The sequence below is a fragment of the Aurantimonas sp. genome (assembly GCF_964217435.1).
Taxonomy (GTDB): domain Bacteria; phylum Pseudomonadota; class Alphaproteobacteria; order Rhizobiales; family Rhizobiaceae; genus Aurantimonas; species Aurantimonas coralicida.
On record NZ_CAXPJM010000006.1, the window covers coordinates 1 to 54091 of the forward strand.

Below are 54091 nucleotides of genomic sequence, written 5' to 3' on the forward strand. Positions count from 1 at the left end.
ATTTCATTCTGGAATTCCTGGCCGCCGGATCGATCCACGCGATCCATCTCAGCCGACTGGCGGAGGAGATCGTGATGTGGATGTCGGACCGCTTCGCCTTCATCAGCCTCAGCGACGCCTTCACCACCGGCTCTTCCATCATGCCGCAGAAGAAGAACCCGGACGCCGCCGAACTGGTGCGCGCCAAGCCGGGCCGCATCAACGGCGCGCTGATCTCGCTGCTGACCGTGATGAAGGGCCTGCCGCTCAGCTACTCCAAGGACATGCAGGAAGACAAGGAACAGGTCTTCGACGCCATCGATTCGCTGGCCCTGGCGCTGGCGGCGGCCACCGGCATGGTGCGCGACATGACCATCCAGACCGAGGCGATGCGCAAGGCGGCCGGCCACGGCTTCTCCACCGCGACGGACCTGGCCGACTGGCTGGTGCGCGAACTCGGCATGCCGTTCCGCGAGGCCCATCACGTCACCGGCCGGGCCGTTGCCCTCGCTGAGGCGCGCGGCGTCGGGCTGGAGGAACTGCCGCTGGACAGCCTGCAGGAGCTGGATGCGCGGATCGGCGAGGCGGTGTTCTCGGTGCTCGGCGTCGACGCCTCGGTCAACAGCCGCACCAGCTTCGGCGGCACCGCGCCGGCCAATGTGCGGGCGCAGGTCGCCTATTGGCGCGAGCGGATGGCAAGCGACGCGCGATGACGATCGCGGCGGTGGTGATTTTCCGCCGGGAAATCGCTATGACCGCTGACGGGGAAGCTGACGCCGGGACGCGGCGAGGGGTGACGACATGACCATTCGATCGAGCCGGACCTATCTGCCGCTGCTGCTCGTCGCCGCAACGGCGATGCTGGCGGGCTGCGGCATCAAGAACAATCCGGTGGCGCCGTCCTCCGGGCAGACCGGGGCATCGGCCGGCGCCGACGCGGTGGCTGCCAACAACGCCAGCAGCGGCTTCGGCACGGCGGGCTCGGCGGCGGGCGCCGTGCGCGTCTCGCGCATCCAGGACGACACCGCCATCGGACCGGCCGAGGTGAGCCGCAACAAGGGCGCCACGAGCAGCGGCTTCATCCTCGATCCGCTGCTGAACTGAGCCGTTTCCGCCCCTCTTCCGAGTGCCGTCTGACCTGCCATGAACCATTTCGAAATCCGCGACGGCGTCCTGCATGCCGAGGACGTCTCCGTCGAAACGATCGCCCATGACGTGGGCACGCCCTTCTACTGCTATTCGACCGCGACGCTGACGCGCCACTACACGGTGTTCGCCGAGGCCTTCGCCGATATCGACGCGCTGGTCTGCTACGCCATGAAGGCGAATTCCAACCAGGCGGTGCTGAAGACGCTGGCCGCGCTCGGCGCCGGCGCCGACGTCGTGTCGGGCGGCGAATTGCTGCGGGCGCTGCGGGCCGGCATCCCGGCCGAGAAGATCATGTTCTCGGGCGTCGGCAAGAGCGTGCCGGAGATCGACCTGGCGCTGGCCTCGGGCATCTTCTGCTTCAACATCGAATCGGAGCCGGAGCTCGAGATGATCTCGGCCCGGGCCGTGGCGGCCGGGCGCACGGCGCATGTCTCGTTTCGCATCAATCCCGACGTCGACGCGCGCACCCACGCCAAGATCTCCACCGGCAAGAAGTCCGACAAGTTCGGCATCGCCTATGAGCGAGCGGAGGCGGTCTACGATCGGGCCCGCGCCCTGCCGGGCATCGCGGTGTCGGGCATCGACATGCATATCGGCAGCCAGATCGTCGAGCTGGAGCCCTTCGACCAGGCCTTCGAGCGGCTGGCGGGCCTGGTGCGGCGGCTGCGCGACGCCGGCCACGACATCGCCCATGTCGATCTCGGCGGCGGCCTCGGCGTGCCCTACAGCCGCACCAACACCCCGCCGCCGGCCCCGCCCGCCTATGCCGAGATCGTCAAGCGCCATGTCCGCGACCTCGACTGCAAGGTGGTGTTCGAGCCGGGCCGGCTGATCGCCGCCAATGCCGGCATCCTGGTCACCCGGGTGGTCTATGTGAAGGAAGCCGAGGGCAAGACCTTCGTCATCGTCGATGCCGGCATGAACGACCTGATCCGCCCGACCCTGTACGACGCCTGGCACGACATCCATCCGGTGCTCGACGACCCGGACGCGCCGCGCCTCGTCGCCGACGTGGTCGGCCCGGTCTGCGAGAGCGGCGACTATTTCGCCCGCGCCCGCGACATTCCGGCGGTGAAGGCCGGCGACCTCGTCTACCTGTCGTCGGCCGGCGCCTATGGGGCGGTCCAGTCGGGCACCTACAATTCCCGGCCGCTGATCGCCGAGGTGCTGGTCAAGGGCGATGCCTTCCACGCCATCCGGCCGCGCCAGACCATCGACGAGATGATCGCGCTGGACCGTCTGCCCCCCTGGCTGGGCGGCGACGACTGAGGCCATTGGCCGCTTCACAGCTGCGTCACCCGCCTCGTCTTCGCCGTAAAAACTGTTACGCTCGCTGAAACTTGCGACGAACGAGGCTGGCCCCATGGCGCGACACGAGCGGCAGAGCGACTGGACCGCGTCCGGGCGTGTCGCGGCGACGCGGCGCATGGCCTGGGCGGCGCTTCTGATCGAGCGCGCCTGGCCGCTGGTGCTGGCGCTCGCCTGCCTCGTCGCGGTCTTCCTGATCCTCGCCTGGTTCGGCCTGTTCGCCGCGCTGCCCTTCCTCGCCCGCGTTGCGGTGATCGCGATTCTCGCAGGGCTCGGCCTTGCGGCACTGTGGCGCAATCGCGGCCTGCGGCTGCCGACAGCCACCGCGGTGGATGCGCGCATCGAGGGGGCGAGCCGGCTGGACCACCAGCCACTGCAGGCGCAGGACCAGCGCGCCGTCGGCGCCGACCCCTTTGCCGCCGCGCTGTGGCGCGCCCATCAGCGCCGCATGGCCGAGCGGCTGCGCGATCTCAGCGGCGGTGCGCCCGCCACCCGCACCGAGCGGATCGATCCCTATGGCCTGCGCGCGCTGGTGGCGCTGCTGCTGGTCACCGCCTTCGCCTTTTCCTTCGGACCGGGCGGCGGCCGCGTCGTCGATGCGCTGGCGCCGGATGCCGCCGACAGCGTCGCCTCGGCGCGGGTCGACGCCTGGGTGACGCCGCCGGCCTATACCGGCCGCGCGCCGATCTTCCTGACCGATGTCGGCGCCTCGGACGCGCCCATGACCGTGCCCGAGGGCAGCGAGCTGGAGGTGCGGATTTCCGACGGCTCGAACGCCGAACTGAGCTTCACCCCGGCCGGCGCCGAGCCGATCGCCATCGCACCGGTCACCGATGACGAGGGCGAGGTCGCGGACGCTGCCGCGACCGGCGATGCCGAGGCCGAGGCCGACGTCCCGGCCGGCCCGCGCGAATATGCCTATGCCCTCGACATGCCGGGCGAGGCGGCGCTGACCACCACCTTCTCCACCCTCGGCCGCTGGCGCTTCGACGTGACGCCGGACCTCGACCCCGAGATCGCCTTCGAGGGCGAGCCGGGCGTGGCGCGCAACGGCGCGCTGCAGCTCACCTACAAGGTCACCGACGATTACGGCGTGCGGCAGGCCAATGCCGCGATCGCCGTCACGGACGACATCGTGCCGGAGGATGCGCGGCCGCTGATCGCACCACCGGAGATCCGGCTGGCGCTGCCGCGCCGCACCAAGGGCACGGCCGAGGGCCGCACCAGTGCCGATCTGACCGAAAGCCCCTATGCCGGGGCCGAGGTGGCGATGACCCTCGTCGCGGTGGACGATGCCGGGCAGGAGGGCCGCTCGGAGGCGCTGAGCCTGACGCTGCCCGAGCGGCGCTTCTCCAACCCGCTGGCCCGCGCCGTGGTCGAGCAGCGGCGCATCCTGGCGCTGGACGCCGACAGCACGGCCCGCGTCGTCCAGATGCTCGACGCGGTGACCCTGCGCGGCGACGAATTCATCGAGAGCCCGGCGACCTATCTGGCGCTGAAGGCCGTGCGCACCCGCATCGCCACCGCCTATGACGACGCCGCGCTGGTCTCGGCGGTGGACTTCATGTGGGAGATCGCGCTGGGCATCGAGGACGGCAATCTGTCGCTCGCCGAACGGCGGCTGCGCGATGCCCGCGAGCAGCTCTCCGAAGCGCTGGAGAACGGCGCGTCGGATGCCGAGATCGACCAGCTGATGCAGGAACTGCGCGAGGCGATGCAGGAATACATGCAGGCGCTGGCCGAGGCGATGCGGAATCAGCCGCCGATGAACCAGGACCAGATGCAGGCCGGCGACATGCAGGAGCTGCGGCCGCAGGATCTGCAGCGGATGATGGACCGCATCGAGGATCTGGCGAAGTCCGGCTCCAAGGAGGCGGCCCAGCAGCTTCTCTCCGAACTGCAGCAGATGATGGACAATCTGCAGGCCATGCGCCCCGGCCAGCAGCCGCAGAATGGCGAACAGAACGCCATGCAGCAGCAGATGAACAAGATGGGCGAATTGCTGCAGCGCCAGCAGCAGCTGATGGACGAGACCTTCGATCTCGGCCGCCGCCAGATCGAGCGCGAGCAGCAGCAGGGTCAGCAGGGCCAACAGGGGCAGGAAGGCCAGCAGGGCGAACAGGGCGAGCCGATGACGGCCGAACAGCTGCGCGAGATGATGAAGCAGCTGCAGGAGCAGCAGGGCCAGCTTCAGGAAGAATTGCAGGCGCTGCAGGAGCAGATGCAGGGCATGGGCATGGAGCCGTCGGAAGGCTTCGGCGAGGCCGGCGAGGCGATGGGCAAGGCCGAGGGCGCGCTGGGCGAGGGCGAGGACGGCGAGGCGGTGGGCCAGCAGGGCCGCGCCATGGAGGCCATGCGCCGCGGCGCCCAGGACATGATGCAGCAGATGCAGGAGGCCATGCAGCAGGGGCAGGGCCAGCCGGGCATGCAGGGACAGGGCGGCCAGATGGGGCAGGGCTTCAACGGCGCCCAGCAGCGCTCCGGCCGCGACCCGCTGGGCCGCCAGCGCCAGACCCAAGGTCCCGATTTCGGGCAGGATGTCGGCGTGCCGGACGAGATCGACACCGAGCGGGCCCGCGAGATCCTCGACGCGATCCGCAACCGGCTCGGCGACGCGCTGTCGCCGCAGATGGAGCGGGACTATCTGGAGCGGCTGCTCGAGACGCCCTGAGGCGGACCGGCCGTCAGGCGACATCGCCGCTGCGACGCCTCGGCGCCGCGGCGGTGCTTTTCATCGAATGTCAGGGATAGAGCCCGGCTGTATTCGCGGTAGCGTCAGGCGCAGCGGCGGATATGCGGTGCGGTGGGGGCGTCGGCCGTGTCGCCCTTTTGTGCAGCGCGTTCGGCCAGGATGCGAGCGACCTCGCGGCGCAGTTCGGCGATCGAGAACGGCTTTTCCACCACGCCCTCGATGATCGCGGTCAGATCCTCGGCCGCTTCCATCTGCTCGGCATAGCCGGTCATCAGGAGCACCGGCAGATGCGGCCAGGAGGCGGCGATCTCGTGGGCGAGCTCGATGCCGGTGAGGCAGGGCATGCGGATGTCGGACAGGACGAAGTCGAAGGCGCCGTCCCGTTCGACCAGGACGTCCAGCGCCATTTCGCCGTCTTCGGCGACGGTCACCTCGTGACCTTCCAGCCCGAGCGCCCGCGAAACCAGGAGGCGAACGCCGGCGTCGTCTTCCGCGATCAGAATCCTCGCCAAGAGGGGCCTCCCATCGTCTGCCTACGCAACACCAAATTGCGCTTCTAAGGCACAATCCTTGCGCAAAGCTTGCGTGTCGAGGCTTTCGATCGTCGCAGCCGGATGGCGGCGGCCGCTCGGGCGGTCGTTCGGCAGGCGAGAACGGGCGTCGTCAGTCGACGACGCGGCCGACGAAAGGCAGTTCGCGAAAGGCGTGGCCGACATCCATGCCGTAGCCGACGACGAATTGGTCGGGGCAGGAAAAGCCGACATAATCGGCCTCGATATCCGCCTTGCGGCGCATCGGCTTGTCGAGCAGGACCGCGATCGGCACCTCGGCGGCACCGCGCGACAGCATCAGGTCGCGGGCGAATTTCACCGTGCGGCCCGATTCCAGAATGTCGTCGATGAGCAGCACCGTGCGGCCGGCGACCTCGCTCTCCACGTCGCGCAGGACGCGGATCTCGCCGGGTTCGGTGCCGGCGCCGTAGCTCGACAGGGAGATGAACTCGACCTCGGGCGCAAGCCCGGCATGGTGCAGGGCGCGGATCAGGTCGGCGGCGAAGACGAAGGAGCCCTTCAGCACCGAGATGACCAGAAGATCCTTGGCCGGCACGGCGGCGATCTCGCCGGCGACCCGGTCGACGGTCTTCGCGATTTCCTCGACGCTGTAGAGCGGCTCGATCTGTTTGCCGCGGACGGTAATCACCGGTCAGCCGCTCCTGTGTCTTCGAATTCGACCCTGATGTCGCCCGCTGTATCATCCGCGACCGCCAGTGCCGAGAGGAATCGCACCGATTGTCCGGCCGGCAGGGCGGAAATCTGCGCGTTCAGCGGCTTGCTGCGGGTGATGCCGCCGGCATCGGTCAGCGCGATGCGGAGCGTGGGGACGGTCAGCGGGCCGGCGGTGTCGTTGGCGATGACGCCGGCGACCGACAGGACGGCGCCGCTGCCGCGCGGCACGACACTGGCATCGACATTGCGCAGGACGAGGCCCGAGGCGCTGGTGACCGCAAAGGGCGCGGCGACCGGCGACGCGGGCATCGACAGGAGGAGGACCGGCGCGGCGAGAAGACCGATCAGGAAGCCGCCGACGACAAGGACGGCGCGGCCGGGACTGAGCCGCCGGGCGCGCGCGGCAAGGGAGGAGCGGGCCGGAGCGTCCTGTGCGGGCCGGGAGGCGTGGCGCGACAAGAGGAACGCCTGACGCAGCAGGTCGCGCTCTTCGGCGGCGGCGTCGGGAAAGCTGCCATGGCCATGGCAGCTCGCCCGGCGTCCGAAGGGCCGCGCGCCGGGTGCGGGCATCGCTTCGCTTGCCGTCGGCTCGTGGGCGATCTGGCGCAGCGTCGAGGCATGGCGCGGCAGCGCCTGGCGGCCGACGATCTCGGCCTCGCCGTCGATGGTGATGACGCGGCGGGGAGCCCGGCGCGTGTCAGCGTTGGTGCGAAAGTCGGTCATCGCATCCTCTGTGCTTCGGCGTTCAGCAATCGGTAAGGATTTATGCTTAACAAACCGTGAATCCGGCTGCGGGGTGGCCGTCACGGCGCGCGCCGGTTAGGACGGCCAACATTCACCACAAGTCCGGTGCATCTGGATGATCGAGGGCGACAAGACAGGGGCTTTGCGCAGTGATTCGGTTCGAGAATGTCGGGCTTCGATACGACATGGGGCCGGAGGTGCTGCGCGATCTGTCCTTCGAGGTGAAGCGCCAGTCCTTCCAGTTCCTGACCGGCCCGTCGGGCGCCGGCAAGACCAGCTTGCTGCGCATGCTGTTCCTGGCGCTGAAGCCGACCCGCGGCCTGATCACGGTTCTCGGCCGCGACGCCTCGACCCTGTCGCGCACCGACCTGCCGTCGATCCGCCGGCGCATCGGCGTCGTCTTCCAGGATTTCCGCCTGCTGGAGCATCTGTCGACCTACGAGAACGTCGCGCTGCCGCTGCGGGTGCGCGGCCGCGAGGAGGCTTCCTACCGGCAGGACGTGATCGACCTGATCAAATGGGTCGGGCTCGGCGAACGGCTGCATGCCTCGCCGGTGGTGCTGTCGGGCGGCGAGAAGCAGCGCGCGGCCATTGCCCGGGCGCTGATCGACCAGCCGGATATCCTCCTGGCCGACGAGCCGACCGGCAATGTCGATCCGCCGCTGGCCCGCCGTCTGCTGCGCCTGTTCATGGAGCTCAACCGCACCGGCACCGCGGTGGTCATCGCCACCCACGATCTCGACCTGATGGAGCAGGTGGCCGCGCGCCGCCTGGTCCTCTCGGACGGACGCCTCGACATCTATGATTGATCTCGCCGACCACTGGATCGACCTGCGCGAATATGTGCTGCGGCTCGTCGGCCGGACCGGCGAGGACAGGCCGGCGCCGATCGTGCCGCGCGCCAATGTCGCAGGCCGGGCGCTGATGACGGTCATCGCCATCATGACCTTCCTGGCGAGCCTGACCGTCGGCGCGGTGACGCTGGTCTCCGACACGGCCTCCCAGTGGCAGAACGACATCTCCCGCGAGATCACCGTGCAGGTGCTGCCCGACGACGGCGTCGACATGGCCGCGGCGCTGGCCGACGTGCGGCGCATCGCGCTGACGACGCCCGGGGTCACCGGCGCGACCATTCTCGACGACGCCGCCACCGGCCGGCTGCTGGAGCCCTGGCTGGGCGACGGGCTCAATCTCGACGATCTGCCGGTCCCGCGGCTGGTGATCATCTCCATCGACCAGGATTCGCCGCCCGATTTCGTCGCCCTCGTGGCGCGCCTGCAGAGCGAGGTGCCGGCCTCCGAGCTCGACGATCACCGCGCCTGGGTGTCGCGGCTGGTGACCATGGCGCGGGCGACGGTGCTGGTCGGCGTCGGCGTCCTGACGCTGGTGCTGGTGGCCACGACCCTGACCGTGGTCTTCGCCACCCGCGGGGCGATGTCCGGCAACCGCCACATCATCGAGGTGCTGCATTTCGTCGGCGCCCGCTCCTCCTTCATCGCGCGGGAGTTCGAGCGGCATTTCCTGCGGCTCGGCCTCGTCGGCGCGGTGATCGGCGGGGCCACGGCGCTCGTCCTCTTCGCGATGATGGGGTTCTGGACGGCCAGCAACACCGCGACCCCCGAGGCCGACCAGATCAGCGCCCTGTTCGGGTCCTTCTCCATCGGCTGGATCGGCTATGTCGGCGTCGTCGCCCTGGTTGCAACCGTGGGAGGGCTGACGGCGTTTACATCTCGCCTTACTGTGGTCCGTCATCTCGCCGAGATCGACATGATCTCGCCGGTCGAGCGGTAAGGTCCGGTTAACCCTGGACTGGAAAGACTGCGTCTCAGGACGAGGACACGGACAAAGCGATGTCGCATTCCGAGAGGAACATGATCCGATGATCCTAGCGTCATCGGCCCACCCCCATTCTTCCGGCCCCGGCCGCGACGCGCCCGGCGACAAACCGGTGCGCCGGTCGCATCGCTGGATGCCGAGGGGCGTACGGCGGCTGTGCCTTGCGGCGGTCCTCGTCGGCGTGCTTCTGGGCGGCTATCTGGCCGGCGGCTTCGTGCGCTTTGCCGAGGAGGTGAGCCTCCTGGCCAAGCCGGCGCCGATCGGCGCGGCGGACGGCATCGTCGTTTTGACCGGCGGAGCGCTGCGCATCGACCAGGCGATCGACCTGTTGAAGGAGGGGCGCGGCCGGCGGCTCCTGATCAGCGGCGTCAATCCGGGCACCAGCGCCGCGACGCTGGCCCGCATGACCGACACCGACCGCGATCTCTTCGCCTGCTGCGTCGATCTCGACTACGCCGCGCTGAACACGGTGGGCAATGCCGAGATCGCCCGCAACTGGGCGCGCGAGCAGGGCTTTCGCGACCTCATCCTGGTGACCAGCGACTATCACATGCCGCGCTCGCTGCGCGAGTTCGACCGCATCGGCGAGCTGCGCTCCGTGACCCCCTATGCCGTGCGCCGCGACGACCTGTGGTCGGCCGAGCTGATGCCCAACACCGCCGGGCTGCGCGTGCTTTTGACCGAATATGCCAAGCTGATCGCCGCCCGGGTGCGGCTGGTCTTCGGCGTCGCCCAGACCGACAGCGTCGCCACCGAACTCGCCGGTCTCGATCCCTGAGGCCGGCCGCCGACCAGCCCCTCGATTCTCGCCGCCCGACGTCGTATGGCGTCGGCACGTCGCCGGCCTGCCATCCTGTCCGTCCCTGCCGCGCCGACCCATGCCGGAGGCGCTTCCAGCCATGATCTTCGTCCGCTCGCTCGCCTTCAACGTGCTGTTCTACTTCAATCTGATCGTCCAGATGATCGTGCTCGGCCCGCTGATGTTCTTCGGCTCGGAGGCGACGGGCTGGTGGGTCGTCAAGAACTGGGCGCGCTCCAGCGTCTGGCTGCTCGAGCATGTCGGTGGCGTGCGCTCGAAGATCACCGGTATCGAGCATGTGCCGGCGGGCCCGTCGATCATCGCCGCCAAGCACCAGTCCTTCTGGGACGTCTTCGCCATCATCCCCGATCTCGACCGGCCGACCTTCATCCTGAAGAAGGAGCTGATGCGCATTCCGCTGTTCGGCTGGCTGGCCGGCCATATGGGCATGATCCCGGTCGACCGGGCCAAGCGCGGCGGCGCCGTCGCCTCGATGATCGAGGGCGCCCGCAAGGCCGTCGCCGAGGGCCGGCAGATCGTCATCTTCCCGGAAGGCACGCGCACCGCGCCCGGCGCGATCGCCGATTATCGCCAGGGCGTCTTCCGGCTGTACGAGGATGTCGGCGTGCCGGTCGTGCCGGTGGCGCTGAATTCCGGCCTCTACTGGCCGCGCCACGCCTTCCTGCGCCGTCCCGGCACGATCCGGGCCGACTATCTGCCGGTCATCGAACCGGGCCTGAACCGCTCCGATTTCCTGTCGCATCTGCGCGATTCCATCGAGACGCGCTCCGCTGACCTGATGGCCGAGGCCTATGCCAGCGACGGCCATCTGCCGGCGTCGCAGGGCCCGCGCGACGTCTGAGGCGCGCGTGGCGGGACTAGCGATGGAGGTGTGCGACCACCTGTTCGAGCCAGGAATCCCGCAGCCCCATCTCGTGGATGTGGTCGAGGGCGCTGGTGACATAGTCGACATTGGCGCCGGACTGGCCGTGCGAGCGCTGCACCACCGTGGCGGCATGCTCCACCGTGACCCGGCCGGCATACTGGCTGTGGCCGCGATCGACCACATAGGTCAGGGCCCGCACGCTGCGGCCGTCGGCGAGGCGGACCGGCAGGGTCATCTCGCGATAGACATGGGTGACGAGCTCGCGCTCGCGCAGATAGGCGATGGTGGGGTCCCGCTCGGCGGCCGGCACGCGGAACGCCATGCCGACGCAGGAGCCGCCCCGGTCGAGGCCGAAGACCAGCCCCGGCTTTTCCGGCGTGCCGCGATGGACGTGGGAGCGCACGCACAGGGCCCGGTGATAGCCGCCGAGCCGCGCCTGCAGGCGTTCGGTGAAGTCGAAGCCCGGCCGCCAGATCAGCGAGCCGTAGCCAAATACCCACAAATCGTCCATTGCCCTCGAAATGCCCCGCCCGTCCGCGATATCGGTCGGGCCCTCAAAGGATAACGCCATGGCGACGTCAAGCGGCGGCCCCGGGAAAGCCGGTCGCGCCTATCTCTGGATCATCGCGATCGTCGTGCTTCTGGCGGCGGGCCTGTCGGGCGCCTGGTACTATCTGGCGAACCAGCTCGACACGCGTGTCGCCCGGGTGATCGAGGATGCGCGGTCGCGCGGCACCGCGATCGACTGCGCCAACCAGGCGGTCTTCGGCTATCCGTTCCGGCTCGGCCTGCGCTGCGACGCGGTGACGCTGGACGCGCCGCGCGACGGCGTGCGCGCCACGTCCGGCGCGCTGCGCACCGCCGCCCAGATCTACCAGCCCAACCGCGTCGTCGCCGAACTCGACGCGCCGCTGATCGTCGACACGGCGGACGCGCCGCCGCTGGAGCTGCGCTGGCAATTGGCGCAGGCGAGCGCGTCCTTCTGGACCGAGGGGCTCGACCGGGCGGCGCTGACGATCGAGGCGCCGGTGGTGGCGCTGACCCAGCCGGCCGCCGACCGCCTGCCGCTGGCCGAGGCCGCGCAGGTCGAGGCGCATCTGCGGCGCCGCGCCGGCGATCTCGACGTCGCCCTGTCGAGCCGCGACACCCGCAGCCTGGCGCCGCAACTCTCAGAGGTGCCGCCGGCGACGGCCGGTCTCGACCTGACCATCCGCGGCGCGGCGGACTGGCTCGGCGGGCGGGCCGCCGGGGCGACGCTGGGCGAGCTGATGGCCGGCCGCGAGGGCGCGCTGCGGATGCTGTCGATCGATTTCGGCGACGCGGAAATGGCGCTGTCGGGCGAGTTCTCGGTGGGCGTCGACGGCCTCCTGAGCGGCGATTTCGAGCTCGCCGTGCAGGACCCCGCGCGCATCGCGGCGCTGGTCGCGGCGGCCGCGCCGGACCTTGCGTCGCCGGCCCAGACCATCGCCACGGCGCTGTCCTTTGCCGGTCGCACCGAGAACGGCCGCAGCGTCATCGGCCTCAATGTGCGCAACGGCAATGTCGCCGCCGGCGTCGTTCCGCTCGGCCGGATCCCGCCGCTGCGGTGATCAGTCCTTCGGCGTCGGGGTGGGCGCTGCCGCCGGGGCCGGGGAATGGTCGCGGCCGAAATCGGGCTTGGCGGTGTCCTGCCCGGCCTCGATGACGCCGCGGCGGATCGCCCGGGTGCGGGTGAACAGGTCGAACAGCGTCTCGCCGTCGCCCCAGCGGATCGCCCGCTGCAGGGAGGCGAGATCCTCGGAAAACCGTGCCAGCATCTCCAGCACCGCGTCGCGATTGGTCAGGAAGACGTCGCGCCACATGGTCGGGTCGGAGGCGGCGATACGGGTGAAGTCGCGAAAGCCCGAGGCCGAGAACTTCACCACTTCCGACTGGGTCACCGTCTCCAGATCGGCAGCGGTGCCGACGATGTTGTAGGCGATGAGATGCGGCACGTGGCTGACGATCGCCAGCACGAGGTCGTGGTGCTCCGGCGTCATGATCTCGACGTCCGAGCCGCAGGCCTCCCAGAAGGCGCGCAGCCTGGCGACGGCGTCCGCGTCGGTGCCCTCGACCGGGGTGAGGATGCACCAGCGATTGTCGAACAGTTCGAGGAAGCCGGCATCCGGTCCCGACTGCTCGGTGCCGGCGATGGGATGGGCCGGGACGAAATGCACATGGCCTGGCAGATGCGGCTGCATCTGCTGGACGATGGCGCCCTTCACCGAGCCGACATCGCTGACGATGGCGCCGGGCTTCAGCGCGCCGGCGATCTCCTTGGTGACCGCGCCGCAGGAGCCGACGGGCACGCACAGGATGACGAGATCGGCATCGCGGACCGCGTCCGAGGCGTCGAGATGGTAGCTGTCGCCCAGCCCCAGTTCCTCGGCCCGCGTGAGCGTCGCGGCGCGGCGGGTGGTGATGGCGACATGGCCGGCCAGCTTGCGGGCGCGGATATTGTGCGCCAGCGACGAGCCGATCAGGCCGATCCCGATCAGCGCGACGCGCTGAAACAGCGGCTCGCTCATGGCTGCCCCCGGCCGAGAAAATCGGCGAGGGCGGCGACGGCGCCGCGATTGGCCTCTTCGGTGCCGATGGTCATGCGCAGCGCATTGGGAAAGCCGTAGCCGGCGACCCGGCGCAGGATGAAGCCCTTCGACGTCAGGAAGGCGTCGGCGTCAGCGGCGGTGCGGCCCGGCTCGTCGGGGAAATGGACGAGGACGAAATTGCCGACGCTCGGCGTCACGGTGAGGCCGAGACCTTCCAGCGCGCCGGTCGTCCATTCCAGCCAGCGGGCATTGTGGTCGACGGCGCTCTCGACGAAGGCGCGCTCGCGGATCGCGGCGGCGCCCGCGGCGATGGCGGCGGCGTTGAGGTTGAACGGGCCACGCACCCGGTCCAGCGCATCGACGATCGCCTCCGGCCCGTACATCCAGCCGATCCTGAGGCCGGCAAGGCCGTAGATCTTGGAGAAGGTGCGGGTCATCACGACGTTTTCGGAGGACGAGACCAGCTCGATGCCGGCGCCGTAATCATTGCGCCGGACATATTCGGCATAGGCGGCGTCGAGGACGAGGATGACGTTGCCGGGCAGGCCGGCATGCAGCCGCCGCACCTCGTCGAAGGGCAGATAGGTGCCGGTCGGATTGTTCGGATTGGCGAGGAAGACCAGCTTCGTCTTCTCGGTGACGGCGGCGAGGATCGCGTCGACATCGGCGGTGGCGTTGGTCTCCTTGACCGCGACCGGCGTCGCGCCGCGCGCCAGGATCTGGATGCGGTAGACCAGGAAGCCGTGCTCGGTGTGGATCGCCTCGTCGCCGGGCGCCAGATAGCACTGGCACAGAAGCCCCAGCAGCTCGTCCGAACCGTTGCCGCACAGGATATGACGGCCGTCGAGACCGTGCACCTCGGCGATGGCGTCCTTGAGGGCGGAGGACTGGCCGTCGGGATAGACCTCGAGCTGCGTCAGCGCGGCCACGGCCGCCTCGCGCGCCGCCGGCGGCGGTCCGAGCGGCGTCTCGTTCGACGACAGCTTGTGCAGCGTCACGCCGGCCGGCGCCTTGCTCTTGCCGGGGACATAGGCCTCGATGTCGAGGACGCCCTTGGTCGGAACGGGTCTCATCGTCCGCACTCTTTCGCTGCGGCGTCGGCCCCTGGCGCCGGATCAGCTCCGGCGGGCCCGACGCGTCAATTCAACGACCCGGAGGACGCCCCGTCAGGAGGCGCCGCGATCCGGGGATCGGTCCGGCCGTCCCGGGCGGCCCGGGCGCGTGGGCGCGATGGTCGTCAGGATGGCAGCCGGAAAGGAGCCGCATAGCCCCCGACCGGCCGGATGTCGAGACCGTCGCCCATTGCCGCCTTCACCGCGTCCTCGCCGCCGGTCGTGGCGACCAGCGCGCTGAAGCGGTCGGCGCCGTAGGGCGCCTCGGCGATCACCGTGACCCCGTCGCCGGGCGTCGCCATGCCGGTCAGGCCGTCGACGCAGTAACAGGCGATTTCCGGCTGCACCGGATCGGCCAGCGGCGGCGCGACGACGAGGCAGGGCGTGCCGGCGGGACGGCCCGGCGCGTCGAAGAAGGGCAGCCGTGCGACGATCTGCGCCGAGCGGAAGCCCTGCCACCAGGGCCGGCCGGCCGCACCGATCGGCACGATGCCGAGGCGGTCGCCGCCGTCCTCGATCGCCGCGATCACGTCCTGGCTGGAGCCGTCGATGGTCATCGGCACGGAGAAGCCGAAATAGAAGCGCGCCGTCTCGACCGCCGCGACGAGATCGCCCTCGTCGGCGACATGCACGGCGAACGGCGCCTGCAGGGCGGTAAAGGTGGAGATGATCTCGCGCCACAGATGCTCGATGGCGGTCAGCGGCAAATGGCCCTGGTGGCGGCCGGCCAGCCGGCGCATCATCTCGGCCTCGCGGCCGGGGCGGAAGGCGGCGCCGTTGCGGGCCGTGCCCTTCACCTCGATCAGCTCGTCGATGACGGTGGCACGCTGCATCAGAAGCCGGTGCACGGACTCGTCGATGGCGTCGATCTTGGCTCTCAGTTCGGCAAGCCGCGACGGGTCGGCCTTGGCGGGTCCGTTCATCTATCTGGCACTCCCCTCCGGCGCCCCTCGCGCGCCATTCTCTACAGTCTGTCGGGCTTGTATCGGGCCGCCGCGCACTTGGCAAAGTCATCCCGCGACGGGCCGGCGACGGGCCAACGGGCATGGCCGCCGCGTCGCCGCGATTGCCGCGACGCCTCCCAGTGCGTATCTGTGGCAGCGAACGACGCGCCGGCACCACGAGACGTGCCGGACAGCCCGCCCTTTCGCGCCAGCGATCAAGCAGCCGGTAAGACCCATGAGCGCCGAACCTTCCCGCGAACAGCTCGACTATTCCCTCGGCAGCCGCGAGGCCAACGAACCCTCGAGCCCGGTCGCCCGTTTCGGCCCCGACGAGCCGCTGCATCTGGACGCCGGCCGCGATCTGTCGCCCTTCCAGATCGCCTACAACACCTACGGCACGCTGAACGCCGACAAGTCGAACGCCATCCTCGTCTGCCACGCCCTGACCGGCGACCATTATCCGGCCAGCCGCTCGCCGGTGACCGGCAAGCCCGGCTGGTGGTCCTCGATCATCGGCGAGGGCAAGCCGATCGACACGTCGAAATACTTCGTCATCTGCTCCAACGTGATCGGCGGCTGCATGGGCTCGACCGGCCCGGCCTCGATCGACCCGGCGACGGGCAAGCCCTACGGCCTCGGCCTGCCGGTGATCACCATCCGCGACATGGTGCGGGCGCAGGCGATGCTGGTGACGCGGCTGGGCATCGACACGCTGTTCGCCGTGATCGGCGGCTCGATGGGCGGGATGCAGGTGCTGCAATGGACGGTGAGCTATCCCGAGCGGGTCTTCGCCGCGCTGCCGATCGCCACCGGCGCGCGCCATTCCTCGCAGAACATCGCCTTCCACGAGGTCGGCCGGCAGGCGGTGATGGCCGATCCGGACTGGCAGGGCGGGCGCTATTTCGAGTTCGGCAAGCGGCCCCACAAGGGGCTCGCCGTGGCGCGCATGACCGCCCATGTCACCTATCTGTCGGAGATGGCCCTGCAGCGGAAATTCGGCCGCAACCTGCAGGACCGCGACCAGCTCGGCTTCGGCTTCGACGCCGACTTCCAGATCGAGAGCTATCTGCGCCACCAGGGCATGACCTTCGTCGACCGCTTCGACGCCAATTCCTATCTCTACATGACCCGCGCCATGGATTATTTCGACATCGCCGGGGACTATGAGGGCCGGCTGGCCAACGCCTTCCGCGGGTCGAAGACAAGGTTCTGCATGGTCTCCTTCTCGTCCGACTGGCTGTTTCCGACCGAGGAGAACCGCGCCGTGGTGCATGCCCTGAACGCCGCCGCCGCCTCGGTCTCCTTCGTCGAGATCGACACCGATCGAGGCCACGACGCGTTCCTTCTGGACGAGCCGGAATTCTTCGCGGCCATCGACGGCTTCGTGTCGTCGGCCGCAACGGCGCGGGGGCTTTGACCATGGCGCTTGCCGACGCACCCCTGCCGACCAGCGAGAGCGTGTCGAAGGACGCGGCGACGCGCGTCGATCTGGAGATCATCGCCGACCTCGTCACGCCGGGCAGCCGCGTGCTCGACATCGGCTGCGGCGACGGCGCGCTGCTGGCGCTTCTGGAGCAGCGCCGGCAGGTCGACGGCCGCGGCATGGAGCTGAGCCAGCCCGGCGTCAACGAATGCGTCGCGCGCGGCCTGTCGGTGATCCAGGGCGACGCCGACCGCGATCTCGTCCACTATCCGGACGACGCCTTCGACTATGTCATCCTGTCCCAGACCATCCAGGCGACGCGCAATCCCAAGCTCGTCCTGTCGGAGCTCCTGCGCATCGGCAACCGGGCGATCGTCTCCTTCCCGAATTTCGGTCACTGGTCGATCCGCTACTGGGTGGCTTTGCGCGGCCGCATGCCGGTGACCCGCAATCTGCACCAGGCCTGGTACGACACCTCCAACATCCATTTCTGCACCATCCGCGACTTCGTTGCCCTGGCCGAGGAGGTCGGCGCGACGGTAGAGACGGCCATGGCGCTGAACTCCACCGGCCAGCGCATCGGCATGAAGCTGCCCTGGGCGTTCTGGAACCTGTTCGGCCAGCAGGCGGTGTTCGTCCTGAAGCGCTAGGGTGAGGATGGGGGCCGGTCGATGGTGAGGCGGGGACAGGCAGGCGCATGACCCGTTACGATTCGCGCCGCTGGTTCCTGGCCGCCTGCCTTGCGGCGCTCGCCGGCTATGTCGACGCGATCGGCTTTCTGAAGCTCGGCGGCCTGTTCGTCTCCTTCATGAGCGGCAATTCGACCCGGCTGGCGGTGGGGCTCGCCGAGCTCTCCGGCATTGCCGGGCTGGCGCTGGCGATCGTCGCGGCCTTTGTCGGCGGCGTGGTCGCAGGTTCGCTGACGGCGCATATGGCGGGCACGGCCCGCAAGGCCGCCGTGTTGATCCAGGTGGCGGTGCTCCTGGCGGTGGCGGCCGGCCTCGACGCAACCGTCGGGCGGCCTTACGCCTCGCTGACGCTGGCGGCGGCGATGGGCACGGTGAACTGCGTCTTCCAGCGCAATGGCGAGGTCAGCATCGGCGTCAGCTACATGACCGGCACGCTGGTCAAGCTGGGCCAGCACATCGCCAATGCCTGCCTTGGCGGCAAACGCTTCGGCTGGGTGCCGTATCTCCTGCTGTGGACCGGCCTCCTGGCCGGCGCCACGCTGGGCGCCCTGGCGCATGGCGCCTTCGAGGCGGTCAGCCTCGTTCCGGCCGTCGCCGTCGCTGCCTTCCTCGCCTGGCTTGCCCATCGCATGGGTCCGGCGGAGCCGCTGCGCGACATGATCCGGCCGGCCGGCTGAGCGGCATCGCCGCGACGGCCGGAACCGGGGCGTCGCCCCCGTTCCGGTGTCTTCGTGAAGCTGGGCTCAGTTCGTTGTGGCCGGTTGTGCCTCGGCGTCGAGGCTGAGGAAGGCCGCGATGAGGGCGGCAATCTCGGCATGGGCGCGGGCCCGGTCGGTGCCGGCGGGTTCGTCGCAGATCGGGTCCTCGCCCTCGGCGATCAGCAGGGCCGGCGCCTCCGGCTTGCATTCGGCGAGGAAGGTGAAGTGGTTGCCCGGCGCGACCGCCGCATGGCTGGCGTCAGGCAGGCGGGCGACGAGGTCGCTGCCCGCGGCGCTGACGTCGATGGCCGGCCAGCGGGTCTCGTCGCCGAGATTGACCAGCAGCACCGGCAGGGTCATCGCGGCGATGCTGTCGGGCGTGATCGCGTAGCTCATGCCCGGATCGATGGCGACCGCCGCGGCGATCCGCGCGTCGCGCATGTCGCGCTCCCAGTCCTCGGGCAGGGCGGCGAGATCCACCCCGCCCTTGGCGAAGAACAAGCAATCGGCCGCGCGGTCGCCGAGCCGGGCGCAATAGTCGCGATAGGCCCGGCGATCGAGCCGCGCGCCGGCCAGGTTCAGCGCCGTCGCGCCGCCGAGGGAAAAGCCCAGCGAAGCGATCCGCGCCGCGTCGACATGCGGTGCGAAGGCCGGATCGGCGAGGATGGCGTCGAGCGCGGCCGTCAGATCGGCGGCGCGTTCGCTCAGAAGGATCGACCGGCGCGGCGAGGAATCCCCGGTGGTGCTGCCGGGATGGTTGACCGCCAGCACCATGGCGCCGCGGGCGGCAAGCTGCGCCGACAGCCAGGACAGATTGTCCATGTTGCCGCCCGACCCGTGCGACAGGAGGACGAGGGGGAAACGACCGTCTGCAATGGCAGCGCCGACATAGGCTTCGGTGCCCTCGAATACCGCGTTCTCGCCGACGATGCCGCGATAGGTCGGGGTGCCGAGCGGGTACCAGAGCGAGGCGGCGAGCGGCGCCGGGCGATGCGGCGCCGCAACGGTCAGCCGGTCGTAGCCGGCCAGCGGTTCGGCGGTAGCGGAAGCGGTAAGGCCAGCAAGGAGGGCGGCGGCGACAAGCGAACGGGGCATGGGGTGATCCTTTCGGGTTGGACTGACCCGTTCTGGATGGACGGCGCGCCCCCCGATCGGCGTCCGAAAACCGGTTTCAGGTCGAGCCGAACCGGTTTTTGGTCTAGGTCGCGGTGAACCGAGGTCGTTTCGCCATGCTCGTTCTGCCGATCCCGCTGGTCGTCTCCCTGATCCTGGGCTTCCTGCTGCTGCACGCCGCCCTGAAGAAGGACCGGCCGTGGCTGTTCCTGCTGCTTTTGGCCGCCTGCGCACTGCAGGGCGTGGTGATCTCGCTGGCGCAATATTACGGGCTGACGGGTCTGCGTCTCGTCCAGCCGGTGACCGCGACGATCATCCCGCCGCTGGCCTTCGCCACCTTCCAGGCGACGGCGGTGCGGCGCTTCGATCCGGGGCGCGCGCTGCCGCATCTGGCCGGGCCGGTCTTCACCGCCTTCTGCGTCGCCTTTGCGCCCGTCCTGCTCGACCTGGTCGTGCCGGGGCTCTTCCTAGCCTATGGCGCCGCGATCCTCGTGGCGGTGCGGGCCGGCGCCGACAGCCTGCCGCTGACCCGGCTGGAGACGGCCGACCGGCCGGGCCGCGTGTGGAGCGTCATCGCGCTGGCGCTGATCCTGTCCGCCGTCAGCGACGGGCTGATCGGCGTGCTGCAATTCTCGGGCGCCGGATGGACGCAGCCGCTGATCATCAGCCTGTTCTCCTCGCTCTCGCTCGGCCTCGTCGGCGCCCTGTGCCTGTCGCAGAGCCTTGCAGGTGGCGATGCGGCGGCAGCGGCGGAGGAGAAGCCGGTGACGGGGCCGACATCGGAGGATGTCCGGCAGGATGCGGAGATCATGGCGCGGCTCGACGCGCTGGTCGCCGAGGGGGCGCTCTATCTCGACGCCGATCTGACCCTCGAGCGGCTGTCGCGGCGGCTGCTGGTGCCGGCCAAGCGGCTGTCGACGGCGATCAACCGGACCACCGGCGAGAACGTCTCGCGCTACGTCAACGGCTTCCGCATCCGCCATGCCTGCGCGCGCCTGACGGCCGGCGAGAGCGTGACCGCGGCCATGCTGGACAGCGGCTTCAACACCAAGTCGAACTTCAACCGCGAGTTCCTACGGGTGACCGGGATGGCGCCGGGGGCGTGGCAGGCGGCCCACTTTGCGGACGCACCACGGCGCGTGTCGACGCCGGCCTGAGAGCGGGCGGCGTGGCGGCTAGCGGAACAGCCGGGCACCCGCGCCGGCGCCGGCCGGCACCAGCACCGGCTTGATTGCCCGGCGGCGTTCTCTCGCCATCGAGGTCACCGGCACGCCGCGATAGAGCTGCTTGGTCGCCTCGATGATCACCGCGCCGGCGAAGACCGGCCACAGGTCGCGGCCGACCCGCTCCAGCGGCGTGGCGAAGCCCAGCATGGACCTGCGTTGGAAGGGCGGGAAGAGCAGCGCCTGTGACCAGGCGGTGGGCGTGAACATGGTGGCGCGCAGGAGGCGGGTCAGCTGGCCGCGCGACCAAGGCCGGCCCGAGCCGAAGGGCGTATGCTCGAAGCGCGCCCAGATGCCGCGGCGGTGGGGGGCGACGATGACGATGCGCCCGCCCGGCGCCAGCACCCGCCAGGCCTCGGCCAGCATTGCCTCCGGGCTCTCGGCGAATTCCAGCGCATGGACGATGAGGACCCGGTCGACCGAAGCGTCGCCCAGCGGCAGATCCTCGATGCCAATCAGCGCGGTCAGCGAGGCGGCGCCGGCCGGCCAGACCTGCGCCCCCTGGGCCCCCGGCATGAAGGCCAGCGCCCGCTCGGCATCGGCGGCGAAGCGGTCGATATAGGGCACCGCATAACCGAGGCCGACCAGCCGCTCCTGCGAGATCGGCCGCCACAAGGGCGTCAGCGCCAGCGAGACGGCCCGCGCGGCCGCCGCGCCCAGGGGCGAGGCGTAGAAGTCGCGCAGGTCGACGATGTCGGCATTGGTCGTCAGTGTGTGCTCTCCGGTTCGGCGTCCGTCCCGCCAGCGATCCCGCGATCCTTACATAGAACGATTGCAAGCTGGCTCGAAACTCCCGTCGCGCGATCGGCACGCGGGCGACCGCCGGACGGCGGCTGACATCGCGCCATGCTGCCCTAACTCGCAGGGCAGCATCAATCAGAGGGGGACGAGTGCTTATGGCTTCGATCGAGATCCGCCAGTTCGGCTGCCGGAGCGACAATTTCGGCGTGCTGGTGCACGACGGGGACACCGGCACCACGATCGCCATCGACGCGCCGGAGGAACAGCCGATCCTCGATGCGCTGGAGGCGGCCGGCTGGACGCTGACCCATATCCTGACGACCCACCATCACGGCGACCATGTCGAGGCGAATCAGGCGCTGAAGGCGCGCTTCCAGGTCGAGATCATCGGCCCGGCCAAGGAGCGCGACCGCATTCCCGGCATCGACCGCACGGCCTCGGGCGGCGACACGCTCGATGTCGGCGGCATCCGGGTCGAGGCGATCGACACGCCGGGCCACACGCTGGGCGAGGTCTCCTACTACATGCCCGACGCCAAGGCGCTGTTCGCCGCCGATGCGCTGTTCTCGCTCGGCTGCGGCCGCCTGTTCGAGGGCGATGCCGCGATGATGTGGGACTCGCTGCAGCGGCTGCGCGCCCTGCCGGACGACACGATGCTCTATTGCGGCCACGAATACACCGCCACCAACGCCCGCTGCGCCATCGACATCGATCCGCAGAACTTGGCGCTGCAGGAGCGGGTGAAGGAGGTCGAGCATCTGCGGGTCGAGGGCAAGCCGACCCTGCCGGTGTCGCTGGGACGCGAGAAGAAGACCAATCCGTTCCTGCGGGCCGACGATCCGGAGCTGAAGGCGGCCATGGGCATGGAAGACGCACAACCGGCGGAGGTCTTCGCGGCCATCCGCAAGAAGCGGGATGGTTACTGATGAGCCTGAAAGCGCTGCACCTCGTCCGCACGCTCGACCTGAAGCCGCATCCCGAGGGCGGCTGGTATCGCGAGACCTTCCGCGACGAGGCCAAAGGGGAGGGCGGCCGGGCCGCCTCCACGGCGATCTACTATTTGCTGGAAGCCGGCGAGACCTCGGAATGGCACCGGGTGACTGATGCTGCCGAGGTCTGGCACTGGTATGGCGGCGCGCCGCTGGTGATCACCATCTCGCAGAACGGCCACGACGCCTCGGCGCACCGGCTGGGCCCCGATGTCGAGGCCGGCGAGCGGCCGCAATTCGTCGTGCCGGCGGGCTGCTGGCAGACCGCGACGAGCCTCGGCGAATACACCCTCGTCGGCTGCACCGTGGCGCCGGGCTTCGACTTTGCGTCCTTCGAGATGGCGCCGGAGAACTGGCGGCCGACGCCGCGCAAGCCCTCCGGGAACTAGCGCACCACCGCTTCGCCGCGCCGTAGCAGCCGCCGGAACAGCGGCAGCGCGGCGAGGCAGGCCCCCAGCGTGATCAGGATCGCCGAGACGACGATGGTGCCCGACAGCGCCGCCTCGCCCGCCGCGATCAGCACCAGCGTCGACAGGAGCGGCGCGGCATAGCTCGCCGCGCCGATCACCTGGATGTCGCCGTGCTTGACCCCGTAGTCCCAGACATAGAAGGCGCCGCCGACCGGCAGCAGGCCGAGCAGCAGCACCGCGATCCACTCGCCGACCGTTTGCGGCCACACCGTGGTCTCGAAGGCGAGATGGGCGAGGAGCGACAGCACCGCAGTCACCGCGCAGAAGCCGGTGACCACGTCGCTGGGCACGTCGCCGAAGCGCCGCGACAGCAGCGAGTAGCTCGACCATGTGAGGGCGCAGAGGCCGGCAAGGCCGTAGCCCAGTGCATAGTCGGGGGAGAAGGCCAGCGCCCCGCCGCCGGTGACGATCAGCGCGGCGCCGGCAAGGCCGCAGAGGGCGCCGACGATGTGGAACCAGCGCAGGCGTTCGCCGGGCAGGGCGGCCGATCCAAGCACGATCAGCAGCGGCCAGAGATAGGCGATCAGCCCGGCCTGCGCCGCCGGCGCGTTGCGCAGGGCGGCGAAATACAGCGCGTGGTAGCCGAACAGGCCGCCGACCCCGAGGAGCCAGACGGCCGGCCGCTGGCGGAAGACGGCGAGGCTGCCGCCGCGCAGCCTCAGGGCGACGACGCCGATGACGGCGGCGATGGGGAAGGTCATAGCCGCGAGCTGGAATGGCGGGACGGCGCCGCTGCGCGCTGTCAGAAGCGCCAGGACGGCCCACATCAGGACCGCCGCAAAACCCAGTATCGTGCCCATGTCCCGCTCCCGCTTGCCGCGGCGATCTATGCTCGCCCCGTGCGTGGCGGGTCAATGGCGCGGACGCGAATCTGGCCGGCCGAATGGCGCGGCGCGGTCGCGCCCGGCCGCCGCCTCAGTCGACGGAGACCGACAGGGCCGAAAGGGTCAGAGGGCCGACCGTGGTGGGAATATGGGCATAGACCGGAACGTAGACGTCCTCGCGGGCGATCGGCGCGAACCAGAGTTCCAGCGTCTGGCCCTTGAGAAACTTCAGCCCCTTGGAGGATTTGTCGTAGCCGCTGACCGGGTCGATCCGCAGCTTGCAGACCGCGGCATTGCCCGAAAAGCCCGGCATGTCGAAGCGCCGCGTGCCGGCCGGCGACAGCTTCAGGTCGAGGCGCGACCAGCCGTCATAGAGCGGTAGGGTCCGGCGGCACACCGAGGCGGCATCGCCGGTCTTGATCATCAGCCCGCTCAAGGGGTCGACCACCGACCGAAGCTGGGCGCGCTGCACCGGCACGTAATCGGGCTTGGCCTTGGCGCGCTTCGGGCCGACCTTCGCCGAGGTCACGCGGCCGCCGCTGAAGGCGACGTCGCTCGACCAGCGCTTGGCGTCGCTGGTATAGTCGAGGCCGTAGCTTTCGGCCGCAAAGCCGCGGCTGGTGACCTTGCCGGCGACCCGACTGGTGCCGCGCGTGTTGGAGACGAGGCTGCCGAGCCCGGCCGAGGACAGGGTGCCCTTCACCGAGAATCGGCTGCCGTCGATGGTGGTGTCGAAGCTCGCCTTGCCGACCGGCAGGCCGATGATCGAGACGCCGTAGCGCGTCGTGACCGTCTGCTCCGCCCGGACCGGAGCGAGGCCGGCGGCGAGCGTTGCCGCGACGGCGACAAGGGCGAGAATCGGTCTAAAGATCATGGGGCGAAGGCCTCTCGCGGCGAAGGGAAACGGGCAGCTTTCGGGCAGACGGGACAAACGGTACGAATTTGTGGCGATCGGACGGGCAGGTCGCCGCGTCGCGTGGCTTGACGCATCGTCCGGCCCGGACTATAGACCCGTTCGAATTTCCGGTCATACCCGATGTCGATGATCGCGCCTGTTGCGGTGGCGCGTCTCGGTCGGGCGTTACGTTAATCTGAAAGGTGATCCGATGTCACGCGCCTGCGAACTCACTGGCAAGGCTGTCCAGTCCGGCAACAATGTCAGCCACGCGAACAACAGGACGCGTCGCAAGTTTCTGCCGAATCTGTGCCAGGTCACGCTGATCTCCGACGCGATGGGCCAGCGCTACCGTCTGCGCATCTCGGCGCACGCCCTGCGCTCGGTGGAGCACCGCGGCGGTCTCGACGCGTTCCTGGCCAAGGCCGATGCGGCCGAGCTGTCGCAGCGCGCCCGCCTGCTGAAGCGCCAGATCGCCAAGAAGATCGCCGAGACGGCAGCCGCCTGATCAGGCCGTGCTGACGGGGGCGCGCAAGCGCCCCTGAGATCCGACATATCCGGGCCGGTCGCCTATGGGCGTCCGGCACAAACTGGTTCCATCACCCAGGTTAAAAAAATGCAGCTCCTGCGTATCTATCTGCTTCCCGTCATCGCCATGACGGCGATCGTGCTCGCGTCGAACGTCGCGGTGCAGTTCCCGGTCTTCGCCCAGATCGGCTCGCTGCAACTGGCCGACATCCTGACCTACGGCGCCTTCACCTACGCCTTCGCGTTTCTCGTCACCGACCTGACCAATCGTCGCTATGGCCCGGCCATCGCCCGGCGCGTGGTCTATATCGGCTTTGCCGCCGCGGTCGCCTGCTCGATCGTCGTGCCGCCGGTGCTCTACGATCTCGGCTTCCTGGAATATGCGACGGCCGCCGAGCGGCTGCTGCGAATCGCCATCGCCTCGGGCGGGGCGTTCCTCGCCGCGCAGCTCCTCGACATCGCGGTGTTCAACCGCCTGCGCCAGGAAAGCTGGTGGCGGGCGCCGGCGGCGTCGTCGCTGTCGGGCTCGGTGGTCGACACGATCACCTTCTTCACCGTCGCCTTCGCGCCGTTCTTCCTGTTCCTCGGCCCCAATGACGGCTTCGCGCTGGAAAGTGCGCCGCTGCTCGGCCTGATGGCCGTGGAGGCCCCGCGCTGGGTGTCCTGGGCGATCGGCGACTTCACGGTGAAGCTGTTCATCGCGGTCTTCGCGCTGGTGCCCTACCGGATCATCATGCAGCATTTCATGCCGGCCCGGCCGGTGGCGGCCGCCGGCATCTGACACCTCTCAGTGGGTGCGCGCCTCGTCCTCGGCGAGGCGGAATTCCAGCACCATATTGCGCTGGAAATACGAGCCGTTGTCGTCCGACATGAGCGTCAGCCGGGTCGCCCCGGTGTCGTCGGTCCAGGCGTCGATCGCTTCCATGTTGTCGATCTCCTGGCCAAGATCGAAGCTCGCGATCACGGGGCCGTCGACGAGGGCGCCGGGACGGATGCCGTCCGACGCGACCCGCCGGATCCGGATGCCCAGCCCGCCGACCCAGCCATTGTAGCGCCGCTCCAGGAGCAGGAGGTCGCCGCCGGCGAGGAACGTGCCGTCCGAGACCTCCCAGTCGGTATCCTTGCGCACCGTGAAGAGGCCGGATCGCGGACCGTCGAGGACGGCGGCGAAGAGATTGCCGGCGCGGTCGATGGAATGCTCGCTCACCGTCACCAGCGCGCCGGCCAGCGGCCCCGAGGTCGGTGCGGCCGCCAGCATCTCCAGCCCCTTGTTGCTGCGCAATTCGCGCCGCGGGATCGGCAAAGCGAGCGGCGAAGGCCGGCTTGCCGCCATGCTGGGGGCAGCAGCAAAGGCGGCGATGCGGTGATCGCTCTCGAAGGACACGACGACCCTGTCGCCGTCGATCGCCAGCCCTTCGGCGTCGGCATCGCCCTTGCGGCGATGGGTCTGGCCGTCGGGGGCGAGGATCGGGTCGAGCGTCGCCTCGGCGATGCCCACCGGCCGGCCCTCGGCGTCGCGCGCGATGCGCCCGCCCAGCCAGTAGCCGGTGTCGGAGACCGCGAGGAAGTGGCTGCCGACATCGCGGAAGCGGAAGGCGGACAGACCCATCAGCCGGCTGTCATCCGACCAGAAGGAAAAGCCGCCGACGAAGTCGAGCGCGCCGAAGCGGATGCGGTCGGAGTTCTTGTCGAACCGCGCGACGGGCTTCGCGGCAATGTCGAGGCCGCTGCCCGCGGCGGCGGGCGCGGTGGTGGCCAGGAGGAGGGCGCAGAGCGCCGTGGCACCGAAGCGCCGGCTGCGCCCGCCCATCAGCTTCCGGCGCCGCCTGCGCGGCGCCGCTGTCCGCGCCGGCCGCCGGCCTTCTCGTCCTCGAAGAGGTCGGCAAGCTGCTCGGTCATGGCGCCGGCCAGTTCCTCGGCATCGACGATGGTCACGGCGCGCCGGTAGTAGCGGGTGACGTCGTGGCCGATGCCGATGGCCAGGAGCTCGACCGGCGAGCGGGTCTCGATCTGTTCGATGACCGCCCGCAGATGCCGTTCGAGATAGTTGCCGGGATTCACCGACAGGGTCGAATCGTCCACCGGCGCGCCGTCGGAGATCATCATCAGGATGCGGCGCTGCTCGGGCCGGGCGAGAAGCCGGTTATGGGCCCAGATCAGCGCCTCGCCATCGATGTTTTCCTTCAGCAGGCCCTCGCGCATCATCAGGCCGAGATTGCGCCGCGAGCGGCGCCACGGCGAATCGGCGGATTTGTAGATGATGTGGCGCAGATCGTTGAGGCGGCCGGGCTTCTGCGGCTTGCCGGCCTTCAGCCAAGCCTCGCGCGCCTGTCCGCCCTTCCAGGCGCGGGTGGTGAAGCCCAGCACCTCGACCTTGACCCCGCAGCGCTCCAGCGTGCGCGCCAGGATGTCGGCGCAGGTGGCCGCGACGGTGATCGGGCGGCCGCGCATGGACCCGGAATTGTCGATCACCAACGTCACGATCGTGTCGCGGAAATCGGTGTCGCGCTCCATCTTGAAGGACAGCGGCTGCATCGGGTCGATGACCATCCGGCTGAGCCGGGCGGGATCGAGATAGCCTTCCTCCAGATCGAAGTCCCAGGAGCGGTTCTGCTGGGCCATCAGGCGGCGTTGCAGGCGGTTGGCGAGCCGCCCGACGACGCCCTGCAGGGTTGAGAGCTGCTTGTCGAGAAAGGCCCGCAGCCGGTCGAGCTCGGCCTCGTCGCACAGTTCCTCGGCGCCGATGGTCTCGTCGAAGGCCTGGGTGAAGACCTTGTAGTCGCTGTCGAGATTGAAGCCGTGCTGCGACTGGTTGGGGCGCCGCGACTCGCCCGGCGTCTCGGTGTCCTGGCTGTCGTCGTCGGAGGGATCGTCGGCGGTCGCCTCGGAGGATTCGGCCTCGGCCGCCTCCTGGTTCTCGCCTTCGCTCTCGTTCTCCTGGGCCTCGGCCTCGTCGGTGCCGCTCTCCTTCTCGGAGCCGCCTTCGTCGGAATCGCGGGTCTGGTTGTCGCCCTGCTCTTCCTCGCTGTCGGTGTCGTCGCTCTCGTCCTCGTCGCCGAGGCTCTCGGCCATTTCCAGCGAGACCAGCATGTCGCGCATCGCTCGGGCAAAGGCCTGCTGGTCGCCGACCGTCTCGCTGAGCCGGTCGAACTTCGCGCCGGCCTTCTCGTCGATGAAGTCGCGCCACACGTCGACCAGCGCCTCAGCGCTGGGCGGGATCGGGCGGCCGGTCAGCTTCTCGCGCACCATCAGCGCCACCGCGTCCTCGATCGGCGCCTCGGCGCGGTCGGTGACGTCGGCGAGGTTGGAGCGGAAATACTTGTCCTCGAGCATCGTCGCGAGATTGTCGCCGACGCCGCGCATGGCATTGGCGCCGATCGCCTCGCAGCGGGCCTGCTCGACGGCGTCGTAGACGGCGCGGGCGCTGCGGCCGTCGGGCGACAGGCTGGAATGCAGGCGCGAATCGTGGCGCGCCTTGCGCAGCGCCATGGCGTCGGACAGGCCGCGGGTGACGCCGAGATCGGTCTTCGAGACGCGCTTGGGCAGGTCCGGCAGGCGGGCGCGCTGGCCGCTCAGGCCCGGACGCTCGGAGGCGTAGGTGACCTCGAGCTCGGCATCGCCGGCGATCGCCCGCAGGCAGCCGGCGACGGCGCGCCGGAACGGCTCGCTGTCGGCCGGCTTGCGGTCCGCGGGACGCGTGTTGTCGCCGATCTTGGCCATGGCCGCCTAGTCCAGAACGAGGTTGGCGGCGCTCTCCGGCAGTTCCTCGCCAAAGGCGCGCTGGTAGAACTCGGCGACGAGCGGGCGCTCCAGATCGTCGCACTTGTTCAGGAAGGTGAGCCGGAAGGCAAAGCCCAGATCGCCAAAGATCTCGGCGTTCTCGGCCCAGGTGATGACGGTGCGCGGGCTCATCACCGTCGACAGGTCGCCATTGACGAAGGCCGAGCGGGTGAGATCGGCGACGCGCACCATCTGGGAGACGGTCTCGCGGCCTTCCTTGGTGGCGTAGGTCTTGGCCTTGGACACGACGATCCCGACCTCGTGGTCGTGGGGCAGATAGTTCAGCGTCGTGACGATGGACCAGCGGTCCATCTGCGCCTGGTTGATCTGCTGGGTGCCGTGATAGAGGCCGGTCGTGTCGCCGAGGCCGACGGTGTTGGCCGTGGCGAACAGGCGGAAGGCCGGATGCGGGCGGATGACGCGGCTCTGGTCGAGCAGGGTCAGCCGGCCGGAGGATTCCAGCACGCGCTGGATGACGAACATCACGTCCGGGCGTCCGGCGTCGTATTCGTCGAACACCAGCGCGACGTTGTTCTGGTAGGCCCAGGGCAGGATGCCGTCCTTGAACTCGGTGACCTGCATGCCGTCGCGCACGACGATGGCATCCTTGCCGACGAGATCGATGCGGCTGACATGACTGTCGAGATTGACGCGCACGCAGGGCCAGTTGAGGCGGGCCGCGACCTGCTCGATATGGGTCGACTTGCCGGTACCGTGATAGCCCGAGACCATGACGCGCCGGTTCTTGGCGAAGCCGGCGAGGATCGCCAGCGTCGTCGGCTTGTCGAACAGATAGTCCGGGTCGATCTCGGGAACGTGCGGGTCGGACGCGGAAAAGGCCGGGACCGTCAGGTCGCTGTCGAACCCGAAGGTGTCACGCACCGAGACCGTGGTATCGGGCAGGGGGGCCACGTGATGTTCCGCTGCACTCATACTACCTCCAACGGTCCGGCGGCTCTCCGGCGAGCCTCGGGGACCAAGTCATCACTGTCGGTTTGCGGGCGAGAGGGCGGGGCCTCGACGGGCTCCGCGATCACCGCCGCATGGCGTTTGCGCACGCTGGTTTTCGGGGTGGCCGGCGCGTTCCCCTCGCGCTTAGCAAAAACCTGACTGTTTCAAAAGTTTGTAGGCCTGGATCACTTCGCGCAGCTTGTCCTCGGTGCCGCGGTCGCCGCCATTGGCATCGGGATGCAGCTGCTTGACGAGTTGTTTGTAGCGCGTGCGGATCGCTTCGCCACTCGCCTCGTCGGTGAGGTCCAGCGTCTCGAACGCCTTGTGCTCCAGCGAGCGGACCTTGGGGCGCCGCGGCTGCGGGCGCCCGCCGCCCTCTTCCGGGAACAGGTCGAACGGGTCGCGCATGCGGCTGTTCCAGCGCTTGGCCCGCGCGGCGCTGGCCGCCTTGGCGCCGTTGCCGGCGGCCGTGCCATTATGCCCCATGGTCCATGTCGGCCGGTGGCCGGTCATGGAATCCTTGAGGTGCTGCTGGATGTCCTTGTCGTTCAGACCGGAGAAATAATTGTAGGACTTGTTGTACTGGCGCACGTGATCGACGCAGAAATGCAGGTACTGCCCTTCGTGATCACGGCCCATCGGCGCCTTGTAGGAGCCCGGCTCGTTACAGCCTTCCCACGCGCAGACTTCGGCCCGGCGTGGCTCCGCCTTGCCCTTGGTCTTGCGCTTCCCCTTGACGCGGATCGCATCGAAATATTCGGAGTCGAGTTTCATCGCGTCCAATAATGGTGCCCGGGACCGGTGCGGACAAGAATTGACATCCCGGAAAAAGCCCGAAAATGCAGAGGGTCCGCCTGCTTCGCGCAAGCTTCGCTTGGCGCGCTGCGGCGACCGCTACTACAGGAGAGTGACTGCCATGAACACCAGGGCGACAATCGAGACCAAGCTGGCCGAGGCGTTTGCGCCGGAGCATCTGGAGATCATCGACGAGAGCCATCTGCATGCCGGTCACCACCACGCCGACAGCGACCATCACGCGACATTCGACGGATCGGGCGAGACGCATTTCCGGGTGCGACTCGTGAGCGCGGCCTTTGCCGGCCAGAGCCGGGTGGCGCGACACCGCGCGATCAACCGCGTCCTGCAGGACGAGCTGGACGCCGGCGTCCATGCGCTCGCCATCGAGGTTTCGGCGCCGGGCGAGGCGCGTCGCCGCTGAGCGCGCGTCGGCAAAGCAGCGAGCGCGGCGCCTGACGGCAAAGCCGCCGCCGGGCCCGCTCGCCTGATCCCGGCAGGCTGCGCCGCTCAGTCGCGGCGCGTCGCCTCGGGATCGGAGACCGTATCGGCGGCGTCGGACGATGCGGGCATGTCGTCGGTGTTCGTCAGGTCGGCGTCGACCGGGCGCGGCCCGGGCGACCATTCGTCCCGATCCGCCGTCTCCATACCGACCTCGCCAGTCTCGAAATCCGTCGCGTCCGGCTCGATCGTCTCGATGCCGTAGTCGTAATCGTCAATCTCCGGCTCCAGCACGGGCGCGACCTCGCCGCTCGCCAGTGCATGATGGCCCCCCTTCTTGGGCGGAACCAGGATGGTGGCCGGCCGGATGCGCAGCTTGGCGATGCGGTTCTTCTCGCGCTTCAGGACGGTGAAGCGCTTGTGGAAGAAGGTGAAGGCCTGCCGCTCTTCCGGGATCGTCTGGGTCTCGTGGATGACCAGCCCGGCGATGGTCACCGCCTCCTCGTCCGGCAGGTTCCAGTCCAGCGCCCGGTTGAGGTCGCGGATCGGCACCTGGCCGTCGACGATGACCGAGCCGTCGGCCTCGATCTTGACGCCCTGCATGTCGACATCGTGCTCGTCGGCGATGTTGCCGACGATCTCCTCGAGAATGTCTTCGAGGGTGATCAGGCCTTCGACCTCGCCATATTCGTCGACGACGATGGCGAAATGGGTCTTGCGGCGCAGGAAGGCGTTGAGCTGGTCCTGCAGCGTCGTCGTCTCGGGCACGAACCAGGGCTGGGCGCAGATCTTGAGGATGTCGACCTTGGCCGGGTCGTTGTCGACCTCGTGCAGCGCCCGCAGGATGTCCTTGGCATGCACCACGCCGACGATGTTGTCGTAATGGGTCCGCCAGACCGGCATGCGGGTATAGGGGCTTTCCAGGATCTGCCGCACCACCTCGATCGGGCCGTCATCGACATTGACCTGCCGCATGGCGGTGCGGTGGACCATGACGTCGGAGACCTCCAGCTCGTGCAGATCGAGCAGGCCGCCGAGCCGGTTGCGGTCGGCATTGACCAGCGAGCCCTCGCGGTGGAGCACCTCGACGGCGCCGCGCAGTTCCTCGTGGGCGGTCAAAAGCGAGGCGCCGGATTCGAGACTCACCCCGAACAGCGCTAGGATGCGGCGGACGATCCAGTTGACCACCCGGGTCAGCGGGCCGAGCAGCGCCACCACCCAGCTCACCGGCCGCGAGACGGCGAGCGAGAAGCCGTCGGGCCGGGCGATCGCCGCGGATTTCGGCAGCACCTCGCCGAAGATCACGACGATGACCGTCATGCCGATCGTCGCATAGACGACGCCGGCCTGTCCGAACAGGCCGAGAAAGGCCGTGGTCGCCAGCGACGAGGCGAGGATGTTGACGAGGTTGTTGCCGATGAGAAGGGCGCCGATCAGCCGGTCCTTCTTCTCGATCAGTGTCTGGACGAGCGTGGCGCGGGCGTCGCCATTCTTCTCGTAGCTCATCAGCCGGGCCCGCGAGACCGCGGTCAGCGCCGTCTCCGAGCCCGAGAAGAAGGCGGAGATGGAGACGAGGACCAGGACGATGCCGAGGAGAATCCAGAGGGTCACGCTCATCGGGTCAACTCTTCAGTCAGGAAGGCCTCGACGGCGGCCGGGTCGACGTCGTTGGCGATGAAGGCCTGGCCGATGCCGCGGGTGAGGATGAAGGTGAGGCTGCCGCGCCGGACCTTCTTGTCCTGGCCGATGCCGGCCATCAGCGTCGCCACGTCGAGCGGCGCGCCGGGGATCTCGGAAATGCGTGTGGGCAGGCCGACGGCGGCGAAATGCGCCGCGCAGCGCTCGGCATCGGCGGGGGGGCAGAGGCCGAGCCTGGCCGAGAAGCGATGCGCCAGGACGGTGCCGATGGCGACGCCCTCGCCATGGACGAGGCGCTTTGCGTCGTAGCCGACCGCCGCTTCCAGCGCGTGGCCGAAGGTGTGGCCGAGATTGAGCAGGGCGCGGCTGCCTTCCTCGCGCTCGTCGGCGGCGACGACGGCGGCCTTGGCGATGCAGCTCTGGCGCACCGATTCGACCCGCTCCGGCCCGCCGGTGAAGATCGCCGCGCGGTTGGCGTCGAGCCAGGCGAAGAAGTCCGGCCGGTCGATCAGCGCCATCTTGGCGATCTCCGCGTAGCCGGCGGCGAATTCGCGCGGGCTCAGCGTGTCGAGGAGGGCGGTGTCGGAGAGGACGAGGGCCGGCTGGTGAAAGGCGCCGATCAGGTTCTTGCCGCGCGGCGAGTTGATGCCGGTCTTGCCGCCGACGGAGGAATCCACCTGCGCCAGCAGCGTCGTCGGCATCTGCACGAAGCCCATGCCGCGGCGCACGATGGCGCTGGCGAAGCCGGCGAGGTCGCCGATGACGCCGCCGCCGAGCGCGATGACCACGTCGCCGCGCTCGAGGCGCGCGCCGATGATCTGGTCGACGACATCGGTGAGCTGCGCGAAGGACTTGGACGTTTCGCCGGGCGGCACGACGATCTGCACATGGTCGATGCCGGCGGCCCGCAGCGCGATGGACAGGCGCTCGTAATGCAGGCCGGCGACCGTCGTGTCGGTGAGGATAGCGGCGCGCACGCCGGGCAGGCGCCGGGCGATCTCCTCGCCGGCGGCATCGATCAGGCCGGGGCCGATGACGATGTCATAGCCGCGGTCGCCGAGCTCGACCCTAACGTGGCTGCGGGGCGCTGCCGGCGTATCGGCGGTGGCAGGGGCGGCGGGAACACTGCTCATCGGTCGGTCTCCGTGGCGAGGTGGCGGTCCAGCGCCTCGATGATTTCCTGGGCGATCACGTCCCGCTTCACATTGCGCGTCGGGATGGTGATGTCGGCTTCGGCATAGATGGGATATCGCTGCTCGATCAGGCCGCGCATCACCGCGCGCGGATCGTCCTGCTTGAGCAGCGGGCGGTTGGCCCGGCGCCGGACGCGATCCATCAGCGTGTCGAGATCGGCCTTCAGCCAGACGGTGATCGCCGACTGCTTGAGAAGGCTGCGGGTCTCCTCGTGCATGTAGGCGCCGCCGCCGGTGGCCACGACCTGCGGGCCCTCGCCGGTGAGGCGGCCGACGACGCGGGCCTCCAGCGCCCGGAACTCCGGCTCGCCATAGGCCTCGAACAGCTCCGGGATCGACATGCGCGAGACCAGCTCGATCTCGTGGTCGGTGTCGTGGAAGGGCAGGTCGAGAAGCGCCGCGACCCGGCGTCCGACCGTGGTCTTGCCGGCGCCCATCAGGCCGACGAGGGTGACGGAACGCGTGCCCAGGCGGTCCTGGATGGTGTCGGTTCCGCCCGATGGCAATTCGCTTCTCATTGCGCCTTTCGCAGCCGTCCCACCCTTGCCGTATGCAAACATGAGGAAATCTTAAAGTTCGCCGTTTACCCCGTCAGGGGCTGCCCGTCTCGCTTGCGTTGCGTCCCGTTCGCGTTAGAAGCGGGCGATTGCAAGGGACGCCCACACCAAGGTGAGTTCGCCAGACCGCGATGCCGACACTCGTCCGCCTCCTGACGACGCTCCTGATCCTTGCGGCCATCATCTACGGCATCATGGCGGCGCTCGTCTACTTCGTCGATCCGACCCGCCGGGAAACCACCGTCGAGATTCCGATGCCGTCCACCGAGCCCGCCGGCACGGGCGACGGCGCGCGGCCATGAGCCCGGCGCCGGGCCCCGGCGCGCCTGCCGCCCCGGGGCTTTCGGCCCGCGAGGGCGCCGACATCGAGACCTTCCTGGAGATGATGGCGGTCGAGCGCGGCGCGGCCGACAACACCGTCGCCGCCTATCGCCGCGACCTCGAGGACGCCAGCGGCTTCATGGCCGGGCAGGGCGGCTCGCTGATGACCGCCACCACCGAGGACATCCGCGCCTATGTCGGCCGGCTCGCCGCCCGCGGCTTTGCCGAGACCAGCCGCTCGCGCCGGCTGTCGGCGCTGCGCCAGTATTACCGCTTCCTCTATGTGGAGGGCCGGCGCAGCGACGATCCGACCGGTCCGATCGAGGGCGCCCGCCGCAAGCGGCCGCTGCCCAAGGTGATGAGCGAGGACGAGGTCGACCGGCTGCTCGACCGGGCCGCCGCCGAGGCGGTCGATCCCGAGCAGTCGCCGGCCCGGCGGGTACGGGCCGCGCGCCTGCATGCGCTGGTCGAACTGCTCTACGCCACCGGCATGCGCGTTTCCGAACTGGTCAGCCTGCCGCGGGCCGTGCTGCGCGGCCGCCAGCGCATGATCGTGGTGCGCGGCAAGGGCGACAAGGAGCGCATGGTGCCGATCGGCGAGGCGGCGCGCGATGCGCTGACCCGCTTCGCCGAGGCGATGAAGCTCGCCGGCGTCGGCGAGGAGGGACGCTGGCTGTTCCCGGCCCTGTCGGAGACCGGCCACCTCACCCGCCAGGCTTTTGCCCGCGACCTGAAGGCGCTGGCCGCCCGCGTCGACATTCCCGCCGAACGGATCTCGCCGCATGTGCTGCGCCACGCCTTCGCCAGCCATCTCCTGCAGAACGGCGCCGATCTGCGGGCGGTGCAGGAACTGCTCGGCCATGCCGACATCTCGACCACCCAGATCTACACCCATGTCCTGGAAGAGCGGCTGATCCGGCTGGTCACCGACCATCATCCCCTGTCGGACGAGAGCCGGCATTGATGCGCCGCACGGTTTTCTTGACAAGGGTGCGGCGCATGGCCAGTTTCCGCCGCAACACAGACGTTGCGCCGCGGGCGGGGCGCATGCGGGCCAGACCCACGTGCGCCGCGCGCCCTGCGGTCAGTCGGCCGTCGCGTCCGGTCGCCAAAATCTCGAAGGACGGCTCGACGCCGCGCACCCATGCATAATTATCTCGATTTCGAAAAACCCGTCGCCGATCTCGAAGGCCAGATCCTGGAACTCAAGAAGATCGAGGGCAAGGACGCCGTCGACGTCACCGACGAGATCCAGCGGCTGGAGAAGCGCTCCCGCGAGGCGCTGGCCGATCTCTATCGCAAGCTGACGCCGTGGCAGAAGACCCAGGTGGCGCGCCATCCCGACCGGCCGCATTGCCTCGACTACATCGCTGCCCTGATCACCGACTTCGTGCCGCTGGCCGGCGACCGCTTCTATGCGGAAGACCACGCCATCATCAGCGGCTTCGGCCGCTTCTACGGCCAGTCCGTCGCGGTCATCGGCCAGGAGAAGGGCTCCGACACCCAGACCCGCCTGAAGCACAATTTCGGCATGGCCCGGCCCGAGGGCTACCGCAAGGCGGTGCGGGTGATGGAACTCGCCGAGCGCTTCCAGATCCCGGTGCTGACCTTCGTCGACACCGCCGGCGCCTATCCGGGCATCGGCGCCGAGGAGCGCGGCCAGGCCGAGGCGATCGCCCGCTCCACCGAGGCCTGCCTCAATCTGCGCGTGCCGATGGTCTCGCTGGTCATCGGCGAGGGCGGTTCGGGCGGCGCCATCGCCATTGCCACCGCCAACAAGGTGCTGATGCTCGAGCACGCCATCTATTCGGTGATCTCGCCGGAGGCCGGCGCCTCGATCCTGTGGCGGGACGCGACCCGCGCCCGTGACGTGGCGCAGGCGATGAAGATCACGGCGCAGGATCTCGCCGGCTTCGGCATCATCGACGGCATCGTCGAGGAGCCGCTGGGCGGCATCCACCGGGCGCCCGCCGAGGGCATCGCGGCCGCCGCCGAGCGCGTGCGCGCCGCCTTTGCCGAGCTGGCCGAACTCGACGGTGACGGCCTGCGCCGCCAGCGTCGCGAAAAGTTCCTCGCCATCGGGCGGAATCTCTAAAGCCTGTTGCCGGGCGGCAACGCCCTCCCGTTCCCTTGGGCTTCAAGCTCTGCAAGGATGCTCCCGGACGACGTAAGGTGAGGGGCGAAATCAACGCAGCCTGTCGTCGTCCGGCCTGTCGTCGGCAATCGATCTAATTTTGAACATTAACGATTGCTTAACGACGGTTGCGGCAGAACGGGGAAAGGCATGCGACGGGATATCCGACTGGGATATGGCCGCCGCGATGGTCCGGGCGCTTCGCAGGCGCCGGTCCGAGTGGGGACGGCCGAAGTGCCGTCAATGCGATGGGGATGAGGGGATGTTGTTTCGACGCCTCGTGACGGCCGCCGCGCTTGCGACAGCCATGTTCGCAGTTTCCGCCTGCCAGTACGAAGATTTGCTGCCCGCCGAAGCGCCGCTGCCGGCCGCTCTCGTGCAGGCGATCAAGTCCAACGGAATGGGCGTCAAGTCGCCGATCCTCGTCCGCCTCTACAAGGAAGAGTCGGACCTCGAGGTCTGGAAGCAGAAGACCGACGGCAGCTACGCGCTTCTGAAGACCTACGAGATCTGCGCCTGGTCCGGAAAGCTCGGCCCGAAGAAGCAGGAAGGCGACCGCCAGGCGCCCGAGGGCTTCTACACGGTGACCCCGGCCCAGCTGAACCCGAATTCCAATTACCATCTCGCCCTCAACATGGGCTATCCGAACACCTATGACCGGGCCAATGGCCGGACCGGCTCGCATCTGATGATCCACGGCTCGTGCAACTCGTCCGGCTGCTACGCCATGGACGACGAGCAGGTGCAGGAGATCTATTCGCTCGCCCGCCATTCGTTCGAGGGTGGCCAGCGCGCCTTCCAGATCCAGGCCTATCCCTTCCGCATGACGCCGAAGAACATGGCGCGGCACCGCAATTCCGAGCATTATGACTTCTGGAAGATGCTGAAGAAGGGCTCGGACTATTTCGAGATGACCCGCCAGCAGCCCAATGTCGGCGTCTGCGACCGCCGCTACGTCTTCGACCAGAGCGCCGAGACGGTCGCCGGCCTGTCGGCGACGGGCGCCTGCCCGGACTTCTCCCTGCCGGCGCAGGTCGTCGCCAAGGTGGAAGCCGACCATGCCGAGGAGGAGAAGATCGCCTCGAGCTTCTCGCCGAGCGACTTCGCCGAGACCTCGACCTTCAGCTACCGCACCGGCCAGCCGATCACGCCCGAGGCCTATGCCCAGGAGCAGCATCGCCGCGAGGGCTACGACCGCGAAGGCAACCGCGTCGGCGGTGGCGGCGGCTCGATCTTCTCGAGCTTCCTGAAATAGCGCAGCCGGACGGCGGCGGGGCGATCAGGCCCTGCCGAACCATCCGGTTTAGGAAAAGCCCGCGGCATCCGTCGCGGGCTTTTTCGCGTTCGGGCGGGAAGGCCTGGCGTTCGCGTTCGCCATCGCGCGCGGCGGTGGTCTGGCGAGAGGCCGGTGACCTGATCCGCGTCAGGCCCGCGCGTCGGACAAGCGTCTCTGGGCCAACGGCACGAAAAAGGCCGCCGGACCTTTCGGATCCGGCGGCCTCGATGCTGTCGCTGCGGTCTGCCTCAGACGAAGGCGCCGTGGCAGTGCTTGAACTTCTTGCCCGAGCCGCAGGGGCAGGGCTCGTTGCGGCCGACCTGGCCCCAGCTGTCCGGGTTCTCCGGATCGCGGCGCAGGCCGTCGGCGGCGGCCGGGGTGAAGTTGGCGGTCAGCCGCGCGGCGCCGTCGCCCATCTCGTCCACGCCGGTCGTGGCGTCGACATGATGCGCTTCCATCGGCGGGACCTGCGGTGCCGGCTGGCGCTGCTCCGGCTGGACGATCTCGACCCGGGTGAGCTGCGAGGTGGTGCGCTCGCGCAGATTGCCCAGCATCGCCTCGAACAGCTCGAAGGATTCCGACTTGTACTCGTTCAGCGGATCGCGCTGGGCGTAGCCGCGGAAGCCGACGACCGACCGCAGATGGTCGAGATTGACCAGATGCTCGCGCCACAGGGCGTCCAGCGTCTGCAGGACGATATTGCGCTGGACATAGGTCATCACCTGCGGGCCGAACCGCTCGGCCTTCTCGGCGGCGGCGCGGTCGGCATGCTCGCGGATGCGCTCGCGGATGTCGTCCTCGGCGATGCCTTCCTCGTTCGCCCATTCCGTGATCGGCAGGTCGAGATTGAGGTATTCCAGCGTCTCCGCCTTCAAAGCCTCGGTCTCCCACTGCTCGGGATAGGCCTTTTCGGGAATGTGCCGCGAGACGATGCCCTCGATCGTGGCGTGGCGCATGTCCGCCACGGCCTCGTCGAGCTCTTCGGAATCCATCAGCTCGATGCGCTGCTCGAAGATGACGCGACGCTGGTCGTTCATCACGTCGTCGTACTTCAACAGGTTCTTGCGGATGTCGAAATTGCGGGCCTCGACCTTCTTCTGGGCCTTCTCCAGCGCCTTGTTGATCCACGGATGGACGATCGCCTCGTCCTCCTTGAGACCCAGCTTGGTCAGCATCGAATCCATGCGGTCGGACCCGAAGATGCGCATCAGGTCGTCCTGCAGGGACAAATAGAACTTGGAGCGGCCCGGATCGCCCTGGCGGCCGGAGCGGCCGCGCAGCTGGTTGTCGATGCGCCGGCTTTCGTGGCGCTCGGTGGCCAGCACGTAGAGGCCGCCGGCCTCGATGGCGATTTCCTTCAGCCGCTTGATGTCGGCCTTGATGGCCTCTTCCCTGGCGGTGCGCTCCGGTCCCTCGGCCATGTCGGCGAGTTCGCGGTCGATGCGCATCTCGGCATTGCCGCCGAGCTGGATGTCGGTGCCGCGGCCGGCCATGTTGGTGGCGATCGTCACCGCGCCCGGCACGCCGGCCTGGCTGACGATATAGGCCTCCTGCTCGTGGTAGCGGGCGTTGAGGACCTGGAAGTCCTTCAGCCCGTCCTTGCGCAGGCGCTCGGCCAGAAGCTCGGACTTCTCGATCGAGGTCGTGCCGACGAGGATCGGCTGGCCGCGCTTGGCGCAGTCCTGGATCTCGCGGCTGATCGCCCGGAACTTCTCCTCGACCGTGCGATAGACCTCGTCGTCCTCGTCGATGCGCTGGATCGGCAGGTTGGTCGGGATCTCGATGACGTCCAGGCCGTAGATGTCGCCGAACTCGGCCGCTTCCGTCTGGGCCGTACCGGTCATGCCGGCCAGCTTGTCGTACATGCGGAAATAGTTCTGGAAGGTGATCGAGGCCAGCGTCTGGTTCTCGGGCTGGACGGTGACGCCTTCCTTGGCTTCCAGCGCCTGGTGCAGGCCTTCCGAGAAGCGGCGTCCCGGCATCATGCGGCCGGTGAACTCGTCGATGATGACCACTTCGTCGTTGCGCACGATGTAGTCCTTGTCGCGCTGGAACAGCGCGTGGGCCTTCAATGCGTTGTTGACGTGGTGGACGATGGCGACGTTCTCGATGTCGTAGAGCGAATCGCCGACGAGATGGCCGGCGGCCTCCAGAAGCCGCTCCAGCTTCTCGGTGCCGTCCTCGGTGAAGGTCACCGTGCGCTGCTTCTCGTCGATGTCGTAGTCGCTCTTGTCGAGCTGCGGGATGAACCCGTCGATCGTCATGTAGAGCTCGGACCGGTCGTCGAGCGGACCGGAGATGATCAGCGGCGTGCGCGCCTCGTCGATGAGGATCGAATCGACCTCGTCGACGATGGCGTAGCGATGGCCGCGCTGGACCATCTGGCTGCGCTCGTACTTCATGTTGTCGCGCAGATAGTCGAAGCCGAGCTCGTTGTTCGTCGCGTAGGTGACGTCGCAGGCATAGGCCGCGCGGCGCTCCTCGTCGGACATGCCGTGGACGATGATGCCGACGGTCAGGCCGAGGAAGCGGTAGAGACGCCCCATCCATTCCGCGTCGCGGCGGGCGAGGTAGTCGTTGACGGTGACGACGTGGACGCCCTTGCCCTCGAGCGCGTTCAGATAGACGGCGAGGGTGGCGACGAGGGTCTTGCCTTCGCCGGTCTTCATCTCGGCGATGGCACCCGAATTGAGCACCATGCCGCCGATCATCTGGACGTCGAAATGGCGCATGCCGAGGGCACGCTTGGCGCCCTCGCGCACCACGGCGAAGGCCTCGATCAACAGATCGTCGACGGTCTTGCCGGCGGCGATCTCGCTGCGGAACGTCTCGGTCCGCGCCCGCAGCTCGTCGTCGGTGAGGGCGGCGATGTCGGCTTCGCGTGCCGCGACCGCCTTGACCCGGGCGTCGTAGCGTCGAACGACCCGGTCGTTCGCCGAACCCAACAACTTACGGGCGAGCCCGCCAATACTGACCATAACCGGTCCTTCCAAAAGATATCGCACCGTCGATGCCGTGGCCGGCTTGCAGGCCGATGCCACCGATCCTACCAACTTGCAGAATTTCGGGAGGCTTCAAACTTTGCGGAAGTCGGCTGGACTTTCGGTTGGCGCGAGAGATAAGAGGGGGCCAAACCGATGTCAACGGCGCGCCCGGGAGGCGACCGCGCCGTCGAGGCGGGACGAACAGAAGCGGCTGCATCTCTTGCCGCAGGCACCTTCGGCCCTCTCTCCCGTTCCCTCGGACTGCCCATCCAACGCTATCGCAAGGACGTTCTTTGCCATGAACACCGCTTTTCGTTCGACCCTTCTGGCCGGCGCGCTGGTCTTCGCCGCTTTCGGCACCGCTGCCCATGCCGCCGACGAGGACGTCGTCGCCCGGGTCGGATCGGAAGAGATCACCGAACGCGACCTGAAGGCGGCCGCGGCCGAGGTCGGCGAGCAGTTCGCCCGCTTGCCGGCCGACCAGCGCAAGCTCGCCGTCCTGTCGGCGCTGATCGACATCAAGGTGCTGGCCCGCCAGGCCGAGGCCGAGACGCTGCAGGACGACCCCGAGGTCGCCGCGCAGATCGACTTCCTGCGCGAGCGCACGCTGCACAACGCCTATTTCGCCCGCAACGGCGTCGCCAATATCACCGAGGAAGAGCTGAAGGCCCGCTTCGACAAGGAAGTCGCGGCGATGCCAGCGACCGAAGAGGTCCATGCCCGCCACATCCTCCTGAAGACCGAGGAAGAGGCCAAGGCGGTGATCGGCAAGCTCGACGGCGGCGCCGACTTCGTCGAACTCGCCAAGGAGAGCTCCACCGGTCCCTCGGGCCCCGAGGGCGGTGACCTCGGCTTCTTCAGCGCCGGCCAGATGGTGCCGGAATTCGAGAAGGTGGCCTTCACCATGGAGCCGGGCACCTACACCAAGGAGCCGGTCCAGACCCAGTTCGGCTGGCACGTCATCAAGGTCGAGGAGAAGCGCGAGGCGCCGAAGCCCGAATTCGACGCGGTGAAGGACCAGGTCCGCCAGGTCGTGCTGCGCGAGAAATATATGGGCCTCGTCCAGAAGGCCCGCGACGAGCTGCCGGTCGAATATGTCGATCCGGCGATGAAGAGCCAGGTCGAGGCGCTGGAGAAGTCGATGGATCCCGCGGCCGCTCCGGCCGCGCCTGCCGAGCAGTAAGCGGTCGGCGATCCCCATGGCCCAGTCCACCCCGGTCTCGCCTCTCGCCCCCACGGAACTGGCCGCGCTGCCGCCGATCGACGGCATGCGCATCGCCACGGCCGCGGCGGGGATCAAGTACAAGGGGCGCACCGACGTCCTGATGATGGTGTTCGACGCGCCGGCCGCGGTCGCGGGCGTCTTCACCACCTCGCGCTGTCCCTCGGCGCCGGTCGACCATTGCCGGGCGAGCCTCGGCGGCGGCACGGCGCGGGCCGTCGTGGTCAATTCCGGCAATGCCAACGCCTTCACCGGCCGGCGCGGCCGGCAGGCGACGGAGGCGACAGCCGAGGCCGCCGCCGACGCCGTGGGTGCGACGCCGCGCGAGGTGTTCCTGGCCTCGACCGGGGTGATCGGCGAGCCCCTCGACGCCCACAAGTTCACCGGTCTTTTGGCCGGTCTTGCGGAAACGGCGGGTGCCGACGGCTGGCGCGCAGCGGCCGACGCGATCATGACCACCGACACCTATCCCAAGCTCACCACCCGCCAGGTGGCGATCGACGGGGTGACGGTGACGATCAACGGCATCGCCAAGGGCGCCGGCATGATCGCCCCCGACATGGCGACGATGCTGTCCTTCGTCTTCACCGACGCGGCCCTGCCGCAGGACGTGCTGCAGGCGCTCCTGTCCGCGGGGACGAAGACCAGCTTCAACTGCGTGACCGTGGACGGCGACACCTCCACCTCCGACACGCTGCTGCTGTTCGCCACCGGCGCGGCCGCGGCGCGGGGCGGCGCTACGATCGAGACCGCCGACGATCCGCGGCTCGACGGTTTCCGCGTGGCGCTGAGCGAGCTGCTTCTCGATCTCGCCCGGCAGGTCGCCCGCGACGGCGAGGGCGCCCGCAAGGAAATCCAGGTCACCGTCGAGGGCGCGACCAGCGACGCGGCGGCCAAGCGCATCGCCCTGTCGATCGCCAATTCGCCGCTGGTCAAGACCGCCGTCGCCGGCGAGGACGCCAATTGGGGCCGCGTGGTCATGGCCGTCGGCAAGGCCGGCGAAGAAGCCGACCGCGACCGGCTGGCGATCCATTTCGGCGACATCCGCGTCGCCGTCGACGGCGAGCGCGACCCGGACTATTCGGAAGACGCTGCGGCGGCCGTCATGCGCCATGCCGAAATCCCGATCCGGGTCGATCTCGGCCTCGGGCAGGGGCGCTGGACCGTCTATACCTGCGATCTCACCAAGGAATATGTCGCGATCAATGGCGATTACCGAAGCTGAGAAGATGCGGCAGCTGGCCGTGGTGCGACGCCTGGAGGCGGCGGGCTTTCGCGCCTGGCCCGCTTCCTCGACCGGGTTCGACGGCACCTGGGCGGTGCGCGTCACCGCCTCGTTCCCGGCCAAGCGGCTGAACTCCGTCAATCCGCTCGACCCGTCCGACAATTCCGACATTCCCTCGCGCCTGCAGCGGGCGGCCAAGACCTTTGCCGAGCATGGCCGCTCGATCATGGTTCGCCAGTCGCCGCTGGCGCCGCCCGACCTCGTCGCCCATCTCGACGAGAAGGGGTGGTCGCGCTTCGACGAATCCCTGGTGATGACCGCCGATCTCGACAGTCTCGACCTCGCCGGGCAGGTGGATCGCATCCCGATCCGCGACATGAGCCGCTATGTCGAGGCGAGCCTGGCGGTGCATGAGCGCGCGGCCGCGCTGCGCTCGGGACTGACCGGCGTGCTGGAATCGATCCGCCCGCCGACGGGGCTGTTCATCCGCGAGAACAAGGACGGCTCGCCGGTCGCAGTGGCGCTGGCGATCCACGACAACGATCTGGCCGGCCTGCTCGACGTCGCCGTGCATCGCACGGAGCGTCAGCGCGGCGTCGGCCGCGACCTCGTCAAGACGGCGCTGCGCTATACCGCCCACAAGGGCGCCAAGACCGCCTGGGTGCAGGTCGAGGCCGACAATGCGGCCGGCCTGTCGCTCTATCGTTCGCTCGGCTTCAACGAGGCCTATCGCTACGTCTACCGCGCCCCGCCGGGCGGCGGCGCGTGAGCGGGCCGGGGCAGCGCCTGCTGCTGGTCGTCGCCTGCGCGCTGGTCGATTCCGACGGCCGCATCCTCATCGCCGAACGGCCCGCCGGCAAGGCGCTGGCCGGCCTGTGGGAGTTTCCCGGCGGCAAGCTGGAGCCGGGCGAGACGCCCGAGGCGACGCTGATCCGCGAATTGCGCGAGGAGCTGGGCATCGAGACGAAGGCGGCGTGCCTGGCGCCGCTGACCTTTGCCAGCCATTCCTATGACGACTTCCACCTCCTGATGCCGCTCTATGTCTGCCGGCGCTACGAGGGCATCGCCATGCCGCGCGAGGGCCAGCGGCTCAAATGGGTCCGGCCGGCACAATTGCGCGACTATCCGATGCCGCCGGCCGACGAGCCGTTGATCCCGCATCTGATCGAGCTGCTCTGAGCCGTCCCGCCGGGGCTTCGGCGGGGCCGTCGCGCGGCGCAAGGCCGGGTGCGCGGCGGCGCACATCCCCGGCTTAAGGGCTCCTTCACCATCCGCTGGCATGATCGGACCCTCACTTCCGCCTTGCGAGGGGACCATGCGCACGATCGACAGGCACGAGGATCGGATCGAGGAGCCGGCGTCGGACACGCCGGGGACGGGCACCGGTCTGTTCCGCGCCACGCTGCTCTTCGGCGCATTGGCGGTGTTCCTGTCGCTGCTGGTGCCGCCGATCGCCGAGCGCAGCGCCAGCTATGTGGCAGGCGACAATCGTCCCGATCTCGACATGATGGCGACGGGCTCCGTCGCCAAGTCCAGCGAATACACGCTCCGCCGCAGCGTCCTGCAGCCGGTCGATGCCGCGCCGTGCGTGATCTACGCCGATGGCCGCCGCCTCGGCAGCTGCTGAGGGCGCTGGGCGAATCAGCGGCGTAAAATAACCCGGGGGGTGGAGCCTCTTAAGGCCACCTTGCTGTATCAAGCACCTGGCCAGATTCGTTGCCTTCTTCGAATCCCATCTCGCGACGAGCGAGACTCCTGCTTCTGCCGCTAGCCGTTGCTTACTACTCCAGACACAACTGGATGCAAATATATGATGCAGGGTTACAAAATTCAGTTCTTAGTGTAGTATCCGAGATAGTCGATCAGCAGGCGGGACCGGATATGGTCCATCGAATGCGGTTATTGGGGTGAGTGGAGGTATGTCTTGAGATTTCGATCACAAGCACTGATGGCCGTTACCGTCTCCCTCTGCGCTTCCGTTCCAGCCCTGTCAGCCAACTTGAATTCCAGCTGCGAGGGTAGCGGACTGCTCGACAATATCGAATTGCGTCAGCTTCCTGCCGTTGCACAACCGACGGCTCTGAGAGGCAGTCTGCCGCTCCCGCTGAAGCTCTTTGAGATATTCGTGGAAGAACCGGTCAGTCGGCCGTCATTCGTGGCGATCCTCGTAGAATCGCATGATGGAGAGGATTGCTACATTCTTGAGGACATCGCAGGTGAAGCCGGAGGTCGCGGCGAGGGATTCGGCCGGGTATTGGTCGATCAAGCTTTTTCGCTGCGCAATGACCAAGAGGGAGCCGAGCACCTCTTCATTACTGTCTACGACTACGCTTTCGCGACTGGTGATGAGGTCTACAAGCCGCGCTTTGTGGACATTCGGGTGGAGCGGAGGGAGGAGGCCGACAGCATAAACTTGTCCATAACGGAATAGACAAATGCCGCGTCGCGCAATCGGTTGGTATGCATCCATCTGCGCGCCCGCCGCAGCATGATGGAACTGGCCCGAATGCTGCAACGTCCCTCCCGAGGACGTCAGTTCAAGGCGGTAGAGTAGACCTTATGCTTGGGTTCGCAGCGTTTATATGCAGGATGAAAGTCCGCGCTACAGTCTAGCAGTTACAGCCTCTGCGGGTTCTGATATGTTCGCCCCGCTATCGCCCCGGCAATCCGCAGGCCCGTAGCCGATCTGTCGCCAAACCGCTTTTTGCCGGGGCGTCAAAGCTGCTATGGCACGGCGGTGACGAAACTTGATCCTTCCCCCTCGCTGCGCAGCGCCGTCTATGGCGCGCCGCTTTCCAGTCTCGTGGACGTGCCGGCGGGCGCCGTGCAGCTGTCGCCGCTGCGGCCCGGCGCCGAGGCGCTGGAGGCCAAGCCCGACGGGGCCTTCGCCGAACTGGTGATCGCCGCGCCCCCCGGCTCCATCGAGCGGCGCTTCGTCCTGGCCCATGCCCTGCGCACGCTGGCGCCCGGCGGCGCGATGACGGTGCTGGCGGCCAAGGACAAGGGCGGCCAGCGCCTGCGCGGCGAGCTGGAAGCCTTCGGATGCGACGTCGCCGAGCATTACAAGTCGCGCCAGCGCGTCTGTTCGCTCGTGCGGCCGGAGACCCTGCACGGCCTGGAAGACGCCATCGCGGCGGGCGCGCCCGTCACGGTCGAGGAGATCGGGCTGCACTCCCAGCCGGGGATCTTCTCGTGGAACCGGGTCGATCCGGGGACGTCGCTGCTGCTGCGCCATCTGCCGAAGCTCGCCGGCCGCGGCGCCGATCTCGGCGCCGGTCTGGGCGTCCTGTCGCAGGCCGTCCTGGCTTCTCCTGCGGTCGAGGAGCTGACGCTGGTCGAGATCGACCGCCGCGCCGTCGAGGCGTCGAAGGTCAATGTCACCGATCCGCGGGCGCGCTTCGTCTGGGCCGACGCCCGCGAAACGGCGCTGAGCGATCTCCACTTCATCGTCTCGAACCCGCCCTTCCACAGCGAGGGCATCGAGGATCGCGGGCTCGGCCAGGCCTTCATCACGGCTGCGGGGCGGATGCTGCGGCGGTCCGGCACGCTGTATCTCGTGGCCAACCGGCACATGCCCTACGAGGAAGTGCTGCGGACCAGCTTCAGGAGCGTGAAGCCGCTGGCTGACGAGGCCGGCTACAAGATCTTCGAGGCGCGCAAGTGAGCAAGACGCCGACATCGCGGCTCGACCGGCTGCTCGCCAATATGGGCTACGCCTCGCGGCGCGAGATCCAGATGCTGGCGAAGAACGGTCGCATCCGGCTCGACGGCGCCGCCTTCCACGACGCCGACAAACGGATCGCGCTGACGCCCGATCTGGAGACGCGGCTGGTGGTCGACGGCGAGGCGCTCGATCCCTTGCCCGGCTTCGCGCTGATGCTGCACAAGCCGCTCGGCGTGACCTGCTCGCACAAGGAGGCGGGACCGCTGGTCTACGATCTCCTGCCGCAGCGCTGGCGCCGCCGCGACCCGGCCATCTCCACGGTCGGCCGGCTCGACAAGGAGACCTCCGGCCTCCTACTGATGACCGACGACGGCAAGCTCCTGCATCGCATCATCTCGCCGAAGCGCCATGTCGCCAAGCGCTATCGCGTGCATCTGGCCCGGCCGATGACCGGCGACGAGGCCGCGCTCTTTGCCGCGGGCACGCTGATGCTGGAGGGCGAGGAGAAACCGCTGGCGCCGGCGGAGCTGGAGGTCGTCGGCCCGCAGGAGGCGCTGCTCGAGGTGCATGAGGGGCGCTACCACCAGGTGCGCCGGATGTTCGCGGCGACCGGCAATCATGTCGAGGCGTTGCATCGCGAATCCGTCGGCGGCCTGAGCCTGCCGGCCGACCTCGCGCCCGGCGCGATCCGCCGCCTGGACGATGCCGATCTCGCCGCGATCTTCGACGGGGGACGCCGAAGCGACGGCTGAGGGCTGCGCGGGGGCAGGGCGCATCGGCGCGGCGCCCGCCACCCCGGGGCAGGCAACGCCCGTGATCGCATTCCACGCTTCGACCCTGGCATGCGAGGACAGCACCGCCGGTGGCGATGCTGTCCGTCTCGGCCGGGCGTCGTCCGCGTCACGCGTGTTCGAGCGCGCTCGCGGACTGCATCGCCAGGATGTCGTTGGTGGTGATCGCCTTGCCGCCGATGCCCCATTCGCCGCTGGCCAGCTCCTGGATCCGGACCCAGGTGACGCCGCGCATCGCTTCGCCCTCGATCCTGACCATGGCATCGGTGACCGTTTCGATCATCTCCTTCTTCTGCTCCGGCGTGAAGACGCCCTCGATGAGTTGAATATCGACAAGCGGCATATCCGTTCTCCATTGCTTGGGGTCGGCTGCAGTCGGACCGGGCCGACCCACACGGCTTAGCGCGCGCCGCGGGCCGATGCTGGAAGGCGGCGTGGAGAGCGCCCGGAGATTTCGTGGAGATGTGCTAGGCTCCTGCCGGGTTACGCTGCCCGCAAGGCAGGTCGATGCGATACGTCTTCGAACCGTTCGAACTCGAGCCCATGAAGGGCGAATTGCGACGCGACGGCCAGCGCGTCGCGGTGGAGCCGCAGGTCTTTGCCCTTATCCTGCTTCTCGTCGAGAATTCCGAGCGCATGGTCTCCAAGGAGGAGATCGTCGAGAAGATCTGGGACGGACGGGCCGTCTCCGACGCCGCGGTGTCCAGCCGGATCAAGTCGGCCCGGCGGGCGCTGGGCGACGACGGACGCCAGCAGCGCCTGATCCGCACGCTGCACGGTCGCGGCATCCGTTTCGTCGGCGAGGTGGCGATCGTCGTCGCGCCGCCCGTTGCCGCCGACCCGGTGGACAGCGCGACACGCGGCCTTCCCGCCGGCCGGCCGTCGATCGCCGTGCTGCCGTTCCGCGCGATCGGCACGCCGGGCGCCTACGGGGCCATCGGCGAGGCGGTCGCCCACGATCTGATCGCCTCGCTCTCAAGGCTGCGCTGGCTCGACGTCATCGCCCGCGGCTCGTCCTTCCGGTTCCGGACGCCCAAGGTCGATGTCGACGAGATCGGCCGTCTCCTGAATGTCGGCTATTGCCTGTCGGGGATCGTCGAGATCTTCGGCTCCTCGATCACGATCATCGTCGAACTGGTCGACACGCGCAGCGGCAGCATCCTGTGGGGCGACCACATCGACGCGAAGATCGACGACGTGCATGCCGTGCGCGCGCGGGTGGTGGCGGAGGTGGTCGCCGCGCTGGAGGTGCGGATCCCGCTGAACGAGGCCAGCCTGGCGACCCTTTCGGGCCCCGAGAACCTCGACGCCTGGGCGGCCTACCATCTCGGGCTGAAGCATCTCTACCGCTTCAACCGACAGGACAATGCGGCCGCAACGAGCCTGTTCGCGCTGGCGATCGAGAAGGAGCCGCGCTTCGCACGGGGATATGCGGGCCTGTCCTCCGCCAATTTCCAGGGTGCGTTCCTGCGCTATGGCGACCGCAAGCACGACCGGGCCGAGGCGCGGCGATGTGCCGAGCGCAGCGTCGAGCTGGACCCGGTCGATCCCTTCGCGAATTTCGCCCTGGGCCGGTCGTTCTGGCTGGCGGGCGACATCGACGCCAGCCTGCCCTGGCTCGACCGGTCGACCGAACTCAGCCCGAATTACGCGCAGGGTTTCTATGCGAGGGCATGGGCCGATACGATCACCGAACGCAATCTCGACGGCAGCGACAATGTCGATCGCGCTCTGGCGCTGAGCCCGCTGGACCCGTTCCGCTATGCCATGCTCGGGACCTGGGCGCTGATCTGCCTCAGCCGCAGCCAGACCGCCGAGGCGGCCGTCTGGGGCGATCGGGCGGCGCGGGCGCCGGGGGCCCATGTGCTGATCGCCCTGATTGCGCTGGTGGCGCGCGAATTGAACGGCGACAACCGGGAAGCGGCCGCCTGGGCGCGGGATGTCCGCAACCGGCGCAGCGGCCTCTCGCGGGCGCATTTCTTCGCTGCTTTTCCCTACAAGGACGGATCGTTGAAGCGCGGCATCGCCCACGCGCTTCGGCAACACGGCTTCTAGGCGCGAGCGATCCTCGAAGGCTACTTCGGCGCCGCGACGCCGTCGCCGCCTAAAGCTTGTCGGAGCGATCCTTCAGGGCGTCGGCAAGGCTTGCCCTGGCGCTGCCGGGCTTGAGGGGCTTCTGCTGGCTTTCATGCGGGCGCCAGCCGGAGAGATAGATGACGTCGAAGGTCGCGCGGATGCGGCCGTCCGGATCGGAGAAGCGTTCGGCGTAGATTTCGGCGGCGCGCAGGAACAGCCGGCGCGAGGCGGGGCGGCGGGAGCGCTCGACCAGCATGTTGGCCATGCCCATGGCGCGCAGATCGGCCATCAGTTCGAACAGGGAATCGTAGCGCACCGTCAGCCGGTCCTGGTCGGTCACCGGCAGGGCGAAGCCGGCCCGCTGCAAAAGGCCGCCGGCATCGCGCACATCCGCGAAGGGCGCGACGCGCGGCGAGACGCCGCCGAGGAGTTCGGCTTCCGCCGCAAACAGCGAGGCGCGCAATTCGTTGAGGGTGCCGCCGCCCAGAAGCGCGCAGAGGAAGAGCCCGTCGGGCTTCAGCGCACGCCGCAACTGGACGAGGGCGCCGGGCGTGTCGTTGGTCAGGTGCAGCGACAGGGTCGAGACGATCAGGTCGACGCTCTCGGCGGCGAGCGGCAGCATTTCCTCGTCGCCGACGACGGCCATGGGGCTTTCGCCGAGAAGGGCGGGTAGGCGCTCGATCCGCAGGACGCGGCCGGCCTGGCCGCCCTGTTCCAGAAAGCGCGCCATCTCGCCGGTATGGCCGCCGAGATCGACGGCGGTCTCGAACCTGCGGTCGACCAGCGACAGCCGGTCGGCGAGCTCGGCGGCGATGGCCTTGAGGAGGAAGCGCGGGCTGTCGGAGGTCGCGGCGGCGTGCCATCGCCGGCGGCGGCGGTCGAGAAGCGCCCGGTCGAAGACGATATGGTCGGGAGCGTCGGGCATGGGGTTCTCGGCTTCGGTCAATCTGGTCGGGCGCGGCGACAGGCGCTTGTAGCTTGTCGCAGGTGGAGTATCGTCAAGCACAGGGAGGCGCGACCGGCTTCGCGTATCGAGGAGGAAGCCGATCCGCCCTGCGGGCACTGCGCACCAGGGACGGGCGGAACGATGAGCTTATTCAGGCGCGGTTCAGCGGCGATCACCGGCTCCCTCGGCCGGCTGCTCTTTCCGCCTGTCTGTCCCGGCTGCCAGGCGGCGGTCACCGGTTCCGGCACGGTGTGCTGCGCCTGCTGGCCGAAACTGCGTTTCATCGAACGTCCCTATTGCGAGGTTCTCGGGCTACCCTTCGCCTATGATCTGGGCAAGGGGTTCCTCTCGGCCGAGGCCATCGCCGAGCCGCCGCCCTTCGCCCGGCTGCGTGCCGCGGTGCTCTACGAGGACCTGGCGGCGCGCCTCGTCAGCTCGCTGAAATATGCCGACCGCACCGATCTGGTGCCGCTGATGGCCGGCTGGATGAGCCGCGCCGGGGCCGAGCTGATCGCCGATGCGGAGGTCGTCGTGCCGGTGCCGCTGCATCCGGGCCGGCTGTGGCGGCGGCGGTTCAACCAGTCGGCGGAGATCGCCCGGCTGGTGGCGCGCGGCGCCAAGCTGTCCTTCTCGCCGCTGTCGCTGAAGCGGGTGAAGGCGACGCGCAGCCAGGTCGGGCTCGGCCCCGCCCAGCGCCGGGCCAATGTCCGCGGCGCCTTCCAGGTGGTGGAGACCCGCCGCGAGGAGCTGGACGGGAAGCGGGTGCTGCTGGTCGACGACGTCTATACGACCGGCGCCACCGTCGCGAGCGCGACGCGGGCGCTGAAGCGGGCCGGGGCCCGCGACGTCGACGTGCTCACCTTCGCAAGGGTTGCGACCGGCACCGAGTGAAGCCATATGCTGGTCCTCAACCAGCTGGGAATGACACTCCATGCCGAATGTGACGATCTACACCCGACAGCTCTGCGGTTTCTGTTCGCGCGCCAAGCAGCTTCTCGACCAGAAGAACGTGGCCTACGAGGAGAAGGACGCCTCGTCCTCGCCGCAGCTGCGCCAGGAAATGCGCGAGCGCGGCAACGGCGCCGCCACCTTCCCGCAGATCTTCATCGGCGACACCCATGTCGGCGGCTGCGACGAGCTCTACGCCCTGGAGCGCGCCGGCAAGCTGGACTCGCTGCTGGCCGCCTGACGGGGCGCCAGCCTCGGACGGCCAGCCTTGAGAAGGCCAGCCTCTTGAAGGACATGCCATGACGACGTTTCGTGCCGCGGTTCTGCAGATGCGCTCCGGCCGCGAGCCGGCCGACAACGCCGCGGCGCTGGAAGCGCTGGTGGCCGAAGCGGTCGCGGGCGGCGCGCATTACGTCCAGTCGCCGGAGATGACCGGCATGCTGCAGCGTGACCGCGCGGCGCTGATGGACCGGCTGCGGTCGGAAGACGACGATCTCCTCGTGTCCACCGCCAGCGGTCTTGTGCGGCGGCACGGCATCCATCTGCATCTCGGCTCGATCGCCGTGGCGCTCGAGGACGGGCGCGTCGCCAACCGGGCGCTGCTCTTCGCGCCGGACGGCCGGCGCATCGCGCGCTACGACAAGATCCACATGTTCGACGTCGATCTCGACAATGGCGAGAGCTGGCGGGAATCGCGCACCTATCGCCCCGGCGGCGCGGCGGTGCTGGCCGATCTCGCCTTTGCCGACGGGACCGCGCGGCTTGGCTTCGCCATCTGCTACGACATGCGCTTTCCGCATCTCTTCCGTGAGGAGGCGCTGGCCGGCGCCGAGATCCTGACCGCGCCCGCCGCTTTCACCCGCCAGACCGGCGAGGCCCACTGGCATGTGCTGCTGCGCGCCCGCGCCATCGAGAACGGCGCCTTCGTCATCGCCGCCGCACAGGGCGGCCGCCACGAGGACGGGCGCGAGACCTACGGCCATTCGCTGATCGTCGATCCCTGGGGCGCGGTGATCGCCGAGGTCGCTGGAAACGAACCGGGCGTCGCCTTCGCCGATATCGACACGGCGGCTGTCGCTGCCGCGCGCGGCAAGGTGCCGAACCTGAAGAATGCCCGCAGCTTCACCGTCGGCGATGCCGAGGTGGCGGTGACCGGTGCCCGCGAGGCGGCCGAGTGATCAGTTTCGCGCTGCGCTGTCAGCCCGCCTCCCACGCCTTCGACGGCTGGTTCCGCTCCGGCGAGGATTTCCAGCGCCAGGCCGCGGGCGGGCTGGTGTCCTGCCCGGTCTGCGGATCGACGGATGTGTCCAAGGCGCTGATGAAGCCGGCGGTTGCCAAGTCCGGGCGCCAGGGCGCGGCAGGCGACCGGTCGCAGGCGGTGGCCGAGGGCCCGGCGGCGCCGGCCGAGGCCCGCTATGCCGGCGGCGATGCGGCAGCGGTCTATGCCAAGCTGCAGGCGATCGCGCGGGAGCTGCGCGCCAAGTCGGATTATGTCGGGCCGAAATTCGCCGAGGAAGCGCGCCGCATCCATTACGGCGAGAGCGAGAAGCGCCAGATCTACGGCGAGGCGTCGCCGCAGGAGGTCAAGAGCCTCGGCGAGGAAGGGATCGCGGCGCTGCCGCTGCCGCCGCTGCCTGAAGACAAGAACTGACCGAAGCCGGGAACTGAAGACCGCCTGTCGGCCTCAGCCGCGTGCGGTCCGCGCCAGGGTCACGCCCTTGTGGCGCCGCGGGCCGCCCTCGCCATCCTCGAACAGACCCTGCTCGGTGGCCTGGCTGTAGAGAAGGTCGCCCTTGGCACCGGCGATGGTCCGCAAATCGGCCAGTTCGCACAGCGCGGTGATCTGGAAGGCAAGGCCGCGCAGATGCACGCGATTGTAGCAGAAGAACGCGAGGCGGGCGCGGGTCGGCCCCGGGATCTCGCGGATCAGCGCCTGCTTCGTCGCGTCGTCGGAACGCAGCAGGAGGGCCAGGATCTCCAGATGGACAGGACAGTTGGCCTCATTGGGAATGCTGTCTGATCTCGGCGATACCATGACGTCCTCTTGGGTCTCTACACGTGCTGGTTCTCAGCTCCATGATGCATGCCTCGGTGCGCTCACGACGCCCGCAGGACGAGCATCGCATTCGAGCCTTGTCTCCAGCTTGAACACGGATCCGTGAGGCCGGCTCCGCGCCCTCAGGCCGAGGGGCGGCGGGCGAGGACCATGTAGTTGACGTCGGTGTCGCGCGACCGCTTCCAGGCGTCGGCGAGCGGGTGATAGACCACGCCGACCTCGTCGATCATCGACAGGCCCGCCGCCTCGACCGGATCG

General features: G+C 68.8%; 57 protein-coding genes and 1 pseudogene (1 of these 58 cut by a window edge). 35 read left to right on the top strand and 23 right to left on the bottom strand.

Translation table 11 applies throughout. The annotated features are described in order from the left end of the window. The 4 genes from argH to ACEQX1_RS02280 form a co-directional block, all read left to right on the top strand. The coding region (argH, locus tag ACEQX1_RS02265; RefSeq protein WP_370196466.1) for an argininosuccinate lyase at positions 1-692 on the top strand (692 nt) is incomplete at its 5' end. 88 nt (positions 693-780) lie between these two features. After that, complete coding sequence (locus ACEQX1_RS02270; RefSeq protein WP_230784950.1) at positions 781-1083, top strand: hypothetical protein; 303 nt, start codon at positions 781-783, stop codon at positions 1081-1083. Positions 1084-1122: 39 nt separating this feature from the next. After that, complete coding sequence (gene lysA / locus ACEQX1_RS02275) at positions 1123-2397, top strand: diaminopimelate decarboxylase (RefSeq protein WP_370194120.1); 1275 nt, start codon at positions 1123-1125, stop codon at positions 2395-2397. A 94-nt stretch (positions 2398-2491) separates the two neighbouring features. Continuing rightward, positions 2492-5107, top strand: a complete 2616-nt coding sequence (locus tag ACEQX1_RS02280; RefSeq protein ID WP_370196467.1) for a TIGR02302 family protein — start codon at positions 2492-2494, stop codon at positions 5105-5107. A 104-nt stretch (positions 5108-5211) separates the two neighbouring features. Here the strand turns inward: ACEQX1_RS02280 and ACEQX1_RS02285 are convergent, their stop codons facing one another. From ACEQX1_RS02285 to ACEQX1_RS02295, 3 genes are all read right to left on the bottom strand, one after another. Next, a complete protein-coding gene (locus tag ACEQX1_RS02285; protein ID WP_277023877.1) occupies positions 5212-5640 on the bottom strand; it encodes a response regulator in 429 nt (142 codons plus the stop codon). A gap of 151 nt (positions 5641-5791) precedes the next feature. Beyond that, positions 5792-6328 (bottom strand): hypoxanthine phosphoribosyltransferase, encoded by a 537-nt coding sequence (hpt, locus tag ACEQX1_RS02290; RefSeq protein WP_009210746.1) that lies wholly within the window; start codon positions 6326-6328, stop codon positions 5792-5794. Beyond that, positions 6325-7077 carry a hypothetical protein gene (locus ACEQX1_RS02295; protein ID WP_370196468.1) on the bottom strand — a complete coding sequence of 251 codons (753 nt, stop codon included), beginning with the start codon at positions 7075-7077 and terminating at the stop codon, positions 6325-6327. Before ACEQX1_RS02295 ends, hpt begins: the two co-directional genes overlap by 4 nt. A 170-nt stretch (positions 7078-7247) precedes the next feature. On the opposite strand from ACEQX1_RS02295, the gene ftsE reads away from it, so the two are divergent. From ftsE to ACEQX1_RS02315, 4 genes are all read left to right on the top strand, one after another. Then, the gene (ftsE, locus tag ACEQX1_RS02300) at positions 7248-7907 is read left to right on the top strand and encodes a cell division ATP-binding protein FtsE (protein WP_024349859.1); all 660 of its coding nucleotides are present in this window, start codon (positions 7248-7250) and stop codon (positions 7905-7907) included. Then, positions 7900-8889, top strand: a complete 990-nt coding sequence (locus tag ACEQX1_RS02305) for an ABC transporter permease (RefSeq protein ID WP_187391407.1) — start codon at positions 7900-7902, stop codon at positions 8887-8889. Before ftsE ends, ACEQX1_RS02305 begins: the two co-directional genes overlap by 8 nt. Positions 8890-8977: 88 nt before the next feature. Continuing rightward, positions 8978-9712, top strand: a complete 735-nt coding sequence (locus ACEQX1_RS02310; protein WP_009210742.1) for a YdcF family protein — start codon at positions 8978-8980, stop codon at positions 9710-9712. Positions 9713-9833: 121 nt separating this feature from the next. Next, positions 9834-10595: a lysophospholipid acyltransferase family protein gene (locus ACEQX1_RS02315; protein WP_370196469.1), complete on the top strand. Its 762-nt coding sequence runs from the start codon at positions 9834-9836 to the stop codon at positions 10593-10595. A 16-nt stretch (positions 10596-10611) separates the two neighbouring features. Here ACEQX1_RS02315 and ACEQX1_RS02320 read toward each other — a convergent pair whose 3' ends face one another. Continuing rightward, positions 10612-11190, bottom strand: a complete 579-nt coding sequence (locus ACEQX1_RS02320) for a gamma-glutamylcyclotransferase (RefSeq protein ID WP_372521418.1) — start codon at positions 11188-11190, stop codon at positions 10612-10614. Here ACEQX1_RS02320 and ACEQX1_RS02325 point away from each other — a divergent pair. Then, complete coding sequence (locus ACEQX1_RS02325; protein ID WP_370196470.1) at positions 11189-12208, top strand: DUF2125 domain-containing protein; 1020 nt, start codon at positions 11189-11191, stop codon at positions 12206-12208. The genes ACEQX1_RS02320 and ACEQX1_RS02325 overlap by 2 nt on opposite strands. Here the strand turns inward: ACEQX1_RS02325 and ACEQX1_RS02330 are convergent, their stop codons facing one another. From ACEQX1_RS02330 to pheA, 3 genes are all read right to left on the bottom strand, one after another. Next, positions 12209-13165, bottom strand: a complete 957-nt coding sequence (locus ACEQX1_RS02330; RefSeq protein ID WP_370192688.1) for a prephenate/arogenate dehydrogenase family protein — start codon at positions 13163-13165, stop codon at positions 12209-12211. It abuts the gene before it with no gap. Further along, positions 13162-14259 carry a histidinol-phosphate transaminase gene (gene hisC, locus ACEQX1_RS02335; RefSeq protein WP_370192690.1) on the bottom strand — a complete coding sequence of 366 codons (1098 nt, stop codon included), beginning with the start codon at positions 14257-14259 and terminating at the stop codon, positions 13162-13164. Before hisC ends, ACEQX1_RS02330 begins: the two co-directional genes overlap by 4 nt. Positions 14260-14423: 164 nt before the next feature. Further along, positions 14424-15221 (bottom strand): chorismate mutase, encoded by a 798-nt coding sequence (gene pheA / locus ACEQX1_RS02340; RefSeq protein WP_188075928.1) that lies wholly within the window; start codon positions 15219-15221, stop codon positions 14424-14426. 256 nt (positions 15222-15477) lie between these two features. Here pheA and ACEQX1_RS02345 point away from each other — a divergent pair, with 256 nt between their 5' ends. The 3 genes from ACEQX1_RS02345 to ACEQX1_RS02355 are packed head-to-tail and all read left to right on the top strand — an operon-like array spanning position 15478 to position 18031. Continuing rightward, a complete protein-coding gene (locus ACEQX1_RS02345; protein WP_024349867.1) occupies positions 15478-16659 on the top strand; it encodes a homoserine O-acetyltransferase in 1182 nt (393 codons plus the stop codon). Between the two features lie 2 nt (positions 16660-16661). Then, the gene (gene metW, locus ACEQX1_RS02350) at positions 16662-17315 is read left to right on the top strand and encodes a methionine biosynthesis protein MetW (protein WP_155898416.1); all 654 of its coding nucleotides are present in this window, start codon (positions 16662-16664) and stop codon (positions 17313-17315) included. A 47-nt stretch (positions 17316-17362) separates the two neighbouring features. Next, positions 17363-18031, top strand: coding sequence for a YoaK family protein (locus ACEQX1_RS02355; protein WP_370192692.1), 669 nt, complete (start codon positions 17363-17365; stop codon positions 18029-18031). Positions 18032-18097: 66 nt separating this feature from the next. On the opposite strand, the gene ACEQX1_RS02360 is transcribed toward ACEQX1_RS02355, so the two are convergent. After that, positions 18098-19147 (bottom strand): alpha/beta hydrolase family protein, encoded by a 1050-nt coding sequence (locus ACEQX1_RS02360; protein WP_370196471.1) that lies wholly within the window; start codon positions 19145-19147, stop codon positions 18098-18100. 134 nt (positions 19148-19281) lie between these two features. On the opposite strand from ACEQX1_RS02360, the gene ACEQX1_RS02365 reads away from it, so the two are divergent. Next, positions 19282-20322, top strand: a complete 1041-nt coding sequence (locus tag ACEQX1_RS02365) for a helix-turn-helix domain-containing protein (protein WP_370192695.1) — start codon at positions 19282-19284, stop codon at positions 20320-20322. Between the two features lie 18 nt (positions 20323-20340). On the opposite strand, the gene ACEQX1_RS02370 is transcribed toward ACEQX1_RS02365, so the two are convergent. Then, on the bottom strand, positions 20341-20955 hold the full coding sequence (locus tag ACEQX1_RS02370) for a class I SAM-dependent methyltransferase (protein ID WP_338083200.1): 615 nt from the start codon (positions 20953-20955) through the stop codon (positions 20341-20343). Positions 20956-21284: 329 nt separating this feature from the next. Between ACEQX1_RS02370 and gloB the strand changes: the two genes are divergently transcribed. Next, positions 21285-22055 (top strand): hydroxyacylglutathione hydrolase, encoded by a 771-nt coding sequence (gene gloB, locus ACEQX1_RS02375; protein WP_370192697.1) that lies wholly within the window; start codon positions 21285-21287, stop codon positions 22053-22055. Next, complete coding sequence (locus tag ACEQX1_RS02380; RefSeq protein ID WP_009210730.1) at positions 22055-22507, top strand: cupin domain-containing protein; 453 nt, start codon at positions 22055-22057, stop codon at positions 22505-22507. The genes gloB and ACEQX1_RS02380 overlap by 1 nt, the downstream gene beginning before the upstream one ends. Here the strand turns inward: ACEQX1_RS02380 and ACEQX1_RS02385 are convergent. Together ACEQX1_RS02385 and ACEQX1_RS02390 are read right to left on the bottom strand one after the other, a co-directional pair. After that, positions 22504-23388 (bottom strand): DMT family transporter, encoded by an 885-nt coding sequence (locus ACEQX1_RS02385; protein ID WP_370192699.1) that lies wholly within the window; start codon positions 23386-23388, stop codon positions 22504-22506. The two genes, ACEQX1_RS02380 and ACEQX1_RS02385, sit on opposite strands and share 4 nt — an antisense overlap. A 115-nt stretch (positions 23389-23503) precedes the next feature. Continuing rightward, positions 23504-24286, bottom strand: a complete 783-nt coding sequence (locus ACEQX1_RS02390; RefSeq protein ID WP_228240059.1) for a DUF3108 domain-containing protein — start codon at positions 24284-24286, stop codon at positions 23504-23506. Positions 24287-24518: 232 nt separating this feature from the next. Here ACEQX1_RS02390 and rpmB point away from each other — a divergent pair, with 232 nt between their 5' ends. Then, a complete protein-coding gene (rpmB, locus tag ACEQX1_RS02395) occupies positions 24519-24815 on the top strand; it encodes a 50S ribosomal protein L28 (protein ID WP_009210727.1) in 297 nt (98 codons plus the stop codon). Positions 24816-24923: 108 nt separating this feature from the next. Then, complete coding sequence (locus tag ACEQX1_RS02400) at positions 24924-25616, top strand: queuosine precursor transporter (RefSeq protein ID WP_187391393.1); 693 nt, start codon at positions 24924-24926, stop codon at positions 25614-25616. 6 nt (positions 25617-25622) lie between these two features. Here the strand turns inward: ACEQX1_RS02400 and ACEQX1_RS02405 are convergent, their stop codons facing one another. The 4 genes from ACEQX1_RS02405 to ACEQX1_RS02420 all read right to left on the bottom strand — a co-directional run bounded on the left by ACEQX1_RS02405 (position 25623) and on the right by ACEQX1_RS02420 (position 30340). Continuing rightward, a complete protein-coding gene (locus ACEQX1_RS02405; RefSeq protein WP_370192701.1) occupies positions 25623-26645 on the bottom strand; it encodes an esterase-like activity of phytase family protein in 1023 nt (340 codons plus the stop codon). After that, positions 26645-28555: a cobaltochelatase subunit CobT gene (gene cobT / locus ACEQX1_RS02410; protein WP_370196472.1), complete on the bottom strand. Its 1911-nt coding sequence runs from the start codon at positions 28553-28555 to the stop codon at positions 26645-26647. Before cobT ends, ACEQX1_RS02405 begins: the two co-directional genes overlap by 1 nt. A 6-nt stretch (positions 28556-28561) precedes the next feature. Beyond that, a complete protein-coding gene (gene cobS, locus ACEQX1_RS02415; RefSeq protein ID WP_024349880.1) occupies positions 28562-29548 on the bottom strand; it encodes a cobaltochelatase subunit CobS in 987 nt (328 codons plus the stop codon). A gap of 162 nt (positions 29549-29710) precedes the next feature. After that, positions 29711-30340, bottom strand: a complete 630-nt coding sequence (locus ACEQX1_RS02420) for a J domain-containing protein (RefSeq protein WP_009210722.1) — start codon at positions 30338-30340, stop codon at positions 29711-29713. A 142-nt stretch (positions 30341-30482) separates the two neighbouring features. On the opposite strand from ACEQX1_RS02420, the gene ACEQX1_RS02425 reads away from it, so the two are divergent. Beyond that, positions 30483-30785: a BolA family transcriptional regulator gene (locus ACEQX1_RS02425; protein WP_024349881.1), complete on the top strand. Its 303-nt coding sequence runs from the start codon at positions 30483-30485 to the stop codon at positions 30783-30785. Between the two features lie 377 nt (positions 30786-31162). Here the strand turns inward: ACEQX1_RS02425 and ACEQX1_RS02430 are convergent. The 3 genes and pseudogenes from ACEQX1_RS02430 to ACEQX1_RS02440 all read right to left on the bottom strand — a co-directional run. Beyond that, positions 31163-32419: pseudogene (locus ACEQX1_RS02430) on the bottom strand (HlyC/CorC family transporter); the annotation flags it as partial. Next, positions 32416-33573, bottom strand: a complete 1158-nt coding sequence (gene aroB, locus ACEQX1_RS02435; protein WP_370193303.1) for a 3-dehydroquinate synthase — start codon at positions 33571-33573, stop codon at positions 32416-32418. The pseudogene ACEQX1_RS02430 and the gene aroB, both read right to left, overlap by 4 nt. Beyond that, entirely contained in the window at positions 33570-34151 is a 582-nt protein-coding gene (locus ACEQX1_RS02440; protein WP_187391388.1) for a shikimate kinase, read from the bottom strand. The genes aroB and ACEQX1_RS02440 overlap by 4 nt, the downstream gene beginning before the upstream one ends. A gap of 170 nt (positions 34152-34321) precedes the next feature. Here ACEQX1_RS02440 and ACEQX1_RS02445 point away from each other — a divergent pair, with 170 nt between their 5' ends. The 4 genes from ACEQX1_RS02445 (at position 34322) to ACEQX1_RS02460 (ending at position 37900) form a co-directional block, all read left to right on the top strand. Next, positions 34322-34492, top strand: a complete 171-nt coding sequence (locus tag ACEQX1_RS02445; RefSeq protein ID WP_370193302.1) for a hypothetical protein — start codon at positions 34322-34324, stop codon at positions 34490-34492. Then, complete coding sequence (locus ACEQX1_RS02450; protein WP_370196473.1) at positions 34489-35475, top strand: site-specific tyrosine recombinase XerD; 987 nt, start codon at positions 34489-34491, stop codon at positions 35473-35475. Before ACEQX1_RS02445 ends, ACEQX1_RS02450 begins: the two co-directional genes overlap by 4 nt. A 180-nt stretch (positions 35476-35655) precedes the next feature. Next, positions 35656-36606: an acetyl-CoA carboxylase carboxyltransferase subunit alpha gene (locus ACEQX1_RS02455; RefSeq protein ID WP_370193300.1), complete on the top strand. Its 951-nt coding sequence runs from the start codon at positions 35656-35658 to the stop codon at positions 36604-36606. A 346-nt stretch (positions 36607-36952) separates the two neighbouring features. Beyond that, positions 36953-37900 (top strand): L,D-transpeptidase family protein, encoded by a 948-nt coding sequence (locus ACEQX1_RS02460; RefSeq protein ID WP_370193299.1) that lies wholly within the window; start codon positions 36953-36955, stop codon positions 37898-37900. 269 nt (positions 37901-38169) lie between these two features. On the opposite strand, the gene secA is transcribed toward ACEQX1_RS02460, so the two are convergent. Then, complete coding sequence (gene secA, locus ACEQX1_RS02465; RefSeq protein ID WP_024349888.1) at positions 38170-40899, bottom strand: preprotein translocase subunit SecA; 2730 nt, start codon at positions 40897-40899, stop codon at positions 38170-38172. 304 nt (positions 40900-41203) lie between these two features. On the opposite strand from secA, the gene ACEQX1_RS02470 reads away from it, so the two are divergent. The 8 genes from ACEQX1_RS02470 (at position 41204) to ACEQX1_RS02505 (ending at position 47768) form a co-directional block, all read left to right on the top strand. After that, positions 41204-42088 (top strand): peptidylprolyl isomerase, encoded by an 885-nt coding sequence (locus ACEQX1_RS02470; protein WP_244495381.1) that lies wholly within the window; start codon positions 41204-41206, stop codon positions 42086-42088. Between the two features lie 16 nt (positions 42089-42104). Then, positions 42105-43352 (top strand): bifunctional glutamate N-acetyltransferase/amino-acid acetyltransferase ArgJ, encoded by a 1248-nt coding sequence (argJ, locus tag ACEQX1_RS02475; RefSeq protein WP_370196474.1) that lies wholly within the window; start codon positions 42105-42107, stop codon positions 43350-43352. Continuing rightward, positions 43333-44121, top strand: a complete 789-nt coding sequence (locus tag ACEQX1_RS02480; protein WP_024349891.1) for an N-acetyltransferase — start codon at positions 43333-43335, stop codon at positions 44119-44121. Before argJ ends, ACEQX1_RS02480 begins: the two co-directional genes overlap by 20 nt. Next, a complete protein-coding gene (locus ACEQX1_RS02485) occupies positions 44118-44531 on the top strand; it encodes a (deoxy)nucleoside triphosphate pyrophosphohydrolase (RefSeq protein ID WP_009210710.1) in 414 nt (137 codons plus the stop codon). The genes ACEQX1_RS02480 and ACEQX1_RS02485 overlap by 4 nt, the downstream gene beginning before the upstream one ends. Before the next feature lie 136 nt (positions 44532-44667). Next, a complete protein-coding gene (locus tag ACEQX1_RS02490; RefSeq protein WP_370193662.1) occupies positions 44668-44979 on the top strand; it encodes a hypothetical protein in 312 nt (103 codons plus the stop codon). 321 nt (positions 44980-45300) lie between these two features. Beyond that, on the top strand, positions 45301-45783 hold the full coding sequence (locus ACEQX1_RS02495; RefSeq protein ID WP_370193661.1) for a hypothetical protein: 483 nt from the start codon (positions 45301-45303) through the stop codon (positions 45781-45783). Positions 45784-46089: 306 nt separating this feature from the next. Further along, the gene (locus tag ACEQX1_RS02500; protein ID WP_370193660.1) at positions 46090-47016 is read left to right on the top strand and encodes a class I SAM-dependent methyltransferase; all 927 of its coding nucleotides are present in this window, start codon (positions 46090-46092) and stop codon (positions 47014-47016) included. Next, positions 47013-47768: a pseudouridine synthase gene (locus ACEQX1_RS02505; RefSeq protein WP_370193659.1), complete on the top strand. Its 756-nt coding sequence runs from the start codon at positions 47013-47015 to the stop codon at positions 47766-47768. Before ACEQX1_RS02500 ends, ACEQX1_RS02505 begins: the two co-directional genes overlap by 4 nt. A 148-nt stretch (positions 47769-47916) precedes the next feature. Here ACEQX1_RS02505 and ACEQX1_RS02510 read toward each other — a convergent pair whose 3' ends face one another. Then, complete coding sequence (locus ACEQX1_RS02510; RefSeq protein ID WP_370193658.1) at positions 47917-48150, bottom strand: 4-oxalocrotonate tautomerase family protein; 234 nt, start codon at positions 48148-48150, stop codon at positions 47917-47919. A 164-nt stretch (positions 48151-48314) separates the two neighbouring features. On the opposite strand from ACEQX1_RS02510, the gene ACEQX1_RS02515 reads away from it, so the two are divergent. Beyond that, positions 48315-49862, top strand: a complete 1548-nt coding sequence (locus tag ACEQX1_RS02515; RefSeq protein ID WP_370193657.1) for a winged helix-turn-helix domain-containing tetratricopeptide repeat protein — start codon at positions 48315-48317, stop codon at positions 49860-49862. Between the two features lie 49 nt (positions 49863-49911). Here the strand turns inward: ACEQX1_RS02515 and ACEQX1_RS02520 are convergent, their stop codons facing one another. After that, on the bottom strand, positions 49912-50808 hold the full coding sequence (locus ACEQX1_RS02520) for a methyltransferase domain-containing protein (protein WP_370193656.1): 897 nt from the start codon (positions 50806-50808) through the stop codon (positions 49912-49914). A gap of 162 nt (positions 50809-50970) precedes the next feature. Here ACEQX1_RS02520 and ACEQX1_RS02525 point away from each other — a divergent pair, with 162 nt between their 5' ends. Genes ACEQX1_RS02525 through ACEQX1_RS02540 form a run of 4 tightly spaced genes read left to right on the top strand, consistent with a single transcriptional unit; the run spans position 50971 to position 53428 of the window. After that, entirely contained in the window at positions 50971-51720 is a 750-nt protein-coding gene (locus ACEQX1_RS02525) for a ComF family protein (RefSeq protein WP_230784921.1), read from the top strand. 40 nt (positions 51721-51760) lie between these two features. Then, a complete protein-coding gene (grxC, locus tag ACEQX1_RS02530) occupies positions 51761-52018 on the top strand; it encodes a glutaredoxin 3 (protein WP_370193655.1) in 258 nt (85 codons plus the stop codon). A gap of 58 nt (positions 52019-52076) precedes the next feature. Beyond that, entirely contained in the window at positions 52077-52955 is an 879-nt protein-coding gene (locus tag ACEQX1_RS02535; RefSeq protein WP_370193654.1) for a carbon-nitrogen hydrolase family protein, read from the top strand. Continuing rightward, positions 52952-53428 carry a DUF1178 family protein gene (locus ACEQX1_RS02540; RefSeq protein ID WP_370193653.1) on the top strand — a complete coding sequence of 159 codons (477 nt, stop codon included), beginning with the start codon at positions 52952-52954 and terminating at the stop codon, positions 53426-53428. Before ACEQX1_RS02535 ends, ACEQX1_RS02540 begins: the two co-directional genes overlap by 4 nt. 33 nt (positions 53429-53461) lie before the next feature. On the opposite strand, the gene ACEQX1_RS02545 is transcribed toward ACEQX1_RS02540, so the two are convergent. Then, positions 53462-53812, bottom strand: coding sequence for a hypothetical protein (locus ACEQX1_RS02545; protein ID WP_009210701.1), 351 nt, complete (start codon positions 53810-53812; stop codon positions 53462-53464). A gap of 143 nt (positions 53813-53955) precedes the next feature. Beyond that, positions 53956-54091 carry the 3' end of a bifunctional 2-polyprenyl-6-hydroxyphenol methylase/3-demethylubiquinol 3-O-methyltransferase UbiG gene (gene ubiG / locus ACEQX1_RS02550; RefSeq protein WP_370193652.1) on the bottom strand. Its footprint extends 614 nt past the window's final position, so only the last 136 of its 750 coding nucleotides appear in the window; its start codon lies off the right edge, out of view; its stop codon occupies positions 53956-53958.

Excerpts from the sequence above, each read along its gene's own strand:
- grxC (WP_370193655.1), top strand. The coding sequence starts at position 51,761 with ATGCCGAATGTGACGATCTACACCCGACAGCTCTGCGGTTTCTGTTCG.
- ACEQX1_RS02470 (WP_244495381.1), top strand. The coding sequence starts at position 41,204 with ATGAACACCGCTTTTCGTTCGACCCTTCTGGCCGGCGCGCTGGTCTTC.
- ACEQX1_RS02390 (WP_228240059.1), bottom strand. The coding sequence starts at position 24,286 with ATGATCTTTAGACCGATTCTCGCCCTTGTCGCCGTCGCGGCAACGCTC.
- ACEQX1_RS02330 (WP_370192688.1), bottom strand. The coding sequence starts at position 13,165 with ATGAGCGAGCCGCTGTTTCAGCGCGTCGCGCTGATCGGGATCGGCCTG.
- ACEQX1_RS02385 (WP_370192699.1), bottom strand. The coding sequence starts at position 23,388 with ATGGGCACGATACTGGGTTTTGCGGCGGTCCTGATGTGGGCCGTCCTG.
- ACEQX1_RS02380 (WP_009210730.1), top strand. The coding sequence starts at position 22,055 with ATGAGCCTGAAAGCGCTGCACCTCGTCCGCACGCTCGACCTGAAGCCG.
- aroB (WP_370193303.1), bottom strand. The coding sequence starts at position 33,573 with ATGAGCAGTGTTCCCGCCGCCCCTGCCACCGCCGATACGCCGGCAGCG.
- ACEQX1_RS02315 (WP_370196469.1), top strand. The coding sequence starts at position 9,834 with ATGATCTTCGTCCGCTCGCTCGCCTTCAACGTGCTGTTCTACTTCAAT.
- rpmB (WP_009210727.1), top strand. The coding sequence starts at position 24,519 with ATGTCACGCGCCTGCGAACTCACTGGCAAGGCTGTCCAGTCCGGCAAC.
- hisC (WP_370192690.1), bottom strand. The coding sequence starts at position 14,259 with ATGAGACCCGTTCCGACCAAGGGCGTCCTCGACATCGAGGCCTATGTC.
- ACEQX1_RS02460 (WP_370193299.1), top strand. The coding sequence starts at position 36,953 with ATGTTCGCAGTTTCCGCCTGCCAGTACGAAGATTTGCTGCCCGCCGAA.
- ACEQX1_RS02305 (WP_187391407.1), top strand. The coding sequence starts at position 7,900 with ATGATTGATCTCGCCGACCACTGGATCGACCTGCGCGAATATGTGCTG.
- ACEQX1_RS02520 (WP_370193656.1), bottom strand. The coding sequence starts at position 50,808 with ATGCCCGACGCTCCCGACCATATCGTCTTCGACCGGGCGCTTCTCGAC.
- ACEQX1_RS02355 (WP_370192692.1), top strand. The coding sequence starts at position 17,363 with ATGACCCGTTACGATTCGCGCCGCTGGTTCCTGGCCGCCTGCCTTGCG.
- ACEQX1_RS02445 (WP_370193302.1), top strand. The coding sequence starts at position 34,322 with ATGCCGACACTCGTCCGCCTCCTGACGACGCTCCTGATCCTTGCGGCC.
- ACEQX1_RS02280 (WP_370196467.1), top strand. The coding sequence starts at position 2,492 with ATGGCGCGACACGAGCGGCAGAGCGACTGGACCGCGTCCGGGCGTGTC.
- ACEQX1_RS02325 (WP_370196470.1), top strand. The coding sequence starts at position 11,189 with ATGGCGACGTCAAGCGGCGGCCCCGGGAAAGCCGGTCGCGCCTATCTC.
- ACEQX1_RS02535 (WP_370193654.1), top strand. The coding sequence starts at position 52,077 with ATGACGACGTTTCGTGCCGCGGTTCTGCAGATGCGCTCCGGCCGCGAG.
- lysA (WP_370194120.1), top strand. The coding sequence starts at position 1,123 with ATGAACCATTTCGAAATCCGCGACGGCGTCCTGCATGCCGAGGACGTC.
- ACEQX1_RS02450 (WP_370196473.1), top strand. The coding sequence starts at position 34,489 with ATGAGCCCGGCGCCGGGCCCCGGCGCGCCTGCCGCCCCGGGGCTTTCG.
- argJ (WP_370196474.1), top strand. The coding sequence starts at position 42,105 with ATGGCCCAGTCCACCCCGGTCTCGCCTCTCGCCCCCACGGAACTGGCC.
- ACEQX1_RS02455 (WP_370193300.1), top strand. The coding sequence starts at position 35,656 with ATGCATAATTATCTCGATTTCGAAAAACCCGTCGCCGATCTCGAAGGC.
- ACEQX1_RS02525 (WP_230784921.1), top strand. The coding sequence starts at position 50,971 with ATGAGCTTATTCAGGCGCGGTTCAGCGGCGATCACCGGCTCCCTCGGC.
- ACEQX1_RS02310 (WP_009210742.1), top strand. The coding sequence starts at position 8,978 with ATGATCCTAGCGTCATCGGCCCACCCCCATTCTTCCGGCCCCGGCCGC.
- ACEQX1_RS02480 (WP_024349891.1), top strand. The coding sequence starts at position 43,333 with ATGGCGATTACCGAAGCTGAGAAGATGCGGCAGCTGGCCGTGGTGCGA.
- ACEQX1_RS02490 (WP_370193662.1), top strand. The coding sequence starts at position 44,668 with ATGCGCACGATCGACAGGCACGAGGATCGGATCGAGGAGCCGGCGTCG.
- ACEQX1_RS02360 (WP_370196471.1), bottom strand. The coding sequence starts at position 19,147 with ATGCCCCGTTCGCTTGTCGCCGCCGCCCTCCTTGCTGGCCTTACCGCT.
- secA (WP_024349888.1), bottom strand. The coding sequence starts at position 40,899 with ATGGTCAGTATTGGCGGGCTCGCCCGTAAGTTGTTGGGTTCGGCGAAC.
- ACEQX1_RS02295 (WP_370196468.1), bottom strand. The coding sequence starts at position 7,077 with ATGACCGACTTTCGCACCAACGCTGACACGCGCCGGGCTCCCCGCCGC.
- ACEQX1_RS02320 (WP_372521418.1), bottom strand. The coding sequence starts at position 11,190 with ATGGCGTTATCCTTTGAGGGCCCGACCGATATCGCGGACGGGCGGGGC.
- ACEQX1_RS02510 (WP_370193658.1), bottom strand. The coding sequence starts at position 48,150 with ATGCCGCTTGTCGATATTCAACTCATCGAGGGCGTCTTCACGCCGGAG.
- cobT (WP_370196472.1), bottom strand. The coding sequence starts at position 28,555 with ATGGCCAAGATCGGCGACAACACGCGTCCCGCGGACCGCAAGCCGGCC.
- cobS (WP_024349880.1), bottom strand. The coding sequence starts at position 29,548 with ATGAGTGCAGCGGAACATCACGTGGCCCCCCTGCCCGATACCACGGTC.
- ACEQX1_RS02345 (WP_024349867.1), top strand. The coding sequence starts at position 15,478 with ATGAGCGCCGAACCTTCCCGCGAACAGCTCGACTATTCCCTCGGCAGC.
- ACEQX1_RS02545 (WP_009210701.1), bottom strand. The coding sequence starts at position 53,812 with ATGGTATCGCCGAGATCAGACAGCATTCCCAATGAGGCCAACTGTCCT.
- ACEQX1_RS02425 (WP_024349881.1), top strand. The coding sequence starts at position 30,483 with ATGAACACCAGGGCGACAATCGAGACCAAGCTGGCCGAGGCGTTTGCG.
- ACEQX1_RS02420 (WP_009210722.1), bottom strand. The coding sequence starts at position 30,340 with ATGAAACTCGACTCCGAATATTTCGATGCGATCCGCGTCAAGGGGAAG.
- ACEQX1_RS02400 (WP_187391393.1), top strand. The coding sequence starts at position 24,924 with ATGCAGCTCCTGCGTATCTATCTGCTTCCCGTCATCGCCATGACGGCG.
- ACEQX1_RS02405 (WP_370192701.1), bottom strand. The coding sequence starts at position 26,645 with ATGGGCGGGCGCAGCCGGCGCTTCGGTGCCACGGCGCTCTGCGCCCTC.
- ACEQX1_RS02515 (WP_370193657.1), top strand. The coding sequence starts at position 48,315 with ATGCGATACGTCTTCGAACCGTTCGAACTCGAGCCCATGAAGGGCGAA.
- metW (WP_155898416.1), top strand. The coding sequence starts at position 16,662 with ATGGCGCTTGCCGACGCACCCCTGCCGACCAGCGAGAGCGTGTCGAAG.
- ACEQX1_RS02495 (WP_370193661.1), top strand. The coding sequence starts at position 45,301 with ATGGCCGTTACCGTCTCCCTCTGCGCTTCCGTTCCAGCCCTGTCAGCC.
- pheA (WP_188075928.1), bottom strand. The coding sequence starts at position 15,221 with ATGAACGGACCCGCCAAGGCCGACCCGTCGCGGCTTGCCGAACTGAGA.
- ACEQX1_RS02270 (WP_230784950.1), top strand. The coding sequence starts at position 781 with ATGACCATTCGATCGAGCCGGACCTATCTGCCGCTGCTGCTCGTCGCC.
- ACEQX1_RS02365 (WP_370192695.1), top strand. The coding sequence starts at position 19,282 with ATGCTCGTTCTGCCGATCCCGCTGGTCGTCTCCCTGATCCTGGGCTTC.
- gloB (WP_370192697.1), top strand. The coding sequence starts at position 21,285 with ATGGCTTCGATCGAGATCCGCCAGTTCGGCTGCCGGAGCGACAATTTC.
- ACEQX1_RS02440 (WP_187391388.1), bottom strand. The coding sequence starts at position 34,151 with ATGAGAAGCGAATTGCCATCGGGCGGAACCGACACCATCCAGGACCGC.